Here is a 54,056-nt window from a genome sequence, read left to right on the forward strand (position 1 = left end):
CGTGCGGCTCGGAGGCGGCCGGCGAAAGGATAGCCAAACGAGTAGCGACAGGCCGTCGTACCGGTTCTTTGACAATTGGGTCTGACCTCCCGCGGGTTGGCAACCCGCGGGAGGTTGGGGGTTGGGGTTACCCTCCCGAGGGTATTGGAGCCTTCGGGAGGGGGGCGGCAAGGGTGGCCTGGCTCAGTCGCCCACGGGGTACTGTGGGCGGAAGGCGAGCGGCTCGCCGCTGCCTTCGGCGGCAGGCTGGCCCTCGGCGGGCGGGACGGCCTTGGGGCCGGGCGTTTCGAAGACGATCCGCTCGACGCTGATGCGCACGGGGAGGGCTTCCTGCCCTGGGAACATTTCGAGATAGCGGTCGCTCACGGTGGCACGCACCTGGTCCTGGATGGCGAGGAGATTCGGGCGGTCGAAGAGGCGGCACCGGAGTCTGGCCTCGGACGGCACCTTGGCGCCCTTGGGGAGGACGAGTTCGAGGGCGGCGTCGGCCACTTCGTCCATGGCGTTCACCGTTCGCGTGATGGCTTGCTCGACGCTCGAGGCGCGGAAGGCGACGGGGCCGCTGGGGGTGTCGAAGAGGAGGTAGCGGCCTTCGGTGCAGGCGGTGACGATCTGGACGGCGCGCAGGACGGCTCCGACAATGAGCAAGATGGCCAGGGTGAGGGCGGCGGCGGTGATGGTGATTCGGTGGGAGCGGAGGACGCGGTAGTTGGCCAGGAGGGGGTCGAGGCGCTGGCGCCAGAGGTCGAGCGTGATGGTGAGGATGAAGGCGGCGCCGAGGATGCTGGCCGCGAAGTCGATCCAGTTTGCGATGCGGCGGAGCGGCTTGATGCTCATGCGCGGGCTCCCTTCCTGTCAGTGTTCCCGTTCGAGGTTCTCGATGAATGAGGTGTCCACTCGTCCGCTGACGAAGGCGCTGTGGCCGAAGACCTCGAGGTAGAGGGGGACGGTGGTCTTGACTCCTTCGACGACGACTTCCTCGAGGGCGCGGCGCATGCACAGTCGCGCCTCCTCGCGGGTGCGGCGGTGCACGATGAGCTTGGCGATGAGGGAGTCGTAGTTCGGCGGAATGCGGTAGCCGGCGTAGGCGTGGCTGTCTACCCGGACGCCGGGCCCGCCGGGCCAGTAGAGCTTGGTGATGAGGCCAGGGCAGGGCTTGAAGTTGTTGGCGGGGTCTTCGGCGTTGATGCGGCATTCGATGGCCGCGCCCTGAATCTTCACGTCCTCCTGGCGGAAGCTGAGCTTCTTGCCCGCGGCCGCCTGGATCTGCTCGCGGACGATGTCTATGCCGGTGACCATCTCGGTGATGGGGTGCTCGACCTGGATGCGGCAGTTCATCTCGATGAAGTAGTGGTTGCCGTCGGGGTCGACCAGGAACTCGACGGTTCCGGCGCAGCAGTATTTGGCGGCGGTGGCGATGCGGACGGCGTCGTCGCCGAGGCGGCGGCGGAGCTTGGGGGTGATGATGGGACAGGGGGCTTCCTCGACGAGCTTCTGGTGGCGGCGCTGGAGGCTGCAATCGCGCTCGCCGAGGTGGACGACTCGGCCGGTGGAGTCGGCGAGGATCTGGACTTCGACGTGTCGGGCGCGTTCGATGACCTTTTCGATGTAGACGGCGGGGTTTCCGAAGGCGGCCTCGGCCTCGGAGCGGGCGACGGCCACGTGGTTCATCAGGGCGATCTCGTTGTTGGCGCGGCGCATGCCGCGCCCCCCGCCGCCGCGCGCGGCCTTGATCATGACGGGGAAGCCGACCTGGCGTGCCACGTCGCGCGCCTGGTCATCTGTCTCGATGGGGCCTTCGCTGCCGGGGACGATGGGCACGCCGCATTTCTTGGCGAGTTGGCGAGCGGAGGCCTTGTTGCCCATGAGCTGGAGGGTTTCGACCGAAGGGCCGATGAAGGTGAGGTGGCAGTCGCGGCAGACTTCGGCGAAGTGGGCGACTTCGGAGAGAAAGCCGTAGCCGGGGTGGATGGCGTCGGCGTCGGCCACTTCGGCGGCGGCGATGATGTGGGGGATGTTCAGGTAGCTCTGCGAGCTTTCGCCGGGGCCGATGCAGATCTTGTGGTCGGCCTGGTTCAGGTAGAGCGCGCCGGCGTCGGCCTCGGAGTAGACGCACACGGTCTGGATGCCGAGTTCCTTGCAGGCTCGGATGACCCGGAGGGCGATCTCACCACGCGAGGCGATCAGGATTCGCGAGAACACGACCACGGGCTCCTAGCGGCGAGAGCGGTCAGCCTCTCTTCGGGGCGATGACGAAGAGCGGCTGGCCATATTCCACGGTGCGGCCGTTCTCGGCCTCGATGGATTGGACGACGCCTTCGACCTCGGCCTTGAGCTCGTTCATGACCTTCATGGCTTCGATGATGCACAGCACGGTGTCGGGCTTGACTTCGTCGCCGACCTCGACGTACGGCTCGGCTTCGGGCGACGGCGCGCGGTACAGGATGCCGACCATTGGCGACTTGACAACGTGGACGCCGTCCGCGAGGGGCTTGGGCGGGGTGCCGGGCTTGGGGGCGTCGGACGGCGCGGCGGGCGACGGAACGGCCACCGTGGCCACGGGCGCAACCTCCCGGCCGCGGCCCCGCCGGAGCGCCACCTTCAGGTCGTCCACCTCGATCTCCAGTTCGTCGAGCTTCCGGGCATCCATCAGGCCGGTGAGCTTCTCGACCAGTTCGCGGATCTTCTCGAAGTCCATCTGTGTGCTCCCGTCTCGCGCGGCACGGGCGCCCGGCGGCGGGCGGCGCTAGGCGCGTTCGAGGTAAAGGCCGGTGCGCGTGTCCACCCGCACGCTCCCGCCCTGCTCGACGAACAGCGGCACCTGGATGGTGACGCCGGTCTCCAGCGTGGCCGGCTTGGTCGCGCCGCTCACGGTGTCGCCGCGCACGCCGGGGGGCGTGTCAATCACCTTGAGCACGACGCTGTCCGGCACCTGCACTTCGATCACGGCGTTGTCGTGGAACGAGACGAGGACCTCCATGTTTTCCTTGAGATACTTGTCCTTGCCGCCGAAGGCTTCCGGGCTGACGGGCAACTGCTCGAAGTTCTCGGGGTCCATCAGCACATAGTGGTCGCCCTCGCGGTACAGGTACTCCATGGCGCGCTTTTCGATGTAGGCCTGCTCGATCCGCTCTTTCGAGGCGAACGTCGGCTCGATCACCTGGCCTGTCTGCACATCCTTGAGCCGCGTGCGCACGAAGGCGTGGCCTTTGCCGGGCTTGATGTGCTGGAAGTAGACGACCTGGTACAGCTTCCCGTTGTAGATGATCGTCATCCCGTTCTTCAGGTCGTTGGTCGTGATGATCGGCACGGCAGACATTACCTCCTGGAGACAAGGTGCTGAACTCGCACGCCCTACGCCCCGACGGCTCGCCCTATAGGATAGCAGCTTCGAGCGATTTCGGCAAGGACGAGAGAAGCTCGGCGCCGTCCCGGCGCACGTGGACCAGGTCCTCGATGCGCACTCCGCCCCACCCATCCAGGTAGATGCCGGGCTCGACGGTGACGACCATTCCCTCGGCCAGGGTGTCCTCGGAGCGGGCGCTGAGGCTGGGGCTCTCGTGGACGCGCAGGCCGACGCCGTGGCCCAGGCCGTGCTTGAAGGCGTCGCCGTAGCCGGCCGCCTCGATGTGCTTGCGGGCCGCGGCGTCCACCTCGCGGCAGGGCACGCCGGGGCGAATGGCGGCGATGGCCATCTCCTGGGCCGCGCGCACGACCTCATAGACCTTGCGCCAGCGCGCGCTCGGAGGGCCGAGGAAGAGCACGCGGGTGCAGTCGGAGCAATAGAGGTTGCGCTGCGCGCCCCAGTCTATCAGGACGGCATTGCCCGCCCGAATGACGGCGCGCGTGGGCTGCGCGTGGGGCAGCGAACTGCGGCGGCGGGCGGCGACGATGGCCTCGAACGAGCTTCGCTGCGCGCCGCGGCGCCGCATCTCCTGCTCAAGGTCCAGGGCCACGTCGGCCTCGGTGCGGCCCGCGGCGAGGCGCGAGCGGACGGCCTGAAACGAGGCGTCGGCCAGGGCCGCGGCACCGCGGATCGCGGCGAGCTCGGCCTGGTCCTTCACCTGCCGCAGCTTCTCGACGAGTCCCTTCGTCGGCACCGTCTTCGCGCGCTTGAGTTCTTTGGCCAGGTCGCCGTGGGTGGCCACGGTGAGGACGTTCGGCTCGAAGCCGAGCGACTTGACGCGGGCGGACGTGGCCAGGCTGGCGGCGGACTTCACGAGGGAGACGGTGTGGCGCACGACCTCGCAGTCGGGGGCTTCGGCGGCGGCCTGCTCGGTGTAGCGGCCGTCGGTGATGAGCCAGGCCCGTTTGCGGCCGACCAGGAGATACGAGCTGTCGCCGCGGAAGCCCGAGAGGTAGGTCACGTTGGCCGTGTCGGCGACCAGGAAGGCGTCGAGCTTCTCCTGGCGCACGAGGTGGCGGAAGCGGTCGAGGCGTTCGGCGTGGCGGCTCACCGGGGTCGCAGCTCCTTGAGCATCTTGAGGCCGTCGGCGGCCTCTGGGGTGGTGGGGTGCTTCTGGGCGAGGCGTTCGAGGGTCTTGATCGCCTCCTCGCGCTTCTTGGCGGCGGCCTGGGCCTTCGCGGCGAGGAGCAGGGCTTTGGGGGCGTTGGGGCCGTCGGGGTCGGCGGCGGCCAGGTCGAGCCCCTCCTTGGCGGCCTCGTCGTGCTTGGCCTGCTGGAAGAGGATTTGGGCGCGCCTCAGGCGGGCCTGGCCCTGGAGCTCGGAGGCCGGGTAGCCGGCGAGGAGCCGGGAGGCGGCATCGAGGGCTTTGTCGAGCTGCCCGTCGCCCAGGTAGAGGTCAGTGAGGAAGAGCAGCAGGTCGTCGGCGTACTCGCTCTCCTTGTTGCCCCGCACGAGTTCCTCGGCCTGCTTCACGGCCTCCTTCTGGTTGCCCTCAGCGGCCGCGAGGCGGGCGCGCAGCAGCGACGAGTAGCCCACCAGCCGATCGGTCGGGAATTCCCAGTCCCACTCGTCGAGCGCCTCGTGGGCCTCCTTGTAGAGCTTGCGGCTGGTGTAGTCCTCCACGGTGCGGGGGAAGGAGCCCCGGCGGGCGGCCTGGACCCCCTCGGTGCGGTCGTGGATGGGCATGTCGGCGGCGCGCTCATAGGCTTTGAGGGCGGCGGGCGCGTCGCCCTTGGTGCGGTAGACGTCGCCGAGGCGGATCTGGGCGAGTCGCACCTGGGCGTCGGCGGCCTGGGCATGCTGGGTGAGGGTTCTCGTATAGGCCTTCTCCGCCTGCTCGAGGTCGTTGAGATAGTAATAGTAGATGTCGCCCTTCTCGTTCGAGAGGCGCGCGCGAAACGCCACGTCCTTGGCGCGCTTCTCGGCAGCGTCGAAGATGCGGAGGGCCTCCTCGGCGCGCTCGCGGGCGTTCCGTTCGACGGCCTGGGGGTCGGCCTTCTCGGCGTCCTTGAGTTTCAGGTCGCGCACGTGGCGGCCCACGAGCAGGCAGTGCTGCACGAAGGCCGCGTCGTCGAGTTCGCCGCCGCGCTCGACCAGCGGCCGCCCGGCGGCCACGATGAGAGCAGGGTCCTCCAGTTCGGCGGCGGCCTGCACGGCGGCGAGGAGGTCCGGAGTCGCCATCTTGTCGAACTGGTAATCCTGGAGAATCGGCTGGTAGTCGGCCACCTTGTCCCAGTGGCCGGCAGCGGCCCGGGCGTAGGCGGGGCCGGCGCGGACCTTCTGGCGCACCGTGTAGGCGGCGTTCTGGCTCTGGAGGGTGAGGGTCACCGTGTAGTCGCCGGGCCGCAGGTACACGTGGCTCGGGTCGCGCGCGGTGCTCGTCGTGCCGTCGCCGAAGTCCCACGACGGCTGGCACAGGAGCGCCCGGTTGGCGGGCCGGCTGGTGTCTTTGAACGCGAAGCGCACGAGCATCTTGCCATCGTCGAGCAAGGCATCGCCTTCGTTGGAGTACGAGAAGTCGGCGCTCAGGGCCTGGCCGCGCACCTCGTAATCCACCAGTTTGCCGTAACGCAGCGGGGCGAAAGCCTGGGGCGGGATGATCTGGAAGTGGAGGAACTTCTGCCCGCGCTGCATGCCGGGCATCCACCAGGCCACGCCGGCCGCCTGGGCGCCGGAAGCCTCGATGTGCACCAGGGTGATCGCGTGCAGGCCGGCCTTGAGCGTGAGCGGCTCGCTGGCCACGTGCTGGTCGCGCGGGGTGCCGCCCAGCTGCGTCCACGAGGCCGCGGGGGCGCCGTCCACGAGCAGAAGGCCCAGATCGTCCACCACGATGGCGAACGTGATCTGCGTCTCCTTGTCGAGGGCGAGCCAGCCCTTGTAGAGGCTCATGTAGTTGTCGGAGGGGCCGAAGAGGTTGAGGCCGTGGAAGATCTGTTGGACGGGCGCGGCGCCGTAGGCGGGCAGGGCCTTGGCCCACGCGTCACGGGCCTGCGCCAGGGTCTTGACCTCGCCGCCCTTGAAGGGGCGCGTCTCGAGCCACACGCCGCGCTGCGGCTCCCAGTCGCTGGCGACGGGCTTGGCCGCGGGGTTGCCGTAGTAGATGTGCATGGTGTCGGAGGGCGTCGCGATGCCGGCCACCAGGCTCACGTAGCCGCCGAAACCGATGTCCACGATCTTGAAGGGCGCCGGCTTGCCGCCGATCTCCACCCGCAGGTCGGCCCCGTCGGGTTGGAGGAACTCCGCCGTCGGGAAGCTGACGAACACACAGTCGAGGTCGGGAAGTTTCGGCTGCTTGGCTTCGGGGGCTGGAATGGAGACCGTGCGGCGCGCCTGCCAGGCGGCGTACTGGCCCCAGGTCTCAGCGGCGAGTGCGGTCGCGCCCGCCGCCAGACACGCTGTCGCTGCCGTCAGCCATCGGGTCATCGCTATCGCGTTCATAGGCTCCGCCGCCCCTCGCCCCAGGCAACGGTAGCAAATCCCGCGAGCCAAGTCAACCGGCGGACGAAGATGCCCGCGGGGTGTGGGCCATCTCTGTAGGTAGCTTCTGCTGCGGATTCCCGTAGCGACAAGCGTCCCGCTTGTCGAACGGATGAAGGGAGCCGCAAGTGGAACGCTCGCGGCTACCTCTGCCTCGGGCCTTCCCCTGTTCCGGGGACTCTCCCATCAGAAACCACCTACGATTCCGGCCCGCACCCCGATGCCCACAGGGGGGCTTGCGTTGCGTGGGCGGCCTGGCTATCTTCAAGCGAATGAGCACGTCACGCATCGCCGTGCTGCGCCCTGGGGCTCTGGGCGACGCAGTTCTGACCTTGCCCGTCCTCGAGTCGCTGTCAGCAACAGGAGCCGCGGTGACGGCTGTGGGGCACGCCGTGTTCGCCCTCGCCGCCGACTGCGGGCTGGCGGCGGCACATGTTGCCTTCGATGATGTGCGGCTGCTCGGTCTCTTCGCCGATGGGGGCTCGTGCAGCCTGTTCGCTGGCTTCGATCTCGCCATCGCCTATGGCAGCGGCGATTCGTCTCTGGCGGCCAGCCTCCGTCGCAGCGGCGTGCGCCGCGTGGTCCAGTGGCCATCCCGTCCGCCGGCCGGCGCCCACATGGTTGCCCATCTGCTCGGGGCGATCGAGACAGCGGGGCTGGGAGCGGCGTGCCGCGCGCCTTCGCTGCCGCCCCGAACGGCGTGGCTGGATGCCGCGCGCGCCTGGCTGGGCTCCCAAGGGCTGAGCGGCGCCTTCGCGGCCATCCACCCCGGCAGCGGCGGGCGCGCCAAGCGGTGGCCCGTCGAGCGCTTCGCGGCCTTGGCGCCTGCGTTGGCGCTGCCGATCGTCTGGCTCCTCGGCCCTGCCGAGCAGGCGGATGACGAGGCGCGCGAAGCGGGCCGGCGGCTGGGGGTTATGGCCGAGAACCTCCCCCTGACCACACTTGCCGGTCTGCTCGCGAGTTGCTCGGCCTACGTGGGGAACGACTCGGGCGTGACGCACCTGGCCGCCGCGGTCGGGGCGCCCACGGTAGCGCTCTTCGGCCCCACGGACCCGGCCGTATGGGCTCCGCTGGGGGCCGACGTGAGGGCGCTGGGCGGACCGGGGGCGGGTGGGTTCGCCGCTCTGTCGGTGGAGGCCGTTGCCGACGCCGCGCGCCGCATGCTCGCGCTCAGGCACCCTCGCTAGGGCCCTTCTCCGCCGCTCCCCCCTCTGTTTGCTCGGGCGCCGCCTCGCCGCTCTGCGGGGCCTCGGCGGCCGGGGGCGCCTCAGGCGCCCCGGCCTCGGGACCGGCCTTGGGAGCAGGCGGCTGGAGCGGCACGGCCGGCTTCGGGTCCAGCTCGGGCGTGCACGAGTGTTCCGGGCACTCGCCCCGCAGGGCGGCCAGGATGTCGGGCAGGATCGCCTCGAAGAGGGCCGTCTTCGAGAGCGTGCCGGCCGCGACGTGCGGGGTGGCCACGACGTTGTCGAGCTTGAGCAGCGGGTTGTCCCTGGGCGTCGGCTCGACGGCCCAGGCGTCTATGGCCGCGCCGCCGAGGCGGCCTTCGCGCAGGGCGTCGGCCAGGGCCGCCTCGTCCACCAGCCCGCCGCGCGCGGTGTTGACGAGGAACGCCGTGGGCTTCATGAGGGCCAGCCGGTCGGCGTTGACCAGGTTCGCGGTCTCGGGCGTGAGCGCGGCGTGAAGCGACACGAAGTCGGCCTCGCGCAGCAGGTCGTCAAGCTCGCGGCGCCCGAGGCCCATCTCGGCCTCTTCCTCCTCCGAGAGGCGCTCCTTGTCGTAGTACACGAGCTTCATGCCAAACGCCGCGGCGCAGTGGGCGGTCTCGATGGCCACATCGCCCATGCCGATGAATCCGAGGGTCTTGTTGTGCACAAGGCCGATGCCGTCGAGCCCCGCCCAGTTATAGGCATAGGCGCCGTCGGCCGCCTTGCGCGGCGCGGGGCCGGCCTCCTTGAGCGGGCGTCGCACGACCCTCTGATGGGCAGGGATGAGCTTCTTGGCCAGCGCGAGCAGGAGCAGGATGGTGTGCTCCGCGCACGCCGTGTGAGCGGGCGCCGGACACAGGCTCACGTGCACGCCGGCCTCGCGCGCGGCCGCGAGGTCCACTCCCGCCGTGCGGCTGCCGACTTTGAGCACCAGGCGCAGTTCACGCGCCTTCTCCAGCGTCTCGCGCGTCAGCGGTCGCCGCGCGCCGCTGAGGCCCGTGACAAGCACGTGAGCCGTCTCGAGCAGCTTCCCGGCCGCCTCGGGCTCCCCGTCGTCGCACTGGGCAAGCTCGAGCGGCAGCCCCTCCGGCTGATGCTCTCGCAGGAACGCCGCCAGGGCGTCAAACCAGGCCTGGGACACTCTCTCGTGCAGCAGGATCGTCGCCATCGCTTGCTCCTGGGGTTGCAGCGGGTGGCCACATTATATCAAAGGGGCGCCCGATTGCAATCGAGGCAGGACCTCGGCCAGCGACTTGATCACGTCGCGCCCGGTGCGCGAGCCGCTTCGGTCGAGGAGCAGGGCGCGACACCCGGCCGCCCGCGCGCCTGCGACATCCTCCTCGGGCGAGTCCCCGATCATCAGCACCCGACTCGCGGCGGCGCCGGCCAGTTCCACTGCGGCGTCGAAGATGCGGCGCGACGGCTTGGCAAAGCCGGCCTCCGCCGAGGCGAGCACGAAATCAGTTGCGTTCGACAGCCCCAAGCCCTCGCAGATGCGCGCGAGGCGGGAGTCGAAGTTCGACACGATGCCCAGGCGAAGGCCGGCCTCGCGGAGGCCGCGGAGGCCCGGCAAGGCATCGGGGAAGAGACGCCAGTTCCCGGGCTCCGCGAATCGCTCGAACAGGGCATGAAAGCACGCTTCTCCGGGCGGTGCCAGGCCCGCCAGCTCGAACGTGCGCCGCACTGTGCCCCGCCACCAGGCCCTCTCCATCGCGTCGGACGTCTCCAGGCCGCCGGTGCCCGCGAATCGCACGGGCGCGCGCTCGCGCCACGCGGCCCGGAACCCGGCCTCCAGTGCGGCAGCCTCGGCGCGGAGGCCGTGCTCCCGCGCCACAGTGGCGTACACCGCACCCACCGACGGCTGTGGCACGAACAGCGTGCCCGCGGCGTCCAACAGCACCGCGTCGCACGCAAGATCGCGGTTCAGCTCGCGCACGACGTGCTCCTGCTCTCAGTGCCGAACCCAGCAAAGCGGAATCCCCCGACATTTGCAAGCCTCCTTGCCCACTACTATAATGAATCAACTCTGCGAACCCCGTCCGTCACGCGCGCGCATGGCGCACCAGGAGTGACCCGGCTTGGCGACCTGTCTGATCACAGGCGGCGCGGGCTTTATCGGCTCGAGCCTTGCCCGCGCTCTCCTCGAACGCGGCGACACGGTGCGCGTGCTCGACAACTTCTCAACGGGCAAGCGCGAGAATCTCGCCGACCTTGCGGGCCGAATCACGCTGTTCGAGGGCGACGTCGCCGACATCGCCCTCCTCCGCGAAGCCGTGAGGGGCGTCGAGTACGTCTTTCACGAGGCCGCCCTCGCCTCCGTGCCTCGCTCCGTCGAGGACCCCCTCGGCACGCACGAGGCCAACGTGACCGGCACCGTGCGGCTGCTCGCGGCGGCGCGCGACGCCGGCGTCAGGAGGCTGGTCTACGCTGCGTCGTCCTCGGCCTACGGCGACCAGCCCGCCTTGCCCAAGGTCGAGACGATGGCCCCCAGCCCCCTGTCCCCCTATGCCGTCTCGAAGCTCGCCGCCGAGTACTACTGCCAGGCATTCGCCGCCTGCTACGGCCTTGAAACGGTCTGCCTCCGATACTTCAACATCTACGGTCCCCGCCAGGACCCCGCGTCCGTCTACGCCGCCGTGATCCCGCGTTTCATCGTGGCCATGCTGCGGGGCGAGCGCCCCGTGATCTATGGCGACGGCGAGCAGTCGCGCGACTTCACCTACATTGCGGACTGTGTGAGTGCGAACCTGCTGGCCGCCACCGCGCCCAGGGCAGTGGGCAAGACGGTAAACGTCGCCTGCGGCAAGCGCTATACCCTCAATGAGCTCGTGGCGCTGCTCAACCAGATCCTCGGCTCCGCCATCGAGCCGATCTACGAGCCCGCCCGACGCGGCGACGTGAAGCACTCGCAAGCCAGCATCACCGAGGCCCGGCGCCTCCTCGGCTACAGGCCGCACTACTCCTTCAAGAAGGGGCTGCGCGAGACCGTGGCCTGGTTCCAATCGCATCTGGCCTGAACCCCAAGGAACCCTCACGATGCTTTCCCTCGACTACATCCGCGAGAACCCCGACGCCGTCCGCGCCGCCTGCCGCGACAAGCGAGCCGCCGTCAACGTGGACGAGCTCCTCGCCCTCGACGCCGAGCGGCGCGACCTGCTCCGCAAGGTCGAGGACCTCCGCAGCGAGCACAACGCCGCCTCCAAGAGCATCGCACCCAAGAAGAAGGCCGGCGAGGACCTGGCGGCGACCTTCAAGCTCCTCGGCGAACTCTCCGACCACATCAAGAGCCTGGAAGGAACCCTGAGCGAGCTACAGGCCAAGCTGGATGCCTTGCTCCTCTACGTCCCCAATTGCCCCTCCGATGCCGTTCCACCGGGCGACGACCCCGCGAAGCACAACGTCGTCCGCCGCACCTGGGGCGAGCGGCGCTCGTTCGATTTCGAGCCTAAGCCCCACTGGGAACTGGCTAAGGCATTGGGGATTATAGACTTCGAGCGCGCCGCCAAACTCTCGGGCGCCGGTTTCGCGCTCTTCACCAACCTGGGCGCGCGCCTCGTGCGCGGCCTGATGAACTTCATGCTCGACCTGCACACGACCGAGCACGGCTACACCGAGGTCTGGCCCCCGAAGCTCGTGAACCGCGCCTCCATGACCGGCACCGGCCAACTCCCGAAGATGGAAGAGGACATGTACCGCTGCGACGCCGACGACCTCTTCCTCATCCCGACGGCGGAAGTGCCTGTCACGAATATACATAGAGACGAGATCCTCGACGGCTCCCGCCTGCCGATCTACTACACCGCCTACACCCCCTGTTTCCGTCGCGAGGCCGGCTCGTATGGCAAAGACACACGCGGCCTCATCCGCGTCCACGAGTTCGACAAGGTGGAACTCGTGAAGTTCGTCCGCCCCGAGACCTCCTACGACGAACTGGAGGCGCTCACGGCCAATGCCGAAGCCGTTCTCCAGCGTCTCGGCCTCGAGTACCGCGTCATCGAGCTGTGCCGCGGCGACCTCAGCTTCGCCTCCGCAAAGACCTATGACCTCGAGATCTGGGCACCAGGCGTCCAACGCTGGCTCGAGGTCTCGTCGTGCTCGAACTTCGAGGAGTTCCAGGCCCGCCGCGCGGGCATCCGCTTCCGCGACAAGGGGCAGAAGCCGCGATTCCTCCACACCCTCAATGGCTCGGGCGTGGCCTTCGCCCGCCTCGTGCTCACGCTCATCGAGGCCAACCAGCAGGCCGATGGCAGCATCGTGATTCCAGACGCGCTGAGGCCTTACGTCCGCGGCATCGAGCGCATCGAGCCGCGCACCTGATACATCGGAGCGGAACTCTCCACTCCGGAGAAACGTCCAAGCAGCCAGATGGCTCCAGGGGAGCCTAACCAAGGCGATCAGGAGCACAAGCCGATGGCACAGCGTATCTCAGGCGTTCTGCTCGCTCTGGCCGGCCTTCTCGTCATCGGGGCGCTCGTGGCCTGGGGCGTTGACACTCACCGTGCTGCCACCAGCGGCCCGCGCTGGCGCCGACGCCTTGTCACCGCAGGTTTGGCCGTCCTCGCGGCCCTGGGCGCTTACGGCTGCGACTCCGGGGCGGGCGTCCCGAGGCCCGTGGCCGATCAGGCGGCGGCCAACGACGTGCCCCTGCCGGACACGCCCGAATGGAAACACATCGAGACCACCTGGCGCGAGGCCAGCGAGGTTGCTTCTGGCAAGCGCGGCCCCTACCCCTTCGATCGCGCGGGCAAAGAGAAGCTCCTCGCCGCACTCAAGGCCGCTGTCGCAGGGGTCGAGGCCCTCCAGCAGCGCGCCGCGCTCAGCGACGCCGCGGCCGGCCTCCTCAAGCAGGACCTCGCGCTCCTGGAGCGCGGGGTCCAGGAGAACCGCCCCACCGAGATGAAGATGGCCACCTGCTACGCGCCGATGCCCTTCCGCCCCGTCGAAGACAGCCTGAAGCGCCTGGCCGACCGCCTCCCGCTCCTCGAGAAGCTCGCCGCAGCCGGCAAGGTCCCGCGGCAGGTCATTGGAAAGGTGATTGCCACCGTGGAACGCGACATCACCACGCTCGGCGACGAGAAGCTGCTGGCAGGCCTCGTCGAGCCCGACCGCCAGAGAGCCGAGGAGACTCGCAAAGCCGCGGCCGACCTCGTCGCCAAGCTCAAGGCGGCAATGGGCGACTAGAAGTAGATTGGTGCCGCTCCCTACGGCGGGTTCCAATGCCTCCGGCAGGGGGCGGAATGCCGCGCCAGCGAGGTGGGGATTGCGTCAGGACTCTCTTGTCTTCGAGCTCACCCAACGCTGCAACTACGACTGCCTGCATTGCTATAATGCGTGGAAGAACCCCGTGGACTACCCGATGGGGGAACTGCCCACGGGCGAGACGCTGGCGATGTTGGGCAAGATGCTCGGTGAGACAGGGGCGAGTCTCGTGACCCTGAGCGGCGGGGAGCCGCTGCTGCGGAGCGACGTCTACGAGGTTGTGGATTTCCTGGTGAAGCGGGGCGTGGCGATCAACTTCATCACCAACGCCTCGCTGCTCGATGAGGCGGCAATAGCCCGCCTGTCGCCCGACAAGGTGGGTGTTTTCGAGGTGCCGCTGCTGTCGTGCGAACGGGCGATTCACGACAGGATGAGCGGGGCGCCCGGGGCGTTCGACAAGATGACGAACGCCGTGGCCGACCTCAAGCTCCGCCGCCAACGGGTGGTCGGCGTGTTCGTGGCGACGCGGCTGAACCTGTCCGCCTGGCGCCAGACGGCCGAACTGGGCATCGCGCTCGGCGTGGACGGCATTATGTTCAACCGCTTCAATCCAGGCGGGCGCGGCATCGAGAACCTGCCCTTGCTCCAAGCCACGCCCGCGGAGCTTCAGGCGGCGCTCGACGACGCGGAGCGGATTTGCGAGGAATACGACTTTCCAATAAGCTGCTCCATCGCCATGCCGCCCTGCTTGCTCGACACTAGGCGCTACCGGCGATTGACCTTCGGCTTCTGCGCCGCGGGCACCGAGCGGGCGTACTACACGCTCGACCCGCTGGGCAATGTGCGGCCCTGCAATCACTCGCCGACGATTCTGGGCAATATTCGCACGGTGCCGTTCGAGGCGATGGCTACGGGGCGTGCGATGCGTGAGTTCAAGGCGGCGCGCCCCGGCTTCTGCCGCGGATGCCGCATCGAGGAGACATGCCTGGGCGGCTGCAAGGCCGCGGCCGAAGCCGCATGCAGGGACCCGTCCGCGATGGACCCGTTCCTCGCGGCGTTTCACGGCACGGCCAGGAAGCTTGGGTGAACAGGATGGCGCCTCTCCGACGTCATCGTGAGCCGCTCGAACGACATTTCAGGGGCTTGCCGCTGCAACAGGGGCATCGTCCTGCATTGCGGCGTCAAGCCCGTGAGAGGTCCCTCGACGAGCTCGGAATGACAGGGGCGACGCTCTGCCCCGTCGCCTGGGCCGCCGCCTGCCACGTGAACGGAGGAACAGGATGGAGCCATTGAGGATCGGGTTCATTGGAACCACCGCGCCCCACGCGTTCATGTTTCTCGACACGCTGCGGCTGATGCCCGAGACGGTGGGCCGCATCGCGCTGGTCGAGAGCGACATGGCGCGCATTGACAAGGCGGCCTGCGAATTCGTGTACGGCAGCTACGAGGACATGCTGTACGCCGAACGGCCTCAGTTGTGCTTCATCATGCAGCGGGCCGACGAGGTGGAGGACCCCGCGCTGCGGTGCGCCGAGAATGGCGTGCCGTTCGTGCTCGACAAGCACTGCGCGCGGTCGGCCGAATCGCTGCGCCGCATTGTGGACGCCTGCGCGCAGTACCAGGTGAGAATGGCCACGGGCTACATGTGGCGCTACAGCCCCATCGCGCGGCAACTGCGGGCGTGGGTGGCGGCGGGGATGTTCGGCCGGCCATTCTGCTTCGACATGCGAATGGTCACCACCTCGGCTGAAGTGCGCCTCGGCGACGAGCAGTTCGCCTGGCTCTTCGAGCGCGACAAGTCGGGCGGCGGCGTGCTGCTGTGGCTGGGCTGCCACTACATTGACATCGCGCGCTTCATCCTCCAGCGCGAGGTGGTGGCCGTATCAGCCATGACCTCGCGCCTCACGACGTCGGCCAGCGACGTCGAGGACGTTGCGAGCGTTTCGTTCCAGCTTGAGGACGGCATCGTGGGCACGCTGCACTGTGCCTACGTGATGCCGAAGGGGCTCAAGGACGCCTACGACACTTCGTTCGGCCTCTGGGGCAGCGAGGGCGACGCCACGTGGGCCCCCGTTATCGGGCTGAACCCCACGCTGCGCATCCGCTCGGTACACGGCGACATGGCCCGTTGCCCCGAGCGCACGATCCAGTACCACGACACGCCCGAGCCCAAGGCTTACTGCGGCACGCAACTGGCCGTGCATTTCCTGCGCGACATGGTCACCAGCCTGGCGGCCGGACGCGACTTCGTCACCACGGGCGAAGACGCCTTGAGGGTGCTCGAGATCTGCGAGGCCGCCTACCAGAGCGCCGAGACGGGCCAACGCGTCGAGCTCCCGCGGTGACGAGCGACAACGTGTGTGTCCGTCCGTGTCTGTCCGTGTCTGTCCGTGTCTATCCGTGTCATCTGAGGAGCATGCCCCAATGACCCGAAGGGAACGCGACACGCTGAGGACGCTCGCGCGACAGGTCGCCGAGATCGCGGCCCTGCCCGTGCAGCAGGAGACCATCCAGGCCCACAAGGCGCTCAACGCCCTGAAGCCCATTCGCCCCATGGTGATGATTGACCAGGTGTGCTGGCACGAGATGAACGTGGACGACGAACTGACGCTGCGGACGGCGGACCCGTTCTGCCGCGGCATCGAGACCCGCCTCCGCCGCACGCTCTACCAGTGGCGGCACATGCGCGGCGACATGGTGGTCGAGCCGTTCCTGGAGTTCGGCAAGGCCATCCGCGGCATGGGCTTCGGCCTCGGCGTGGTCGAACAGACCGCCGTCACCGACCCCAAGAGCGACGTGGTGGGCCACCAATTCGAGGACCAGCTCAAGACCGAGGCCGACCTCGAGAAGATCCGCATGCCCCAGGTGTGGCACGACGAGAAGGCCACGGCCGAAACCGAGACGCGCGCGAACGACATCCTCGGCGGCATCCTGGGCGTCCGCATGCAGGGCGCCTACCCCGTCTTCTCGCCCTGGGACAGCATTGTGTGCTGGCACGGGGCGGAGGAGACGATCATGGACCTGGCGTTCCGCCCCGAGTTCATGCACCAGATCATCGCGCGGGTGACGGAGTGCAGCCTCTCGATGCTCGCGCAGCTCGAGGCCCAGGGCCTGCTCGGCCACCACCAGGGCACCATCCACTGCACGGGCGCCTACACCGATGAACTGCCCGCCCGCGGCTTCGACCCCGCCCGGCCACGGCCGGCCGACCTGTGGACCTACGCCATGGCACAGATTTTCTCCACCGTCTCGCCCGCCATGCACGAGGAATTCGAGATCAACTACGCTCGGCGCTGGACGCAGCAGTTCGGCCTCTGCTACTACGGCTGCTGCGAGCCGCTGGACGAGAAGGTGGACATGATCCGCAAGCTGCCCAAGGTGCGCAAGATCTCGATGAGCCCGTGGGTGAATGTGGACAAGGGCGCCGAGCGGATTGGCCGCGACTTCGTCTTCAGCCGCAAGCCGAACCCCGCCTTCCTGGCCGGGCCCACCTGGCAACCCGAGGTCGTGGAGAAGGACCTGCGCGACACCCTGGCCGCCTGCCAGCGCCACGGCTGCCCCTGCGAACTGATCCTCAAGGACATCTCCACCGTCTGCTACGAGCCGCAGCGCCTGTGGGCCTGGGCTGAGATCGCACGGAGGGTGGCGAGAGGATAACCTGTTGGAAATCGCCCGGCGGATTGGACGGGCTTGCGGTGGAGTTTGTGGATGCTATGGACCGAGCGGCCAGAGGCAAACACCGCGCGGTGCTGTCGCTCGTTCCGCAGGGGAAGCTTCAACCGGCCGACCTGGCTAGCCGTTGGCCAGGAGCTTGCGGAACTCGTCTTCGCTGATCACCGTGACGCCCAGGTCGCGAGCCTTGGCCAGCTTGGAGCCGGCGGCTTCGCCGGCCACCACATAGTCGGTCTTCTTGCTCACGCTCGAGGCTGCCCGCCCTCCCCTCTCGCGCACCAGCGCCTCCGCCTCCTCCCTGGTCAGGTGCTGAAGGGCGCCTGTGAACACGAAGGTCTTGCCCGCAAAGGCGCTTGTTGCCGGTTCGATCCGCTTGGGCAGCGGCGGGAACTGCACTCCGGCTCGGCGCAGCCGCTCGATGGCGGCCAGATTGCTCGGGTTGTCGAGGAATTCACGGACCGAGCGGGCCAGCGTCGGGCCGATCTCGTGCGTGCTGGCCAGGCGGGCCTCGTCGGCAGCGAGGAGGGCCTCCAGCGAGCCGAACTCCTGGGCGAGCACGTCGGCGACGTGTTCGCCCACATGCCGGATTCCCAGGGCGAACAGGCAGCGCGCGAGGGGCCTCGTCTTCGATGCCTCGATGGCGTTGAGGAGATTGCGGGCCGACTTCTCGCCCATTCGCTCGAGGCCCGCCAGTTGCTCTTGGGTCAGGTCATAGAGGTCGGCGGGGCTGGCCACCAGCCCCTTCTCCACCAGTTGGTCCACAAGCTTGGTCCCCAGGCCCTCGATGTCCATCGCCGCGCGCGAGGCGAAGTGCTCGATCCGCCCCTTCACCTGCGCCGGGCAGCCGAAGTTGATGCACCGCGCCACGACCTCGCCCTCCGGCCTCTGGGCCCTCGCGCCGCAGACCGGGCAGTTCTCGGGCATCCGGAACTTCCGTTCGGAACCCGTGCGCTTCTCCAACACCACGCCAACGACCTCGGGGATCACGTCTCCTGCACGCTGCACGACCACAGTGTCGCCGATTCGCACATCCTTGCGATCAATCTCGTCCTGATTGTGGAGGGTGGCGTTGGCGACCTCCACGCCGCCGACCCGGACGGGCTCGAGCCGCGCAACAGGCGTGAGGGCGCCCGTGCGGCCGACCTGGACTTCGATGTCGCGCACAATGGTGGTGGCCTGGCGCGGCGCGAACTTGTAGGCCACCGAGTACCGCGGGCTCCGCGACCGCTCGCCCAGCCGCCGCTGTTGGTCCAGGCGATTGACCTTCAGCACCACGCCGTCCATCTCAAACGCGAATGCGTCTCGACCCTCCCCCATCCGCTGGCAGAAGCGGATGGCCTCGTCGAGCGTCCGACAAGTCGCCCTGGGTTGGACGACGCGAAACCCCAGCGCCTCGAGAAGATCGAGTTCCTGCTCATAGGTCTCGCAGGATCTGCCCTCCAGCCCGCCGATCCCATAGAGGAAGATCTGAAGGGGCCGTGAGGCGGTAATGCGCGGGTCGAGTTGGCGGAGCGAGCCCGCCGCCGCGTTCCGCGGGTTGGCGAACGGCTCCTGGCCCGCCTCCTCGATGCGGCGGTTCAGCTCGGCGAAGCGTTGCTTCTCCATGTACACTTCGCCGCGGACCTCGATCCGGGCCGGAGGCTTCACGCGCTCCTCGCGCAGAACCACAGGAATCGCCTTGATGGTGCGGAGGTTCTGCGTGACGTCCTCGCCCGTCTCGCCGTCGCCGCGCGTGGAGCCCAGCACGAGGCGGCCGCCCTCGTAGACCAGTTCGACCGCCAAGCCATCCAGCTTCGGTTCGGCCACCACCTCGAACGGTTCACCACCCAGGCCGTCGGCCGTTCGTCTCCACCATTCCGCCAGTTCGCCCTCGCTGGTCACCTTGCCGAGGCTCAGCATCGGGATCGTGTGGCGCACCGTGCCGAACGCCGCGACCGGTTGGCCGCCTACGCGCTGGGTCGGGGACTCGGGCGTGACCAGCTCCGGATACTCGGCCTCCAACCTGGCCAGCCGGTCGAACAGCCGATCATACTCGGCGTCGCTGACCTCAGGCCTATCCAGGACGTAGTAACAGTGGTTGTGATGCTCAATCTGCTTGCGAAGGCGTTCGGCTTCATCACGAATGCGGGCGGGGACCTCGGCCATGCCTTCTGCCCTTCCCACGATGCGCTGTGGCATGTCACCGCGTGAAGTACTCGCGGCTGGAGCGACGGACCAGCCCCACCACCACGAACACCAGGGCTCCGCAGGCCAAGGCGAGCAGGATCACGCTGGCGACCGGCTCCTGCGACGGGAGCTGGGCCGCTCCGCCTGAGCACACACAGAGCAACGCGCCGGCAAGCAGGCCGTCCCAGCGCGCGGCCCAGATTCGCCCGATGCCCAGCACGCCAAGAAGCAAGGCGAGCCCTGCCGCGATCTTGCCCCAGACACCCGCAGAAACAAGATGCGCGGCGAGCCCGGCAGCAACTGCCGCCAGGGCCAGACATTGGATCACGACGAGAAACGGCCGGTGCTGCGTGGGGGACGGCTCGGGCTCGGGCTTCGTTATCAGGCGCCCTGCCAGCCGCTCCCGAGGAGCCGGCGCCACCGTAGGAACCGGCTCCGGCTCGCCATCTGGCACGGCCTGCGTCGCGGTCTCGGCGGGCACCGGCTCCTTCAACCACGAACCCTCCAGCGTGGTGGGGCCGTGGGTGGGCTCGTAGCGGGCGCGAACGTCCCGCGGTCGAGAGAGCTCGTCAGCAGGGTGGGGCGAGGCTGCCGGCTCCTCTGCCCGGCTCGGTCCGGGGCTCTCAGAGGCAGGGGCCGCACCCTCTGCGGTCGGCTGCGAGGCGGTCGGCTGTGGGGCCTGTGGCGCCGCCCCCCCAGGCATGCCTTGCGGCGGAGCCAGCGCCGGCAGGCCGTCCAGGCCTGTATCGAGTTGGCCGGGAACATGAATGGCCGCTCCGCACGCCTTGCAGCGGCCGGTCATGCCCGCATAGCGGTCGTCTACCTTGAACACGCGGCGGCAGACGGAACACTCGCCCTGGATCATGGGTCAGTGCCTTCGCGTGCAGAGGGCTCCCGCTGGCCGCCGCCCATCGAGCGAGCGGAGAGGCAGGCGGAGCCGCATGCGCCGGCCCCGCCCACCTGCTCTCATCTCGGAATGGCCGCGTCGCGCGCGCTCTTGAAAGGGCTACTTTGAGCCCTTCTTCGCCGCCTTGGGCTTAGGCGGCTCCTCGGCCACCGCCTGGGCGGCCGCCAGCCGAGCGATGGGCACGCGGAACGGGCTGCACGACACGTAGTTCATGCCCACGCGGTGGCAGAACTTCACGCTCGACGGCTCGCCGCCGTGCTCTCCGCAGATGCCCACCTTGAGGTCCGGCCTGGTCGCCCGCCCGCGCTCGATGCCGCACTGGACGAGCTCGCCCACGCCCTTCTGGTCGAGGACGTTGAATGGGTCCTCCGGCAGGATGCCGGCCTCGATGTAGTGGGGCACGAAGCCGCCTACATCGTCGCGGCTGAAGCCGAACGTCATCTGCGTGAGGTCATTGGTGCCGAACGAGAAGAACTGCGTAGCCTGGGCGATTTCGCCGGCCAGCAGGGCGGCCCGAGGGATCTCGATCATCGTGCCGTAAAGATGCGGCACCTTCTTGACGCCGTACTTCGCGGCGACCTCGGCGTGCACCTTGCCCACGAGCGCCGCCTGGTTGGCCAGCTCCTTCACGTCGCAGGTCACGGGAATCATGATCTCGGGCAGGGCCTTCTTGCCCTCCTGGGCCAGCTCGGCCGCGGCCTCGAGGATGGCGCGAATCTGCATCTCGCTCACCTCGGGGTACGTGATGCCCAGACGCACGCCGCGGTGGCCCATCATCGGGTTCGTCTCGTGGAGCGCGGCGGCACGGTCCTGGATGTCCTCCGGCGAGATGCCCAGGCTGTCGGCCAGGCGCTTCTGCTCCTCGGCCTTCCGCGGCACGAACTCATGCAGCGGCGGGTCCAGCAGCCGGATGGTGACCGGCTTGCCGGCCATCGCGGCCAGGGTGGCCTTGATGTCGCTCTTGACGTGGGGGAACAACTCGTCGAGGGCCTTGCGGCGCTCGTCCGTTGTGTTGCTGAGGATCATCTTGCGCAGCTTGAAGAGCGGCTCTTCCGAGCCTTTGCCGTAGAACATATGCTCGGTGCGGAAGAGGCCGATGCCCTCGGCGCCGAACTCCAGGGCCTTGCGCGCGTCGTCGGGCGTGTCGGCATTGGCGCGGACGCCCAGGCGGCGCACCTTGTCGCAAATCTTCAGGAAGGCGCCGAAGTACGGGTTCTCCTCGCTGCCGACGATCATCGGAAGCTCGCCCTGGTAGACCAGGCCCTTGGTCCCGTTGAGGGTGACGAAGTCGCCCTCTTGGACGGTGATGCCCGCAACGTGGAACCTCTTGGCGTGAGGGTCCACCTCCAGGGCGCCGGCGCCCACGATGCAGCACTTGCCCCAACCGCGCGCCACGAGGGCGGCGTGGCTGGTCATGCCGCCGCGCGCCGTGAGGATGGCCTGGGCGCAGCGCATGCCCTCGACGTCCTCGGGATTGGTCTCTTCACGGACCAGGATGACCTTCTTCCCACTCTTGGCCCACGCCACGGCGTCGTCGGCGCTGAAGACCACCTGGCCGCAGGCCCCGCCGGGACCGGCGGGCAGGCCCTTGGCGATGGGCTTCGCCTTCTTCTCTGCCTCCGGGTCCACAATCGGGTGGAGCAGTTCGTCGAGCTGGCTGGGCGTCACGCGCAACACGGCTTCGGCGGCCGTGATCAGCTTCGACTTCTCCATGTCGACCGCCATGCGGACCGCGGCGGGGCCATTGCGCTTGCCGACGCGAGTCTGGAGCATCCAGAGGCGACCCTCCTGGATGGTGAACTCGATGTCCTGCATGTCGCGGTAGTGCTTCTCGAGCGTGTTGCGGATGGCGACGAGTTCCTTGTAGGTCTTCGGCATGGCCTGCTCGAGGCTCGGCAGATGCGCGTGCTCGGGGTCGGGCGGCCGCGTGGCCTCGTTGAGCGGGTTGGGCGTGCGGATGCCCGCCACCACGTCCTCGCCCTGCGCGTTCGGCAGCCACTCGCCATAGAACTTATTCTCGCCCGTGGCCGGGTTGCGGGTGAACGCGACGCCCGTGGCCGACGTGTCGCCCATATTGCCGAACACCATCGCCTGGACGTTGACGGCGGTGCCCCATTCCTCGGGAATGCCCTCGATGCGACGATACGACACGGCGCGCTTGCCGCGCCAGGACTGGAAGACGGCGCGAATGCCGCCCCAGAGCTGCTCCTGGGGATCGTCGGGGAACGGCTTGCCGATCACCTCGAGAACCTTGGCCTTGTAGGTCTCGATGAGCTGCTGGAGGTCTTCGACCGTCAGATCGGTGTCCTGCGTGTACCCCTTGGCGTTCTTGAGGGCTTGCAGGGCGCGCTCGAGCTGCTGCCGCACCCCCTGGCCTTCCGCGGGCTCGAGGCCGGCGGCCTTCTCCATCACCACGTCCGAGTACATCTGGATCAGCCGGCGATAGGCGTCGTACACGAAGCGGGGGTTCTGCGTCTTGGCGATCAGCCCGGGGATCGTCTTCGAGGTCAGGCCGATGTTCAGCACCGTCTCCATCATGCCCGGCATGGACCGCCGCGCGCCGGAGCGGCACGAGACCAGGAGGGGATTCCTGGGATCGCCAAACTTCATCCCCATCACCTTCTCCACGCGGGCCATCGCCTTGTCAACGTCGCGGCGGAGCTCCGCGGGGAACTTGCCCTTCTCCTGGTAGTAGACCGTGCACATTTCCGTCGTGATCGTGAAACCCGCAGGCACCGGCAGACCCAGGTTGGCCATCTCTGCCAGGTTGGCGCCCTTGCCCCCCAGCAGGTTCTTCATGCCTGCGTCGCCATCCGCTTTCCCGCCGCCGAAGAAGTACACGTACTTTCTCGCCATCCACGCTCTCCTCGCTGCAAGCCATGAGATCGGACCAATATCCCGGCGCCCGGCCTCGACACAGAATGATGTGGAAGGGACTGACCAGGACAACGCCAGAATCATACCAAAAACGCGGCCCAAAGAGAAATCTTTTTCCGCCCCGGCCTGCACGCGGGCGCTCACACCGGCATTTGACACGAGACGCTCAGGACCGTAAGATCACGGGCAACCGGGTCTCAGCAAAGCCGCGACAACAGACGAGCGCCGCATCCCGGCGCCTGTCGCCCCTCAATGCGCCAGAGGCCGTTCGGATGCGAAATTACCTGCGCTATCTCGCCTTCATCTGGCGCTACAAGCTCCGCGTCATCGGCGCCGTCCTCTCGGGGTTGACCGCCGAGGCACTCGACATCTTCTCCGTGGCTTTCTACCTCGCCTCAAACGAAATCCTGCTGAGCTTCTACTTCTTCCCGGGCACTCGCCCCTCGATGGCCGACAAGTTCTTCTTCAAGCACCGCTACGGCCAGCAACTCGTCGCCTTCCTCGAGGAGCAGGCGAAGAGCAAGACGGCGCTCATGTGGACCGTCGTGGGCTTGGGCTTCTCCCTTTTCTGCATGGCCATCGTCCACGCGGTCCTGATATTCCTCCGGCGCTATCTGCTCGAGTCGGCCGCTCAGCGGGGCTGGATGGACTTGCTCAACCGCCTCTTCGAGCGCGTCTCAGGGCTCTCGATGCGGTTCTTCTCCCAGCGAAGCCTGGGCCACACGATGTCCACCTTCGGCCCTGACCTCGGCGAACTGGCCATGGGCGGCCGCAGCATCTTCGCGCACGCCATCCGCGACACCTTCAGCCTGCTGGCAGGGCTGGGCGCGTGCTTCCTGATCAACGTGCGCCTTTCCCTCCTCGTCTTCGGTGCGCTGCCGCTGCTCCTCTACGTCTTCAAGCGGGTGGGCGACATGGTCCGCCGCTATACGACCAAGGGCCTTGAGAAGCGCGCGGACGCCATGAAGATCCTGGCCGAGACGGTTCAGGGCATGATGGTGATCAAAGCCTACGATGCCGAGGAGTACCAGCGCGAGCGGTTCCGTGGCACCAGCCGACGCATGCTCCATTACGACCTGCGCCGCACACTGGCCAAGGCCCTTTCCGATCCCGTTACGGAGCTCGTCTACCGCGCCTGCATCTTCGTGATCGGGGCCTACGGGGTCTACCTCGTCGTCAACGCCCACCTCGAGGTGTCCATGCTCTTCCTGTTCCTCATCGGCGTCAAGCGGGTCTACGACCCCCTGAACAAGCTGCGCGATGTGAACAACGAGATTCAGGCGTGTCGCGCCGCGGCCGACCGCGTGTTCGCCATCATGGACATCCAGCCCGAGGTCCTCGAGAAGCCGAACGCCGCCCCGCTGCCTCCGCACTCGGTGGACATCGCGTTTGACCACGTCTCGTTCGCCTATGAACCGCCCGACGACGTCGTGCACGATTTCCACCTGACGATCCGGGCAGGAGAGGTGATCGCCATCGTCGGGGAGAACGGCTCCGGCAAGTCCACGCTTGCCAGCCTCCTCCTCCGGTTCTACGATCCGACCGAGGGCGCGATACGGATAGACGGCACCGACATCCGCGACGTGACCCAGACCTCGCTCCGCCGCCAGATCGGCTATGTGTCGCAGAGCGTCGTGCTCTTCAACGACACGGTTCGCCACAACATCGCCTTCGGGGATACCCACTACACCGACGAACAGATCGAGCAGGCGGCGCGCGTCGCGCTCGCTCACGAGTTCATCGCGAACGACCTGCCGAATGGCTACGAGACGCTGGTTGGAGAGGGCGGGGCCAAACTCTCGGGCGGTCAGCGCCAGCGGATCGCCCTGGCGCGCGCCTTGCTTCGCGACCCGCGCATCCTCATCCTCGATGAGGCCACTTCAGCCATGGACGCAGAGGCCGAGCACCGGCTCGAGGCCCAGCTTGCCAACTTCGCCCGGGGGCGCACCGTCATCCTCATCGCCCACCGCTTCTCCGCGTTGCGTCTGGCCGACCGGATTGTCGTGCTCGACAGGGGCCGCACCGAGGCCGTGGGGAGCCACGACGAGTTGCTCTCAACCAGCCCGACGTATCGCAATCTCTACCAGAAGCAGGCCGCCAGCCCAGGCGCCCGGTGACCACCGCGCAGAGTGCTCACTGGGTCGCCTGCGTCGCGGCGCCACGCATCCGCCCTCCCGATGCAGGCAACGCCGCAGTCGCGGGTTTCCGCCCAGGCCCTAGTCTTCGTGAGGGAGGTCCGGATCGGTCTTGCACTTCGGGCATGCCGCCGCCCCCGGTGGCAGCGGGGCGCCGCAGTAGTGACAGCAGCCGAACAGGCGGCAGAGCTTGGGCGTCAGCCGCGCCTGACGCCAGACCCCCTTGGTTAGGGGCCCGCGCAGCACAGTCGTCGCCTCGACGCGCTTCTCGCGGATGAGCCGCAGCACGGCCCCGAAGCTCAACGGGTTGGAGGCGGCGCCGCTCTTCAGACGGATCTCCCAGTCGCCCTTTGCCGCGGGCGGCTTGGGAGAGAGCGGCTTGGGGCGGTCCGCTGCCGCGGGGCCCGTGCCACCCCCTGCCCGCGCCTCGCCGCCGCCGGCGGCGGCCTTCGCCTGCATTCCAAGCAGCGCCGCCCTGCGGCGGGCGGCCTCCAGGTCCTCACCGCAGGTCGGGCACGCCTCCGCGCCGACAGAGTGCCTCATGCCGCACAATGGGCAGATCTCCTCATCCTCCAGGCGTATCTCGCCACCCTTGGGGATGATTACCTCGGGCGGTGCGCTCCGGGACCGCTCGCGGTCCGCGAGGTACTCGAGGAGTTCACGGCGCATCTTCTTGCGCAGCATCTCCCGCAGACGGGCCGCGGGCACCACGCCCAGATCGAGCAGAATCTGGCGGAGAACGTGGAATCTCGCTTCGGCCTCGCGACGGGCTTGCTCGGCGATGCAGCGTTCGATCTCCGCCTCCGGCACCGTGGCATCCCGCCGCAGAATCTCCAGCAGCTCCGCGTCCTCCGTGCGCTGCGTGATCTTGACCTGACGCAGCATGACCTCGGCCACTTGCGGCGGCTTCATCACGCCCATCGCCGCCAGAATGCGTGAGAGCCGGCGCCGCCCCTCCTGTCCCGCGCTGTTCCGCTGCTCGCGCAGTGCCTCAGCGATCTGCTCCCGGGTCGCCAGGCCGCTCTCCACTGCGAGGCGGGCGAAATCCTCGTCGGTATGCGCTTCTTCCCGTGCATGGGTGCGCTCGCCGAGAATCTGCACCTGCTCTTCGGTGAGCAGCCCCGCCTCGACCAGGAGCGTGCCGAGATCGGGCGCAGCCGCTCCGCCCGCTTCCTGCCGGGCGATGGCCTCGCGCAGTTGCGGCGTGCTGACCATCCCTGCCTCGATCGCTTCACGCGCGATGGCGAACTCGCGTTGCGGGTAGAGCACTTCCTCCGAAGGGTCATGCGCCCCGGTGCCGCGCTCGAACGCCACGAGCGACCTGACCACGTCGCTTGCCCGTGCGTAGCGCTTCTCGCGGGCCTTCTCCATCATGTGCAGGATGGTGCGGGCGATGGTCTGCGGAATCCGGGGGTTGTAGCGGCGCGGGTCCACTGGGGGCTCGTTCTGGTGCTTGAGCATGATGGCGAAGGCGTCCTCGCCCTCGAAGGCGTCGCGGCCCGCCACCATGCGGTAGAAGGTGGCCCCGAGCGAGTAGATGTCGGTCCTCGGGTCCAGCTTCGAACCCGCGCACTGTTCGGGGCTCATGTAGGTGGGAGTGCCCAGCACCACGCCGTTGCGCGTGATGTGGCCACTCTCGCCGCGCACGCTCTTGGCCAGGCCGAAGTCCGCCAACTTGGCGAGGCCGGAGGCGGTCACCAGGATGTTCTCGGGCTTGAGGTCGCAATGGATGATGTTCCGCTCGTGGGCAAACGCCAGCCCCTCGGCCACCTGGCGCACGATGCCGACGGCGGTGAGCACGGGGATCACGTGGAGCCGGTCTACCATGTCGGCCACATTCTCCCCCTCCACGTACTCCATGACAATGGCGTGCAGGTCGCCTTCCTCGGTGAAGTCGTGGATGCCGACGATGTTCGAGTGATGCAGGTTGGCCAGGGCGCGCGCCTCGCGGCGGAAGCGGTCGAGGAACTCCTCGTTCGAGCCCAGGGCGGGCGACAGTATCTTGACGGCGACGATGCGGTCGAGGGAGAGCTGCCGCGCGCGGTAGAGTCTTCCCATTCCCCCCTGGCAGATGAGGTTCAGAATCTCACAGCCGCAGATCGTCTGGCCGAGGAGAGGATCGGGCTGCGTGCCGGAATCATCAGGGCTCATGGAATCCCCTGGCGGGCCGGCTCAAGCTTGGCTCGGAAGTAGTCGAGGGTCCGGCGGAGGCCCTCGCGACGGTCCACGCTCGGCTCCCAATTCAGGACGCGCCGAGCCTTCGAGATATCGGGGCGCCGCGTCTTCGGGTCGTCCCGGTAGTCATCCGGGAATGGCACCAGGCGGAGTCGGCTCCTGCTGCCGGTGAGCTCGATGATCTCTTTGGCAAGCTCCAGGACGGTGATCTCCACGGGGTTGCCCACGTTCACCGGAAAATGCTCCTCGGATTCGAGGAGACGGCAGATCCCCTCCACTGTGTCGGAGACGTAGCAGAAGCTGCGGGTCTGCTCGCCATTGCCGTAGACGGTGATGTCGTCGCCCAGGATCGCCTGCCGGAAGAAGTTGGGCAGGGCGCGCCCGTCATCCGTCCGCATCCGTGGCCCGTACGTGTTGAAAATCCGCACAATGCGCGTGTCCAGCCCGTGAAACCTGTGGTAGGCCATGGTCATGGCCTCGGCGAACCGCTTCGCCTCGTCGTAGACGCCCCGGAATCCCACCGGGTTGACGTTGCCCCAGTAGTCTTCCGGCTGCGGGTGCACGAGCGGGTCGCCGTAGACCTCCGACGTCGAAGCGAGGAGGAACTTCGCCTTCTTGGCCTTCGCCAGCCCCAGGGCCTTGTGGGTGCCGAGGGACCCCACCTTGAGCGTCTGGATCGGGTACTTCAGGTAATCGGCAGGGCTGGCTGGCGAGGCGAAGTGCAGCACACTGTCAACCTCGCCGTCAATGTATATGTAGTTCGTGACGTCGTGCTTCACGAAGCAGAACTGCGGGTGGCCGAACAAGTGGGCGATGTTGTCCGTGCAGCCGGTGAGGACGCTGTCAATGCCGATCACCTGGTGGCCTCGAGCGAGCAAGGCATCACACAGGTGCGAGCCGAGGAAGCCCGCGGCTCCTGTCACCACGCTCCGCATTGGATGGCCTCCAGGAACCGTCCCCCCTCCCTTCCCCCGCACTCCCCAACCGGGCTAGAGTATAGCACACCTGCTCCTCGGCTTCAATGCGCGCCGCCCTTTGGCCCTGCCGGCGCCTCTCCCTTGGGAGGCGGCTTGAAGGTGTCGTACAAGGACACCGTGATGCTGCCCACCAACCCCTCGAAGCGCTCGGGGCCGAAGAGCAGCCGGTGCGGGCTCAACTCTTTGACCACCGCAGGATTCGGCACCGCCACACGGCTGCTGCCCTCGATCAGCCAGATGCGACGGCCCAACTTGAGCTCTCCGGATCGGAAGGCCTCTCCCGATGCGGGAGCCTCAACCCCCATGATCGGATACTCGCGATAGTGGCCCTGATAGTAGTAGTGAAAGGGATGCCGAACGTAGAACGGGTTGAACACTACGATATCCCCCGGCTCCACGCGCTTGATCACCTCGGCCACGGCGCCACGCCAGTTCTCCTTCTCAACTCGCCCATCATAGTACCGCCAGAGCGACACGCCATTCGTTGCGATCAGGACGGCCACGAGGGCCGCCGCCAGGCCACGCACCAGACCGCGCGAAGACACGAGGGCGATCGCGGGCAACAGCGCAAAGGCAGGCGCGGCCGCGATGAGATGCTTGGGCTCATAAGCGTGGCCACGGATCGGCAACAGGGCAAGGCACGCGATCGGCCCCAGCAGCCAGGTCACGGTCACGGCTGTGGCGCACCGGCAGCCGCGAAGCCCCACGAAACCTGCCGCAAGGGTCAGGATGCCCAACGCCGCGGTCGCCGCGCGGAGCAGGACTTCGCCGCTCCCCCATGTCTCGGGAAGGAAGCCGCACGCGAACTGGGATGCCGTAAGCATCAGCCCGTGCCCGCTCAGCATCGTGAGCCCCTTCGGCGGAGCCAGCCCCTGGAGGCTGGCAATGTGCTCGAGGATTACCGGCACGTACAGCGCGAAGAGGACTGCGGGCAGCAACTGCCACGAGAGCCAACCCACCACGAGCCTCTTGCCGATCCCTCGCCACAGGAGCACCAGCACGATGAGCTGAGCCACGACCGCGAACAGCGTGAAGTAGAACGTGTAGAGCGCCGCGGCGTTCGCCAGCGACAGCCCGAGCCACCACCGCCAGTTCTCAAGCTTCCTGCCGGCAACGAGCTGGACGAAGAAGTACCAGGACAACGTGACGAAGAACGCCGCCAGGGCGTAGTGGCGCGCCTCCTGGGCGAAATACACCTGGAAGGCGGACACGGCCAGCAGCAGGGTCGCCACCAAGGCGCCTTCCCGCGGCAAGAGCACGCGGGCGAGCAGGTAGAAGACCGCCACGGTGGCCACGCCGAAGACGGCTGAGAACGCTCTCGCCCGCAGCGCGCTGGCCGAGCGCTGAGTCCACAGATGCGCCAGCGCGTAATAGAGGGGCGGGTGGGCGTCGTGCCCGATGACACCCGCCAGCATGTCCGTATAGCGACTCCCCATCAGATTCACCGTCACCGCCTCATCGAGCCAGAGCGACTTGCGGCCGATCGCGTAGAAACGGAGGCCAGCCCCCAGAAGCACAATCGCCAGCGCGAGGCCAAGGGACTTGATGATGATCCGAGGGGTCCGTTCCGTACTGGCAGCATTCACTCGACTGTTCCCGAAAGTGCGACTCAGGGTCCTGTAGGAGGGAGGGGCGGCGGCGCGGGCGCCGGCGGCGCGGGCGGCGTGGGCTTCTCCGGATGGCGCTTGCGCCAGATCCCCAGCGCGTCGGTGAAGGTCTCCACAAGCTGCGGGATCACGGGCACAGGCAGCACCCGCACCTCGGGCTGCGACAGCGTGCCCCGCACCTCCACTTGCACCAATTGCTCGCGGATGAGGTTCGGGACGATCATGACCACATCCCACAGAGTTCGCTCGGCCCGAGGGCTTACCAGCCTGATGTTGAGGCTCCCGTCGAATCCCGCGGTGCCCTGCCCCGCCAGCACCCGGGCCTCTCCCAGCAGGTACATCTCCTTGAGCACCAGAGCGTCCTTTGCGATGCCGAACTTGGCTCTTGCCTCCGTGATCGATCTGTCCAGCGGCGACCGGAGGCTGAGCGCGTTGAACAGCGAGGCGGCGAGCGGCAGTTGCCCAAGCTCACCCTCGGTGATGGACACCTCGCCATCGCCGACCAGGTTCTCCTCCTTGTACCGCCCGGGCGGGAACTCCAACTGCCAGCTCATGCGGCCCGTAGCAGGGGTGTCAACCTTCAGCGCTTCCTTGGCGAAGACCCTGAAGTCCGCCCTGTCAACCGCGAGCCGGCTGGCGAACGCCCCCTCGCCATCCACGTCCATCGTAACCCTGGCGGTCACGCTCCCGCCGTAGAAGCTGCCTACCAGATCGCTCAACACCAGGCGGGTCGTCATCGGCTTCCCATCGCCGGCAGGCGCCCGCTGGTACGCAAACCCGCCTTTCAGTTCAGTGACCACATACTTGTGGGCGACCACCTTCCGCAGGTCGAGCCCGCCTGCAAGGACCTGCTTCCCATCCTCGTGGATCAGGCCGCTATCAATCCGCAGGTTGCCGCTGACCTGCTCGAAGTCGTGAGTCCTGCGGAACGAGCAATCGCGCAACCGCAGGGTGCCGAAGCACTGAATCGCTGGGATGCCTTTCTCGGCGGGAGCCACGGTGAGTTCGGCGTCTGCGGAGCCCTTGAAGGCCAGCGCTTCCAGCATCTTGCGCAGCCCCTCGGGAAGCGCCGCCAGAAGCTCCGGCACCACTCTCGCGTTCTGCACCACCACTTGCAGGCGGCCGCCCTCCACGCCTTTCTTGGGGATGCGCCCGCTGAGTTTCACCTGATCGGCGACCGCACACTCCCCGAGGACATCGGTCAGGGTCACCAACCCGTCGGCGTACTCCAGGCGACCGCGCAGCCCTGTCAGGCGCACAGGCAGGCCGCTCCATGTGGCCTCGCAGCCCTTGAGCGTCGCGTCGAGTCGGAAGCTCAGCCATTCGCCCTTGGCCATCCTGATGTCGGCCAACGCCTTTGCAGCCATGCTGCCTCCCACCCGCAGATTCCTCAGCACTTCCTGCCATTCGGGGGGCAGGGTGCGTTGCAGTTCGTCATCGAGCGCCACTTCGTCGGCCACGACCTCCAGGTGCATCACCCCGCCGTCCGGCCCCATCGTCACCTTCCCGGCAAGTTGAACGGCCTTATCCCGGACCTTGCCTTGCAGGCCGCTGATCGTCGTGTTGCCATCCTGGTCGAAAACCACCTTCCCCCGGGTAACCTCGCGCACGGGCAGGGGAAAGCGGGTGTAGGTGAACGCGCCGTCCGTCGGCTCCACAGCCACCCGCTGTTGCGGTCGGTCCGGCGCCTGTGGGTTGCCGATGAACTGGTACTCCACTGCCGCCTCCCCCGACGGTCGCACCTCGTCCCACACCTTCTGCCACGACAGCGGCAGAGCCTTGCGAATCTCGTCGGTCAGAGCAAGTCCGGTGATGCGCAGGGTGAAACTCAGGCCGCCGACGCCGCCGGGGGCGCACCGCCCTGCCACAGCCTCCACCGTCGCATTGCCAATCCGCCCCTTCATCCCCGTGAAGGTTGTCTGGCCCGCCTCGTCCACCAACACGCGCCCCATCAACCCGGTGACACGGATCGGGAAGAGGCGGTGCTCGACGGAGCAGTCCTGAAGGCAGGTGATCTCTGTGGACTGACGGAGCGCCCCCGTGGCAGGATCGGTGCTCAGATGCCAGGCGAACCGGACCTTCCCGCTCGGGCTCAAGTCGTCGTAGATCACTCCCCACTGCTTGCTCACAAAACTCCGGGCGGCGGGGCCCAGCTCGACCTCCGGTGCCACCACCGTGAGGTCCAGTACGGGCTCCTTTTCTCCGGGCCGCACCGTGCCCAGGAACTGGAGTGGGATGTTGCCCAGCCTCCCACGCAAGTCGCGGAAGGAGACGGTCCCAGCCTCGTCCACCAGAATCTCTCCCCGCACATCGGTGATCCTGTGCGGGAAGCTCTTGTGCTGAAACGATGCGCCTTCGGGCCGGATTGTGAAGCGATACTGAAGCTTCTTCGGGTCGCCATCCGGGCCTGTCACGGTGCAGTACACACCGGCCGTGCCCTCCGGCCGCAACTCCTCGAAGATCTTCTTCCATCCCGGGGTCAGGGCGCCACGCAGCGTCTCGTCGAAGGGGACGTCGGACGCCTCGATCACCAGGTCGGGCGCTCCGGCATCGGTCACCTGCCCGCGCACCTGGACGCGCGCGTGCCCGCGCCGGCCGCGCAGAGAGTCGATGTACGAGACGCCGTTCTCCCATCGGACAGTGCCGGAGATCTCCCCGAGGGGGTAAGGAAAGAGCGAGTAGGTGGCGCGAACGTCGCGCACCTCGCTCCGAATGCTCGCCTCATAGCGTTGGTCGGCCCGCCACCAGGTGGACTGGTAGTCCACGTTGATGATCCCGCTCTCGACGCCGCACCTGTCCCACACGCGCTTCAGGGTTTCGGGCGCGGCATCGTGCAGTTCCTTGTCTAACGGCCGGCCGCGCCCAACCAGGTGCACCTCGACCTTCTCGCGGGTGGTCTGCCCGGTCAGCGTGACGGTGGCAGGGCCGGCACGCCCGGTCAGGTCCTGGTAGTACAGGTTCGCGCCATCGAAGACGACCTTGCCACGGATGTCGGTGCACTGAACAGGAAAGCGTTCCCATGCGGCACTACAGTCCCGCAGGTCCGCCACGGCCCGAAGAGCGATAGACTTGTTGTCGCCCCAGGACATCATGCTCTCGAGCGAGAGGTCCACAACACCGCGGAGATTGTAGCGGTCAAGCGCGTCCGCATACTTCTGGTGTTCCTTCGGAAGGAGTTCGCGCAGACGCGAGTCGATACGGATGCCACGCGCGACTGCTCTGGCATCGAGACGCCGGCCGCCGAGGTCCAGCGTGCCCTCGAGGTCGCAACGTCCCCAGAGGGCCGACTTGGCCTCGCCCTCGAAGGTATAGCCGCAGTTCAGGCGGCGCTCCTGGCTGAGTTCGATCCGCACGTCGCGCAGTTCGCGTTCGGGGCTGCCCTCGAAAAGCACGTCCTTGCCGGCGGCCAGGCGTCCGCCGCGGATCACGATCCGCCCCAGAGGCTCTCCAGGTTCAGCCGCCGGCGTCTGGCCGAGCTCGGCAAGATCCTCCTTCGTCACCCTCACCTCGGGCTCCACGAGCAGCACCTCGTCCACGGCCACCTTGCCGCGCAGGAGAGCCAGCAGGCTGATGTCCACCGATAGCGCTTTGACCTGGAACAGCGGCCCTCCCCCACGCGCCGCAGGGCGCGACACGCACAGGTCGGCTAGCCGGAACCCCGACGGGAAGGCATATCCCGCCTCGCCGACCGTGACCTCACCCTGAAAGCGTTCCTGGAGGAGCAGTCGCGTTCGAGCGCGAAACTGTGCGGGCGAGAGGAGGAAGCGCGCGATCACGGTCACGTGGAACGCGACGCAACCGAACAAGCTCAGGGCCACCAGCCAGCGTTGCCCGGTGCGGTATCGCTGATACTTCGGAATCATCCACGTCTCTTCAACCCGCGCTCCGGGCAGACGCGGGGTCGGTTGTCGCACTGTTGCCCCGGGACTTCAGACGGGCCCATGCCGCAACAATGCCGCGGGCGGCCATCACGATCAGCAGCGGCATGAGCGCCTCGCGATATCGTATCGAGCCCACGAACACCGTGTGCACAAGGCAATAATACACCACCGGGAGCAGAAGGATCAAGGCCACGTCGCCTCGCCGCGAGACCAGCAGGCCGGCCACAGCGAGCGCCATCACAAGAACATAGGGCGCTCCGAAGACCACGCAGGGCGCCGCGCCGCGCAACTGGCCCAGGTTCGGCACCACGTTCCAGAATCGGCCGAGCTTCACGACGGCCAACCCGAGCACCCGATCAGGGTGTTCCCTGGCGTAGCGGAGGGCCAGGTCGCGCCAATGCCGTGAGCGCTCGTACTCGCTCATGCCCGCCGTCCCTTCGTCCCAGTTGATGCGGTCCATCATCGGGCCGCCATCGGCATCCTCGTTCAGACCCTCGTACAGAGAGGGTCCGACCCGCAGCGTCGTGACGACCAGGTGCCCGTCACTCGCGGACCAGTTTCGCGCCACCCACGGCGTCAGCGTGAGCGCGAAGACGCTCAGCATGCGGGCAGCCCAGCCGCACGCGCGGCGCTCGGCCCGTCGCCCAACCACAAAGCCAAAGGCCGTGAGCGGGGCCACCGCCAGATACGAGCCCCGCGTCAGAGTGGCCAGCCCGAACATCAGGCCAGCCAACGCTCCCCAGGCCGCTCGCGGGTGCTTCCACGCCTTCCCCACGAAGAGGGCACCCGCGACCATGAAGGCCATGAACAGAGTCTCCGAGAGCACGAGCACCGCCTGCACCACGAGGAACGGGTAGGCCGCGGTGATTCCGGCAGCAATGACGGCCTCTCTGCGGCCATAGAGTTCCATGCCCAGCAGGTAGACGAGGGCAATCAGCGCCGTCCCCAGCACAGCATCACCCACGCGCACCGGCAACAGTCCATCGCCAAAGATCGCCTGGAGCCCCGCGATCAGCAACGGATAGGCCGGCATGCGACCGATGCGGCTGGCGCGGTCCACGGCGAAACCTTCACCGTGCCGCAGGCTATGCGCGACGCTCAGGTACTCCAGGGAATCCGGGAAGAATGGCTGCTCGGCCCAGCACGTGAGCGAGCGGCCCATGAGCTGCGCCGAGCTCATCGTATAGGGCACAGCCACGACCGCCAGCCGCGCGCCCAGGCCCACAACCAGGCACGCAACGAGCCAGGGCCAGGCTCGCCCTGGGCCCCTCGCGACGCCTCCGGCTTCATCGTTCACGAGCGCCCCTCCGGAAGCTCTGTCCCCGCCGGACCCTCGTCCCGGCCTGGGCCGCTGCTCACAGCTTGCGGTGCCGCCGCTCCCAGACCTCTTCGGCCTCGGGCCGCCTGAGGTAGATGATCTCGACCGCGTGCAGTTCCTGCCGCTCCCCTGCGGCGAATTGCTGCGCAGCCATCTGGGCAAGAACCCCGGCCCGCGGCACCCACAGGTCAGGAGCCGCCAGGGCGACGCCTGGCCTCGTCAGCTCGCCGGGATACAAGAGGATCGCGTCACCGAGCACAAGGGTCCCCTCGCGAAACTCCAGCGCCTCAGGCCAGGCCACGTGGTACGGCGTCACGCGTTCCAGGCGGCCGCCGCGGCGCTCGTAGCCGCACGCGTACACCTGGCCCCGCTTGGCGTCGAGCAGCACCGCCACACGGGCGGCGTCGGCCGGCGCATTCTCCGCCAGAACATCGAGGCTCGGCACCCCGAGCAGCGGCCTCTGCAAGACGAAGGCAGCGGTCCTTGCCGCCGTCAGGCCGATCCGCAACCCTGTGTACGAGCCGGGCCCCAGGCTCACAGCCACAAGGTCCAGCGCCGAAGCCGGCACACCCGCCTCAGCGTGCAGTTGTTGCGCCTCGGTGAAGAGAAGTGCCCCATGGTTCATGCTCTGAGGCAGTGCCCGCTCCCCCACCAGGCCGCCGTCGCGCCAGAGCGCCACGCTTCCGAGCCGGCTCGATGTCTCTATGGCGAGAACAACCATTCCCGTGGGGTCATCCTATTCCTGGCCGGGAAGCGGAGGAGGCACGACCGTGCCATCGGGCGGCTTGCGTGGCCCCTCCTCGGGCGGCAGAATGTGCTCGACGGTGATGTGGATGGCTCGCACCCGGTAGCCGGTGATGTTCTCCACGGTGGCCTTCACCCGAGCCCGCAGTTCCTCGACGAGTTCGGGGATTCGGACGTCGTAGCAGACGGTGAGGGCGATAGAGAATGCCACCTCGCCCTCACCGCGCTCGACCTGCACAGCATCGGCCACTGAACTTCGGCGAAACAAGCCTGAGGGCCGTCCCAGACCGGCCACGCCGGGGACGTCTCTTGCCACCTTGCGAACCAGGTCGCGAAAGACGTCCTCAGTCACTTCCAGCGTCCCGAGATCCTGTCGAAGGACCCCGCTTGGCGCCACGCCTGCGTCCTCGGGCATCATCGTTCCCCCGAATCTCGGTTGCCGCTCAGGAATCGGAGTCGAGCCGAACGTGGTCCACCCTCACGTTCACCGCGCGCACACGGTAGCCGGTCTTCGCGGTCACCGCCGCGGCCACGCGCTCTCGGAGTGTCGTTGCCGTCTCAGGAATGGATACCCCCTCGCGCACCCCCACCGAGATGCGGAAGGCCACCTCGCCCTCAGACGCTTCGACAGCTATCCCCCTGGGCCTGCGGCGCCGAAGCACTCCCGAGAGGATTCCCTCTCTTCCCGTGACGACACCCGGCGTCCGCATGGCCTCAGCGAACGCGATCTCCGCCAGAACCACCTCACTGATTGTCAGCCGGCCACCCTCGGGCAGGTCTGTGGTCAGCGGGCTCGATGTTCCAGCCATTGTACACCTCGCATCTCGAGCGGCGGGCTGTCGCTACACGGACCGCCCCCTCCGGCCTGGCGCTTAGAAACCTATTATAAGCCCGCACAGTTCTGTATGCAAGCCTCGGAACGAGGCCCCCTTGCGGACGCGGAGGCGTCACCGGCGCCTGTCATCGCCCGTGCTTGCGCGTCCAGGGTGCCGTCGTCATCCTCGGAACGTTGACTCCCTCTGCGCGGCAGGGTATAATCCGCAAGGCGTTGCCCGCCATCCCCGCCTCGGCCGCAAAGGAGCAGCCCGATGAAGCCTGTCGCCCTCGCCGTTCTCGCTGTCGCCGTGCTGGCCTTCCTCCTCGCCCTCCCAGGCGGGGCCCCCCGTGCGCAGGAGGCCGTGCAGAATGCGCAATCCACCATCGTCGCCACGATTGACTTGAGCCCCATTCAGCGCGAACTGGCATCGCTGCGGGCCGAGATGGCGGCGTTGCGCCAGGCCGTAGCCGATCCCAAGGGCATCCGCGACGAGGTGGCTCAGGCCACCGCAGCCGCCAAGTCGCTTGATGCCCGCCTGGCCGAGTTGACAGCCCTGGCAAAGCAACAGGCCGAGCTGCTCAAGCCGCTCAACCTGACGTTCGATCCAGCGACGGTTTGGGAGTACCAGTGCCTGCGCGCTCGCAGCGAGACGGTGGCCAACCGCCTGGCCAGGGACGGCTGGCAGCTCGTGACGGCGTCCAACGACTGGCTGTTCTTCAGGCGTCCGCTGCCCGCATCCCGCCGCAATGAGCCGATCCGCGAGCCAGCAAGGGGCGAGGAGTAGGTACCCCGGGAGGCGCGCATGGCCCAGATCTTCGAAGTCCGCCGCCACAGCCTGCGCGGGGAGGGCGACTGCCTCTCGCCCCAGGGGGTGGAGGCTGCCCGGAAGGCGACGGCCACCCTCGTGGGGAACTACGCGGCCATCTACTCCAGCCCCAAGCGCCGTGCCGTCGAGACTCTGGAAGCCTTCGGCTTCCGGGAATACCAGATCGTGCCTGAGTTCAGTACATTGCCGGCGGCGCTGGGCGCGCATGACCGCCACGCGGCCATGCTCCGCGAGCGCAGCAGTTGCACCTTGCTGGAGGCCTACTTCGCTATCCCCGCCACGCACCTGATGCTCGAGGCGTTCGGCGCCGCGTTCTTCGCAAAGCTATGCTCGCTTATCGAGCAACTGCCGCCGAACCGGAACGCCCTCGCGGTCTCGCACGGGGGCAGCATCGAGGCCGCCGTGCTGGCGGCGGTGCCCGAGTGGACACTCGGCGACCTGGGCGGGGAACTGGCCGAATGCGAAGGAGCGCTCTTTCACTTCGACGACAGGATCTTCCGGCGAGTCACATTCATCAGGCGTTAGCTCGCCGCTTCCCCGCAGCCTCCACGGGACCTTCGGGCAATGCCCCCGTATCCCCCCGCCCAGGCACATGGCATGACCGCCCAGGAGCTTGCCTCCTGGATCGCCCTTCACGCGGTGCCTGGCATGGGCGCGGCCTCGCTGGCTCGCCTCCTCGCACGCTTCGGAACCCCTGGCGCAGTGCTCGACGCCCCTCCGAAGGAACTGCTCGCGGTGCCGAAGGTGCCTGCGCTCGTGCTTCGGGGCGTCCTCGAACAGGCAGGCCAGCGCACACACCACGAGGCGATCGCCCGCCGCCTCCTCGCTGAGGGGGTCAGTGCTGTGCGGCGCGACGAGCCCGAGTATCCCCTGCGACTCCACAACCTCTCCAGCCCGCCTCCCCTGCTCTACGTCCGGGGCCGGCTGCCGCGTGACAGCATGCGCACGTTCGGCATCGTGGGCACGACGGAACCCTCCCACCACGGGGCGGAGATCGCGCGTGCCATCGCCGCCCACCTTGCGGCCCGCGGCTGGGCCATCGTCTCGGGCGCCGCGCGCGGCATTGATGCCGCGGCGCATCGCGCCGCCTTTGCGGCGCGCAAGCCCACGATCCTCGTCCTGCCCACGGGAATCCTCCGGGTGCGCTCCCATGCGCGGCAGCCTGAGGGCGAGGCGGTCTGGGGCCGGGCGGCCGCCGTCTCGGAGTGTCATCCCGAAGCCCCCTGGTGCACCGCGGCCGCCCTGGCGCGCAACCGCCTGATCGCGGCGCTCAGTGACGCAGTTCTGGTGGTCGAGGCTCGCGAGCGCGGGGGCTCCATCGGCACGCTCCGCCATGCACTCGCCCTGGGGCGCAGGGGCTTCGTCGTGCGCTTCCGCGCCCCCGCGCTCAGCGCCGCCGCGAACGCCGTCGCGGAGGCCATGGGCGCCACGCCCGTCCGCTCCATCCGGGAACTCGATGAGGCGCTCGCGCAGCCGCCACGCCTCGGCGCGCAAAGCACGCTCGTCTGGTAACCGGCCGAGGCCTCCTTGCCGAACGGCACTGCCAATTGTTATAATCTAGCCTCCTTGCCGACGCCGGCAAAGCAGCCCGCGCGGATTCTGAGATGGATTCTGAGGAGACAGGCATGACGGCACTCGTTCGGCACCTCGCCACCGCGATTCTGGCCTTCGTCGCAGTGGGCTGCAGCATGCCTTCCGAGAGGCCCGGCAGGGGGGACAAGCTGCTGGACGTCGCTCTCTACACGCTCGATGGGCGCAAGACGAGCCTTCTGGAGATGGCACGGGGGAGAGTCGCCGTCTTCGAGTTCGGGGCCACCTGGTGCGTGCCGTGCACCAAGCAGATCGCGCACCTCAATGAGATTGCCGCGCGGTACCCCAAGGGCTCGGTCTCGGTCTTCGGCATTGACCTGCGCGAGGATCCCCGAACGGTCCAGGCGCACCTCCAGCGCCACGGAGCCACGTACCCCGTTCTGCTGGACCCGCGCGGAGCCGCCGCGGCCCTCTACAGCGTCAGCGCCATCCCCGTCACCATCATTGCGGGGCCCGACCACACGATCGTCTATCGGAGCAGTGCCGCCACGGTGAGCCAGATGGAACGGGCCATTGACGCACTGCTCGCCGCCAGGACATCCGCGCCTGGGAACTGAATCTCATTGGGCGTTGGTGATCGCGATGAGCCGGTCGAGCGCGCGGGCGGCCGCCCCGGCATCAATGGCCGCCGCGGCCCGCAGGCAGCCCTGGCGCAGATCGTCGGCTCTCTCTGCCGCCAGGAGAGCGGCGGCCGCGTTCAGCACCACGATGTCCCGCGCCGGGCCGCGGCGCCCGCCGAGGACGCCGCGGATGACCGAGGCACTCTCCGCCGCACTGGACACCCTCAGGTCGTCCAACTGCGCCCGCGGGAGCCCTGCGTCTTCGGGCCGGATTGTGAACGGCAGTAACCGCCCATTCCTCACCTCGCATGCCTGGGTCGTCGTGGTGGTGGTCAGTTCGTCCAAGCCATCGTCGCCGTGGACAACGAGGCAATGTACGCAACCCAGGCTGGCCAGTACGGCCGCCATGACCTTGACCAGCCGCGCTTCGTAGACGCCGAGGAGCTGGTGGCGGGCTCCTGCCGGGTTCGTGAGCGGCCCGAGGATGTTGAACACGGTGCGGATGCCAATCTCGCGGCGCGGGCCGATGGCGTGTTTCATCGCGCCATGCAGCGCGGGGGCGAAGAGGAAACCGATGCCCGCATCCCGCAGCGACCGTTCGACGGCCGCCACGGGGGCGTCAATCTTCACGCCGAGTTCGCGAAGCACATCGGCGCTGCCGCAGGAACTCGAGACTCCGCGATTGCCGTGCTTGGCGACGCAGCATCCTGCCCCGGCCGCCACCAGGGCGGCCGCAGTGGAGATGTTGAACGTGCCGATCGCATCGCCGCCGGTGCCGCAGGTGTCGAGCAGGTCGGCTCGGGGCGCCTGGATGCGGGTGGCCTTGGCGCGCATCGCGCGGGCGCAGCCCGCGATCTCGTCCACCGTTTCGCCCTTCATGCGCAACGCCACGGCGAAGGCGGCGATCTGCGCCTCCGTCGCCCCGCCGGACATGATCTCGTCCATCGCCGCCTCGGCCTGCGCCGCCGAGAGCGCTTCGCGCGAGACCAGCTTCGAGATCAGTTCCTTGAGCATCCGCGTCTCTCTTGCCATGTGAGGCGGTCACGGCGCGAGGATCTCAGCCCCTTGCTCGGGCTGAACCACGTAGACGTGCGGCTCGATGCCCGTGCGCTCGCGGTAGCCCCGGCTGACCCGCTCGCAGAACTCCTCGACACGCCCGGCGGCTACCAGCGTGACCGTGCAGCCGCCGAAGCCGCCGCCTGTCATGCGCGAGCCAAACACCCCCTTGCAGTCGCGTGCCAGGCTCACCAGCAGGTTCAGTTCGTCCGAGGTCACCTGGTAGTCTGCGTCGAGGCTGTCATGCGACGCATCCATCAGGATGCCGAGCCGCAGGGCGTCGCCCTCGAGCATCGCCTGGCGCGCGGCCAGCACGCGGTGGTTCTCGGTGATCACGTGGCGCGCGCGCTCGCGCATGGGCGACGGGACCCTGTGCTGATAGGCCTTGAACTGCTGGATGTTCACGTCGCGCAGGCTCTTCACGCCCGGCAGGAACTCGGCGAGCACGGCGGCCGCCTCCTCGCACTGCTCGCGGCGGATGTTGTACTCGGTGGAGGCCAGTTCGTGTTTCACCCGCGTGTCGCAGATGATGAACCGCGCATCGGGGAACTCGCACGGCACCAGCTCGTGGCGCAGGTCGCGGCAGTCGAGGAACACGGCCTTGCCGCGCTGCGCGTGCAGCGATACGAACTGGTCCATGATGCCGCAGCGCACGCCGCAGAAGCGGTGCTCCGTCTGCTGGCACATCAGGGCCAGCTCGCGGCGGTCCACCGGCGCGCCCGCGGCGTGGCTGTAGGCCAGGCCGAAGGCCACCGTGAGCGCCGCCGACGACGAAAGGCCGCCCCCCGTCGGCACCGTGCCGTGGAACACCACGTTCAGCCCCGGCACCGCCACGCCCTTCTCGCCCAGGATGCGTGCGATGCCCATCGGGTACACCATCCACGGGTGGGCGGGGTCGGCCTTCGGATCCACCAGCGCGAAGCTCGCATCGTCGTGCAGGTTCAGCGCGTGGAGGTTCACCATCCCCGTGCCGTTCGGGCGGAAGGCCACCACGATGTCCCGGTCTATGGCGATCGGGAAGACGTAGCCTTGATTGTAGTCGGTGTGCTCCCCGATGAGGTTGACTCGCCCGGGGGCCCGCGACCACAGGATACCGCGGGCATCTCCGAAACGCCTCTTCCAGACATCGAGGATCTGCTTCTGCCGTTCCGTGTCCAAGCCTGTTCTCCGACATCCGAGGGAACCGAATGCCACAATTATAGCCCGGAGCGCTCCGATTGCCAAGCTCGATTGACAACGCTTGAGCGGACGGATAGTCTGTCGGCAGTGAGGATCTCTCGCCACTCTTCGATGAGGAGGCCGACCATGCGATGGGCGACGCTCTGGACTGTGTGTACGGCTGTGCTGCTGGCGTGCAGGCCAACGTGGGCGGCCGCGCCGCCGCCCGAGTGGGCGAAGAAGGATATCAGGGCCGGGATCATCGGCACCGACACGTCGCACGTGCCGGCCTTCGTGGGCATTCTGCACAGCCACCCCGAGTGGCGGGTGAAGGTGGTTGCCGCGTTCCCCGGCGGCAGCCCCGACGTGCCGTCGAGTTGGAACCGTGTGAAGGAGTACGCCGAGGACCTCCAGAAGAAGCACAACGTCGAGATCGTGGACACGATCGAGGCCCTGTGCGCGAAGGTGGATGCAGTGCTGATCGAGAGCGTGGATGGGCGACCGCACCTGGCTCAGGCACGCCCCGTGTTCGGGGCGAAGAAGCCGCTGTTCATTGACAAGCCGTTCACGGCGAGCCTCGAGGACGCCCGCGAAATCCTCAAGCTCTCGAAGGAGAGCGGCGTGCCGTTCTTCAGCTCGTCGTGCGTGCGGTTCCAGCCCGAGGTCGCCAGGCTGCGGACGAATCCCGGCGTCGGCAAGCTCACGAGGGCCCAGGGCAGTTCGCCCCTGTCGCTCGAGCCGCACCATCCCGACCTCTTCTGGTATGGCATCCACGGGGTCGAGGCCCTCTACACCGTGATGGGGCGCGGTTGCGTGTCGGTGACGCGCCAGGCCGAAGGCGACCTCGACATCACAACGGGCAAGTGGGCCGACGGGCGGGTCGGCATCTTCCGCGGCGTGAAGAAGGGGGACTATCATCCCCTCGTCAAAGTGTGGGGCAGCGACGGTGAGGCCGACACGGGGAAACTCGGCTACAGCTACAACGGGCTGGTAGAGGCTATCGCACGGTTCTTCCAGACGGGCGAGTGCCCGATCGATCCGCAGGAGACACTGGAGATCATCGAGTTCATGATCGCCGCGCAGAAGAGCAAGGAGCGAGGCGGCGCCGAGGTGACCCTCGAGGAGCTGCGGAAATAGCACCCATGGCAGTGCCCCGCACACGTGAGGAACAGGCCAGGGCGCGCTGGCGCCTCGCCTCGCTGTTCGTGTTCGTTCTGGCGCTGGGCCTCACCTGCCTCACGATAGACGACCCCGGGCTTGCCTGGGACGAGCCGTTCTCCATCGGCGCCGGCGCCTCCTATGCCGCGTGGCTCGCTTCGCCCTCTATCTCGGCGGAGAGCATCGCGCGGCACTGGGGGATGAACCACGAGCACCCGCCGCTCGCCAAGCTGCTGATGGGCATCTCACAACGCCTCCTGCCCGAGGGCTCGCCAATCCTTGCCTCGCGGCTCGTGACCGCGCTGCTGTTCGCCCTTCTCGTCGAGCTGGTTTTCAAGTTCACAGGCTCTGCCTTCGGCGGCCTGGCGGGCCTCATGGCGGCGCTGAGCCTGCCCTGCATGCCGCGCGTCTTCGGTCATGCGCACTTCGCCGCCCTCGATGTGCCGATGGCCCTCACCTGGCTGCTCGCCGTGGTGGCCTTCGCGCGCGCCGTGATCCTGGGCACCCACGCGTCGTGCGCGCTCTCGGGCCTGTGCTTCGGCCTGGCGTTGCTGACGAAGATCAACGGGGTGTTTCTCCCGCTGGTCTACGCGGGCTGGGGCATCGGCTTCCACGGCAAGAGGGCCGTGAAGCCGCTGGTCTGGACTCTGCTGCTCGGCCCCGCCGTGTTCGTGGCCGGCTGGCCGTGGCTGTGGCACGACACGCTGGCCCGCATCCGCGGTTATCTGCTCCCCACGTGGCGCGTGCCGATCCCAGTGCTCTACTTCGGCCGGGTCTACGGCGACACGTTTGCGCCCTTCCACTACCCGCTCGTGATGACGGCCGCCACGATCCCCATCGGTGTGCTGGCTCTGGTGATCCTGGGCGCGGTGCGAGCCGCGCGGAAGTTCCGCGCCGAGCCGCTCCTGGCGTTGGTGGCGATCAACGCGGGGCTGGCGATCGGTGTCTTCATGCTGCCCGGGCTGCCGAAGTACGACGGCGTGCGCCTGTTTCTCCCTGCCTTCCCGTTCCTGGCCATCCTGGCCGGCACAGCCGGGCGCCGCTGCTGGGATTGGCTGGTGGGACACTCGCGCGGGCGCCCCTGGCGCCCGCTGTTCGTGACGGCGGCGTTCTTCGTGAGCCAGGCGGGCGCTCTATGGTGGATTCACCCCTGCGAGCTGAGCTACTACAACGCCCTCGTCGGCGGCCTGTGGGGAGCCCACAAGCTGGGGATGGAGGTCACATACTGGCACGACGTGGTGAACCGCGACCTCTTCGCGTGGCTGAACCGCCGGTGCCCCGTGGGCGCCACGGTGGCGTTCTATCCCGTGGGCGAAACGGTGGTTTTCCCGCCGTCTGGCGGACGGCAGGCGCCCAACTACTACGACACCTTCTACCTCAACACCCCGGAGCCGAAGCGGCTGGTCGCCGTGCGCCTCGAGCATGCGCGCCGCTACGACTTCGTGGTGATCAACGCGCGCGAGGCGATGATCCGCTGGCACAAGAACGACGTCGCGCTGCGCTACCTCACGCAGCGGAAGCCCCTCTACGAGGTGCGCAAGCAGGGGGTGCTGCTGGCGGCGGTGTACGCCAGGGAATGAGCCGCCAGCGCGCCGCTCAGCGGAGTTCCTTCGGCAGCGTGCCCTCAGTCTTCATCACGTCAATCAACTCGTAGCGGTCCAGGGCACGCCGGATCTCGGCGGGGTTCCTGTGCCGCAGCGCCCAGGCGCGGTCGTTGGCAAAGCGTACCAGGCTGCGGGCCAGCAGCGCCGCGGCCTCGCGCAGGTCGGCGCGGCTCACCTTGTCCAGCGTGTCGGCGGCGGTGTGGCCGTAGCCACGCCCCTTGGGCGCCCCACCCACGTTGCCCAGCATGCACACGGGCACGCCGGCCACCATGAAGGGGAAGTGGTCGGAGTAGGGATTCGGCCGCGCCGCGAAGACGATCTCCTGGCGCATCTCACTGGCCATCGCCGCCAGAGGCGCCTTCGCCTCACTCCAGCACTGGAAGTCGAAGCCCTTGCCCCGTTCGCTCCCGATGCAATCCACGTTCACCATGAGCCGCGTGCGGGCCATCTCGCTGCGGTGCCGCTCGACATAGGCATGGCCGCCGCGCAGGCCGACCTCCTCGGCCCCGAAGCACACGAACCGCACGGTGCGCCGGAGCCTGGCGCGGTGCGGAGCGAGAAGCCTGGCCGCTTCGAGAACGGTGGCCACGCCGCTGCCGTTGTCGTGGGCCGCCTGCGAGATGTCGTGCCCGTCGTAATGGCCGCCAACCACGATCGTTTGTTCGGGGTGCTCGTTGCCTGGAAACTCGCCGATGATATTGCGGCTTGTTCCCTGGAACATCGCGTCGTGCGTCTGGATGCGCAGGCGCACGGTGCCCTGGCCGAGGAGCCTCATCAGGCAGAGGCCCGTCTCCTTCGACACGCCCAGGCCCGGCACGTCCGGCTTCCGGTCGAATCGCAGCGTGCCGGTGGGCGCCAGGAGTCCGTCGTAATGGTTCATGAACAGGAATGCCTTGGCGCCGGCTGCGCAGGCGCGGGTGTACTTCTCGGCCCGGTGCACCCACCGATGGTAATACCCCGGCGATTCGCTGGTGGCCAGCACGGCTTTGCCCCTGATCGCGCCGCGCAGCCGGGCAAAGTCCTCGGGCATCCCCTCCCCCACGCTTACCAGCTCGAGCTCGATGCCCCGCCCGCGCGTGGCCGGCGAGTAGGGCAAGGCGATGCAGTCGAGCCGCTCGCGGGCAGGGCTCACGACTTCGAGCGTCGGCTTCCGCCCGCGCCGCCACGCCAGCAGCCTGAAAGGCTCGGCGTGCACGCGGCTGAGGCCGACGGCCCGCATCCGCTCGAGCAGGAAGTCGCCGGCCCGGCGCTCGTCGCCGCTCGCAGCGAAGCGGCTGCCATATGTCTCGCAGAGCTCGCGGAGCAGGGTCAGCCCGTCATCCGACACCATGGCCTCGCCCACGAGGCGCACGTCCAACTCCCGCCGCGAATCGGCTGAACTCATCCTGGACCTCCTGTAGACAGTGGAGGGCACTCGGGGTATAATCTTCCCAGAAGGGCGCTAACGCGGCGCCCAGACAAGGGGGATGCTCATGGTGCGGGCCCGCGCGCCAGTGCGCATTGATTTCGCGGGGGGCTGGACCGATGTCGCCCGTTTCGCGCGCGAGTCGGCCGGCGCGGTCGTCAACGCGGCCATCAGCATCTACTCCTACGCGTCCGTGCGTCGCGATCCGGCCGCTGCCGATTCCGGCGGCGGGATTCGGATCTACGCGACTGACTTCGACCTCTACATCGAGGCGGCGGATATCCGCCGGCTCGAGTACGACGGCAATGCGGACCTGCTCAAGGCGGCCATCCGGCACCTGAACGTGGACGAGAGCTTCTTCATCACCACCCGCTCGGACGCCCCGCCGGGCAGCGGCCTCGGCACGTCGGCGGCCATGGGCGTGGCCCTCATCGGCGCGCTCAGCCAGCTCGTGGCCCGCCCGCTGCTCGCCCACGAGGTGGCGGAGCTGGCCAGCGAGATCGAGCGCGAGGAACTGCACATCCTCGGCGGCAAACAGGATCAGTACGCCAGCGCGCTCGGCGGCTTGCAGTTCATGGAGTTCCACGGCGAGACGGTGCGCGCCGCGCCCCTCCGCCTGGCGCCCGCCACCGAATTCGACCTTCAGAAGCACCTCGTGCTCTGCTACACGGAGCAGTCGCGCCTGTCCGGCGACATCCACCAGCGCGTGACCGAGGCATTCCGCAAGGGCGAGGCCAACACCACCCGCGCCATTGCCGACCTCAAGCGCATCGCCCGAGCCATGAAGGAGCGCCTCCTCCTGGGCGACCTCGAGGGCTTCGCCCGGCTGATGAGCGACAACTGGGCCAATCAGAAGCGCCTCCACCCCTCCGTCACTAACGAACGCATTGACGAGCTCTTCGCCATCGCCGCGGAGTCGGGCGCGGCCGGCGGCAAGGCCTGCGGAGCCGGCGGCGGCGGCTGCCTCGTTTTCATCGCCAAGCCTGACCGCGAGCACATCCTGCGCCAGGCCCTCAAGGAGGCCGGCGCGCGCCTCCTTGACTTCGTTTTCGACCACTCGGGCCTCCAGGTCACTTCCGACTCCCCGGCCGCCACCTAGTTCTCGCCCTGTCGCGGCCGGCGGGGCCGGCGCAGCTCGCCCATGTGCTCGAGAGCCTCCCGGAACGCTTCGAACGCATCTTCCTTGAAGAGCACGATGTGGATTCGCTCCAGCCCGGAGCCCGCGGCCAGGTGGCGCCCGATCGTCTCCAGCATGGCGCGGGCCGAATACTCGGGCGCCAGCGCCGCCGCCCCCGTGCCAATGGCAGGGAAGGCCACCGTGCGCAGCTTCAGTTCCTCGGCGCGGCGGAGCGCGCTGCGCGTGGCCAGCGCCACGTTTTCCTCGCTCGTGAAATGCCCGATTTCCATGCTCACGGCGTGGATCACATACTTCGCCTTCAGCCCGCCGGCTGACGTCACCACCGCCTCGCCCACGGGCACCATGCCGATCTTGTCACACTCGTCCTGAATCACCTTGCCGCCCTTGCGGCCGATGGCGCCGGACACCCCCGCGCCCAGGATCAGATCGCTGTTCGCCGCATTGATGATCGCGTCCACCTCCGCCTCGGTGATATCGCCCAGCCGCAACTCGATCTTCGCCTTGATCGCATCCAGGTCCATGCCGCTCTCTCCCGCAAGAGGTTCGGGGCTGATGACCCTCCCGATTATAGCCGAAAGGCTCAGGGGCGGAAAGCGCGACGCGCGAATCACGTACGCGCGGCGGCCCGGGCAGAGCCCCTGGCCTTTCGGTATCGCCCTGGCGCTGCCCGACATGCATCGCATGCATTTTCGCGCTTGACATCCACACATTTGTGTGGTATCCTGGATGCAGAAAGGAAGGCATCATGGCCAAAACCCTCACGGCGAAGCAGCGGGCGATCCTCGAATTCATCCGCGGCGAGACCGCCCGGCGTGGCCTCCCGCCCACCATTCGCGAGATCGGCGCACGCTTCGGCCTCCGCTCCACAGGCTCCGTGCGCGACTATCTGCGCGCCCTCGAGCGCAAAGGCCACATTGGCCGCCGTCGCCACCTCTCGCGTGGCATCGTGCTCGCCGCCCCGGTCTGGCGCGCGCCGCGGCTCCAAGCCCCCGCGTCGCGCCCCGCCATTCCCCTCGTCGGCGACATCGCCGCCGGCACGCCTCAGCTCGCCATCGAGAACTCCGCGGATTCTCTCGCGCTCGACCCTGCCCTCTTTGGCGGCGGCGAGCTGTTCGCACTCCGCGTGCGGGGCGACAGCATGCGCGACGCCGGCATCTACGAAGGCGACCACGTCATCGTCCGCCGCCAAGCCACCGCCGACAACGGCGATATCGTCGTCGCCCTGCTCGACGACGAAGCCACCGTCAAGCGCTTCTTCCACGAAGGCCGCCGCGTAAGGCTCCAGCCCGAGAATCCGGCCTTCAGGCCCCTGTTCCTCACCCCCAGGCAGGCCGAATTGCAGCTCCTCGGCAAAGTCGTCGGGGTGCTGAGAAAGCTCTGAGCATTTGCGACTTGCGATTTCCAATTTGCGATTGAAGGAGAGCGGAATGACAGAGGAAGAAATGAGGATGCGAGCGAAGCATTTCGCCTTGCGGCGCATCCGCCTCGTTGGCGCGTTACCGAGGAACATTCTGGGTAAGGCGATTGGCGCCCAACTTATCCGCTCTGGGACATCGGTGGGGGCGAACTATCGGGCGGCGTGCAAGGCCCGCTCGAAGGCCGAGTTCATCGCCCGTCTGGGCATCGTGGAGGAAGAAACTGACGAAAGCGCTTATTGGATGGAGCTGATCATCGAAGGCAACGTGATGAAGGCCGAGCGGGTGAGCCCCTTGCTCAAGGAGGCCACCGAACTCACCGCCATCATGGCCGCATCACGCAAGTCGGCATCAAGCCGCCACTGAGGAATCTGAAATCGCAATTCGCAAATTGCAAATCGCAAATCTCCATGGCTACCACACAAGACCTCAATGACCAGATCGATGTCGTTACCGTGTTCCAGGAGGGCCGCATGGCCCCCGTGAAGTTCCGCTGGGGTGGGCGCACCTACCCCGTCACCCGCGTGGCCTATCGCTGGATCACGCGGCAGGGCGCCTACCCCATTCACCATTTCTCCATCGTCACCCCGGACGACCAGCTCTGCGAACTCGCGCTCAACACGCAGAACATGCAGTGGTCGCTCCTCAAGGTGCAGATGGAAGGATAGAGGAGAAAGAGCCACGGGCGGCGAGCCGCGAGCCACAAGCCTTGAAGAGGAAATCCGCAATCCCTCTTATAGCTCGCCGCTCGTAGCTCGCGGCTCGCGGCTCGACCCCATGCTCGGCTTCGACCACAACTTCGCCATCTCGGGGAAGTCCCGGTTCCTCGCGGGCGCCGCAACGTGCGAGGGAGCCGGGACATCCCCTGTTTCCCACGTAGCCGCAAGCGTCCCGCTTGCGGGCTCAACAACAAGCGGGACGCCTGTCGCCACGCCCCTCGAGCGCGTGATCATCTGCGTGGATATGGACGCCTTTTTCGCCTCCGTCGAGCAGCAGTGCGCCTACGGCGCGCTCGACGACCAGCCCGTGATGGTCTGCGGCAACACCGAGCGCCGCAGCGTCGTCGCCGCCGCCAACTACATCGCCCGCGAATACGGCATCCGAGCCGGTACCCCCATCACCACCGCCCGCCGCCTGTGCCCCCACGGCGTCTTCCTCGAGGGCGACCCCGAAAAATACGTCTACACCTGCATCCGCATCAACGACCTCTGCCGCGAGTTCACCCCGCGTGTCGAGTGTTTCAGCATTGACGAGAGCTTTCTCGACATCAGCGGCTCGGCCCACCTCTTCGGCGGCCCGGCCGAAACCGGCCGCCGCCTCAAAGCCCGCATCCGCGCCGAACTCGGCATCCCCTGCACCGTCGGCATCGGCCCCAACAAGCTCCTCGCCAAAACCGCCTCGAAGCTCGGCAAGCCCGATGGCCTCTTCACCCTCAACCACGAGGATGTCCCGGCCAAACTCCACCCCCTGCCCATCACCAAGCTCTACGGCATCGGCGCCCGCACCGCCGAAAAGCTCGCCCGCATCGGCGTCTCCACCATTGGCCAACTCGCCCGCACCCCGCCCGACGCGCTCAAGAAGCTCTTCGGCATCATCGGCCCTATGCTCCGCGACGCCGCCAACGGCCTGGATAGCTCCCCCCTCCTCACCGACGACGAGCAGCCCGAGGCCAAGAGCGTGGGCAACAGCTACACACTGAGCGACGACACGCGCGACGTGCGCAGAGTCCTCACCGTCCTCCTCGGCCTCTGCTCCAAGGTCGGCCGCCGCATGCGCCAGGGCGGCCACGCCGGCCGCACCGTCACCCTCACCCTCCGCTACGCCAACTTCCAAACCTTCGTCCGCGCCCGCACTGTCGAGGCCCCCATCAACCTCGACCGCGACATCTTCGCCGCCGCGTGCACCCTGCTCGACGAAATCTGGGGGCGGGACATCCACCGCGAATCCAGCGAATCTGGCGAATCAGGAACTTCCCAGCCCCATTCGCTCGATTCGAGAGATTCGCGGTTCCGCCACAGCCGCCGCGCCGTCCGTCTCCTCGGCGTCAGCGTCTCCAACCTCCTTCACCGCGACGACCCGCGCCAGCTCGGCCTCTTCGACAGCGACCTGCGGCGCCGCACCCATCAATTCCTCAAGTCAGTGGACGCCCTCCGCGACCGCTACGGCGAGCACGTCGCCGTCTGGGCCCCCCTCCTCCGCTCCGACGAAGTCATCTGATTTGAGTCCTAACCATATATGCGGCAAAGCCTTATGCTCGCCGCCCATCCCCCACCCCATACCTGCTCATCGCGCAAGTGAGCGAGAATGGCCGGAGCTGCGAGAATCGCCGATTCTCGCCAATCTATCCATACTTGCTCATCTCCCTCCCCACGGGTTTGAGCAAGCATGAGCAGGGGGGCACTCATCAGCCGCCTGGCCCCCCCCCGAAAGACCCGCCATGTCCACAAGGAATAGGCATGCCCACCCCCTCCCCCTCTCCAGTCGCCTCAGGATCCCCAGACCGTGAAGACCCTGGTTTGATTCACCGCGTCGCGCGCCATACTATGATTGGACACGATGCAGGAGACCGCCATGCCCCGACCGCCCGTCGTCGCCTTCACCCTCGCGCTGTGTGTTGCCTCGGCCCGCGCCGACGTGCGGCTGCCGAAGGTCTTCACCGACCACATGGTCCTCCAGCAGGAGATGCCCATCGCCGTCTGGGGCCGCGCCACGACCGGAGAACTCGTGACCGTCGAGTTCAACGGCCAGAGGGCGACGGCCAAAGCCGGCGACGATGGTGCCTGGCGCGTCACGCTCCCCGCGATGAAGGCCGATGGCCAGCCCCACTCACTCGTCGTCAAGGGCAACAACTCGCTGGAACTCAAGGATGTGTTGCTCGGGGAGGTGTGGCTCTGCGCGGGGCAGTCGAACATGGGCCGTCCCGTGGACGAGGCCGCGGCCAAGGCGGCAGACCAGCCACAGATTCGCCTGTTTAATTCGTCGGGCGAGACGCCCCGCGCCGATGGACTCGACGAGACGAGCGGCTGGATCGTCTGCACGCCGACCTCGATTCTCCAAGCCGGCGACTTTCTGGGGGCCGGCAAGGGCCGCCGGCCCTTCAGCGAGGTCGCCTACCACTTCGGCCTCAAGCTCCATCAGACCCTCAAAGTGCCCGTCGGCCTCATCCAGGCCAACTGCGGCGGCTCGACGGCCCGCGACTGGACCCCGTTCCCCGAGGCCGGCGCCAAGCTGCCGCTCGACCAGCCGATCCCCAAGATCACCCACAGCGACGGCCAACTCTACTGGGTCCGCCTGCGCGGCATGGTGCCGTTCGCCGTGCGAGGCGTCGTGTGGTACCAGGGCGAGGACGATGGGCGCAACCCCAAGTACGCCGAGGACTTCAAGGCCCTCATCGAGAGCTGGCGGAAGCTGTGGGACCGCCCCGACCTGCCCTTCTACTTCGCCCAGATCGCAGCCACCACCTACGCCGGCGGCATGCTCGGCGTGTGGGAGGCTCAGCAATGGGTGATGAACCACGTGCCGCACACGGGCATGGCCGTGAGCAACGACATCTACGAGGGCACGACGAACGGCGGCTTCAAGCGACGCGACGACAAGGCGCTCGGCTGGCCCATCGCCGGCGGCAGCAACCCGCACCCGACGGGCAAGCCCCGAATTGCCGCGCGCCTCGCCGAGATCGCCCTTGTCGAAACCTACGGCCAGCCCAAGAAGGTGCTCTACGGCCCCATGTACGCCTCGCACGAGGCCCGCGACGGCAAAATCGTCGTCCGCTTCAAGCACACGGGCAGTGGCCTCGCCACCGACGACGGCCAGCCGCCGAACTGGTTCGAGGTATCCGACGGTACGCTCGAGGGGAACAGGCCACGCTACGTCAAGGCCGAGGCCCGCATCGTCGGCCCCGACACGGTGGAGGTGTCCTCGCCCCTCGTCGCCCAGCCGAAGTTCGTACGCTTCGGCTGGCACGCGCTGGCGCGCTACAACCTCATCAACAAGGAAGGTCTGCCCGCCGTGTCGTTCCGCGCCGAGCCGGGGCCTCAGAGATAGCGCCAAGGTCCTGTCGTGGCGACGGGTGGCTGCCCCGCCTCACCTCACAACACGCTGTCGGCCGGCCGCATCCACCGCATCCGCAATCGCTCTGTAGCTCTCGCGCCAGGCGTCATGCGGCACGTTCTCGGATACCTGAATCTGGAGCAGGCCCGAGCCGCCATCCTCTTCGAGTATCTGCTCGGCCACCTTGCGGGCGCCCTTGTAGCCCCGCAAATGGCACGACGACGGGAAGTTGATCCACAACCGCATCTCGGGCCACATCTTCCGCGCCGCAGCCACCGACGTGTCGTTGTCGGGCGGCGGCGACATCGAGTCGATCCCTCTCACACCCGAGGCGCCGATCGCATCCCACAGCGGCTTCAGGTCGCCGTCCATGTGCACGAACACGTAGGCATCGCGCTCCGCGAGCATGGCGGCCAGCTCGTTGTAGAGGGGCACGCAGTAGCGGCGGAAGCGGTCCGGGCCGATGGCGGGGGCGGTGATGTTGTCGGGGAAGTCAATGAACGGCGCGGGCGAGCGAAGGGCCAGCTCGAAAATGAGCCGCGCGCGCTGGTTGAGGTGCTGAACAACCGCCGCAACCTTGTCGGGGCATTCGGCCAGGTGGACCGACAGGTTGCTCAACCCCACCCATTGCACCCAGAGCTGCTGATAGGGCGTCCGCTCGACGGCCGCCAGCGGCAGCCCGTCGTCGCCCAGGGCCGCGTCTACCTTCGCGTAGCCCGCGTAGTCGTCCATCACGATCCCGTCGCGCAGGTAGGCGAGCAGCACGTCGTAGTCGCGCGGCTCCTGTACATAGTGGCGGCGGATCGAGCTGGAGCCGTAGGCCGGCTCGAACTGGCGTTCCTCGAAGAGGGAGCCAGCGGGGGTGTGCAGCGTGGTGCGGCGGAAGCGCTTGCCGTCCCTCTCGAAATCCTCGTGCTCGAAGCGGCAGTTCGGCGTCTCGACGCGATGGATGCTGCACCACTGGAGCAGCCCCACGCGGCCGCGGCCCACGTGCGCCCACACCTCCTCATTCGGCGCCGCCAGTCCGCTGTATTGCACGAACGGCACACGGTCGTGGGGCCGCCCCTGGATCAACGCCAGCATTCGGTCCCGCATCGTTGCAGAGGACATGGTTAACCTCTCACGGGCCTCGGGCACAGCAGATGAACTTCGCGACGTGTCTTCTACCACAGAGGAAAAGCCACTGCAAGGCCGTCTCGGGGGTGTGGGCCGGAATGGTTGTTCTCTCTGGAGCCTGAAGGGCCCGCATGGGATAGCCCAGGCAACGCCCTGGGTTCAACGGGATCCGCAAGTCCAGGAGATAGAAGCTCTGCTCTCTATTACGCCCGTTCAGGGGTACCGCAGGGGCGGCCTGCTTCTCGGGGTTTCGCCCTGCTCCTTGCCCACATCTTCCGGGGGCTGGGGTCTAGCCCCCGAATGGGGGCGTTTGAGCCGTAGCCCAGGGCGACCAAAGGGAGCCCTGGGTAGTAGTAGAGGCGGCCCCACGACGGAGCCCCCGAAGGGGGGCGATTCAAGGGGCGTGAAACGCCCCCT

The 54,056-nt window shown here is 67.8% G+C and carries 44 protein-coding genes; 20 read left to right on the forward strand and 24 right to left on the reverse strand.

Annotated elements, in window-relative coordinates; translation table 11 throughout:
• Positions 1 to 183: 183 nt before the first annotated feature.
• The 6 genes from PLE19_15075 to PLE19_15100 form a co-directional block, all read right to left on the reverse strand.
• A complete protein-coding gene (locus PLE19_15075; GenBank protein HPD16273.1) occupies positions 184 to 837 on the reverse strand; it encodes a hypothetical protein in 654 nt (217 codons plus the stop codon).
• Positions 838 to 855: 18 nt separating this feature from the next.
• Positions 856 to 2,202, reverse strand: a complete 1,347-nt coding sequence (gene accC, locus PLE19_15080) for an acetyl-CoA carboxylase biotin carboxylase subunit (protein HPD16274.1) — start codon at positions 2,200 to 2,202, stop codon at positions 856 to 858.
• Positions 2,203 to 2,230: 28 nt separating this feature from the next.
• Positions 2,231 to 2,698: an acetyl-CoA carboxylase biotin carboxyl carrier protein gene (accB, locus tag PLE19_15085; GenBank protein HPD16275.1), complete on the reverse strand. Its 468-nt coding sequence runs from the start codon at positions 2,696 to 2,698 to the stop codon at positions 2,231 to 2,233.
• Positions 2,699 to 2,746: 48 nt separating this feature from the next.
• Positions 2,747 to 3,304, reverse strand: coding sequence for an elongation factor P (gene efp / locus PLE19_15090; GenBank protein ID HPD16276.1), 558 nt, complete (start codon positions 3,302 to 3,304; stop codon positions 2,747 to 2,749).
• 70 nt (positions 3,305 to 3,374) lie between these two features.
• Complete coding sequence (locus PLE19_15095; GenBank protein ID HPD16277.1) at positions 3,375 to 4,457, reverse strand: Xaa-Pro peptidase family protein; 1,083 nt, start codon at positions 4,455 to 4,457, stop codon at positions 3,375 to 3,377.
• Complete coding sequence (locus PLE19_15100) at positions 4,454 to 6,829, reverse strand: PKD domain-containing protein (protein HPD16278.1); 2,376 nt, start codon at positions 6,827 to 6,829, stop codon at positions 4,454 to 4,456. Before PLE19_15100 ends, PLE19_15095 begins: the two co-directional genes overlap by 4 nt.
• 299 nt (positions 6,830 to 7,128) lie before the next feature.
• Here PLE19_15100 and PLE19_15105 point away from each other — a divergent pair, with 299 nt between their 5' ends.
• Complete coding sequence (locus tag PLE19_15105; GenBank protein ID HPD16279.1) at positions 7,129 to 8,070, forward strand: glycosyltransferase family 9 protein; 942 nt, start codon at positions 7,129 to 7,131, stop codon at positions 8,068 to 8,070.
• Here the strand turns inward: PLE19_15105 and PLE19_15110 are convergent.
• Both PLE19_15110 and PLE19_15115 read right to left on the reverse strand, forming a co-directional pair.
• Positions 8,054 to 9,256, reverse strand: coding sequence for an NAD(P)-dependent oxidoreductase (locus tag PLE19_15110; GenBank protein ID HPD16280.1), 1,203 nt, complete (start codon positions 9,254 to 9,256; stop codon positions 8,054 to 8,056). The genes PLE19_15105 and PLE19_15110 overlap by 17 nt on opposite strands.
• A gap of 33 nt (positions 9,257 to 9,289) precedes the next feature.
• Positions 9,290 to 10,024, reverse strand: coding sequence for an HAD-IA family hydrolase (locus PLE19_15115; GenBank protein HPD16281.1), 735 nt, complete (start codon positions 10,022 to 10,024; stop codon positions 9,290 to 9,292).
• A gap of 142 nt (positions 10,025 to 10,166) precedes the next feature.
• Here PLE19_15115 and PLE19_15120 point away from each other — a divergent pair, with 142 nt between their 5' ends.
• The 6 genes from PLE19_15120 to PLE19_15145 all read left to right on the forward strand — a co-directional run bounded on the left by PLE19_15120 (position 10,167) and on the right by PLE19_15145 (position 16,944).
• Positions 10,167 to 11,105 (forward strand): SDR family oxidoreductase, encoded by a 939-nt coding sequence (locus PLE19_15120; protein HPD16282.1) that lies wholly within the window; start codon positions 10,167 to 10,169, stop codon positions 11,103 to 11,105.
• 19 nt (positions 11,106 to 11,124) lie between these two features.
• Positions 11,125 to 12,405 carry a serine--tRNA ligase gene (serS, locus tag PLE19_15125; protein ID HPD16283.1) on the forward strand — a complete coding sequence of 427 codons (1,281 nt, stop codon included), beginning with the start codon at positions 11,125 to 11,127 and terminating at the stop codon, positions 12,403 to 12,405.
• A 93-nt stretch (positions 12,406 to 12,498) separates the two neighbouring features.
• Positions 12,499 to 13,269 carry a hypothetical protein gene (locus PLE19_15130; protein ID HPD16284.1) on the forward strand — a complete coding sequence of 257 codons (771 nt, stop codon included), beginning with the start codon at positions 12,499 to 12,501 and terminating at the stop codon, positions 13,267 to 13,269.
• A 79-nt stretch (positions 13,270 to 13,348) separates the two neighbouring features.
• Positions 13,349 to 14,374, forward strand: coding sequence for a radical SAM protein (locus PLE19_15135; GenBank protein HPD16285.1), 1,026 nt, complete (start codon positions 13,349 to 13,351; stop codon positions 14,372 to 14,374).
• A 193-nt stretch (positions 14,375 to 14,567) separates the two neighbouring features.
• Positions 14,568 to 15,632 carry a Gfo/Idh/MocA family oxidoreductase gene (locus PLE19_15140; GenBank protein HPD16286.1) on the forward strand — a complete coding sequence of 355 codons (1,065 nt, stop codon included), beginning with the start codon at positions 14,568 to 14,570 and terminating at the stop codon, positions 15,630 to 15,632.
• A gap of 79 nt (positions 15,633 to 15,711) precedes the next feature.
• Positions 15,712 to 16,944: a hypothetical protein gene (locus PLE19_15145; GenBank protein ID HPD16287.1), complete on the forward strand. Its 1,233-nt coding sequence runs from the start codon at positions 15,712 to 15,714 to the stop codon at positions 16,942 to 16,944.
• A gap of 135 nt (positions 16,945 to 17,079) precedes the next feature.
• Here PLE19_15145 and ligA read toward each other — a convergent pair whose 3' ends face one another.
• The 3 genes from ligA to ppdK all read right to left on the reverse strand — a co-directional run bounded on the left by ligA (position 17,080) and on the right by ppdK (position 22,888).
• Positions 17,080 to 19,104: an NAD-dependent DNA ligase LigA gene (ligA, locus tag PLE19_15150; protein HPD16288.1), complete on the reverse strand. Its 2,025-nt coding sequence runs from the start codon at positions 19,102 to 19,104 to the stop codon at positions 17,080 to 17,082.
• A gap of 34 nt (positions 19,105 to 19,138) precedes the next feature.
• Positions 19,139 to 19,618 (reverse strand): hypothetical protein, encoded by a 480-nt coding sequence (locus PLE19_15155; protein ID HPD16289.1) that lies wholly within the window; start codon positions 19,616 to 19,618, stop codon positions 19,139 to 19,141.
• A gap of 513 nt (positions 19,619 to 20,131) precedes the next feature.
• The gene (gene ppdK / locus PLE19_15160) at positions 20,132 to 22,888 is read right to left on the reverse strand and encodes a pyruvate, phosphate dikinase (protein ID HPD16290.1); all 2,757 of its coding nucleotides are present in this window, start codon (positions 22,886 to 22,888) and stop codon (positions 20,132 to 20,134) included.
• A gap of 293 nt (positions 22,889 to 23,181) precedes the next feature.
• On the opposite strand from ppdK, the gene PLE19_15165 reads away from it, so the two are divergent.
• Complete coding sequence (locus PLE19_15165; GenBank protein HPD16291.1) at positions 23,182 to 25,026, forward strand: ABC transporter ATP-binding protein; 1,845 nt, start codon at positions 23,182 to 23,184, stop codon at positions 25,024 to 25,026.
• Between the two features lie 99 nt (positions 25,027 to 25,125).
• Here PLE19_15165 and PLE19_15170 read toward each other — a convergent pair whose 3' ends face one another.
• The 8 genes from PLE19_15170 to PLE19_15205 form a co-directional block, all read right to left on the reverse strand.
• Complete coding sequence (locus PLE19_15170) at positions 25,126 to 27,195, reverse strand: protein kinase (GenBank protein HPD16292.1); 2,070 nt, start codon at positions 27,193 to 27,195, stop codon at positions 25,126 to 25,128.
• Positions 27,192 to 28,154 carry an SDR family oxidoreductase gene (locus PLE19_15175; GenBank protein ID HPD16293.1) on the reverse strand — a complete coding sequence of 321 codons (963 nt, stop codon included), beginning with the start codon at positions 28,152 to 28,154 and terminating at the stop codon, positions 27,192 to 27,194. The genes PLE19_15170 and PLE19_15175 overlap by 4 nt, the downstream gene beginning before the upstream one ends.
• A gap of 83 nt (positions 28,155 to 28,237) precedes the next feature.
• Positions 28,238 to 29,782, reverse strand: a complete 1,545-nt coding sequence (locus PLE19_15180) for a glycosyltransferase family 39 protein (protein HPD16294.1) — start codon at positions 29,780 to 29,782, stop codon at positions 28,238 to 28,240.
• A 23-nt stretch (positions 29,783 to 29,805) separates the two neighbouring features.
• Complete coding sequence (locus PLE19_15185; GenBank protein HPD16295.1) at positions 29,806 to 33,666, reverse strand: hypothetical protein; 3,861 nt, start codon at positions 33,664 to 33,666, stop codon at positions 29,806 to 29,808.
• A gap of 10 nt (positions 33,667 to 33,676) precedes the next feature.
• Positions 33,677 to 34,981 (reverse strand): glycosyltransferase family 39 protein, encoded by a 1,305-nt coding sequence (locus PLE19_15190; GenBank protein ID HPD16296.1) that lies wholly within the window; start codon positions 34,979 to 34,981, stop codon positions 33,677 to 33,679.
• 58 nt (positions 34,982 to 35,039) lie between these two features.
• Positions 35,040 to 35,723: a tRNA (adenosine(37)-N6)-threonylcarbamoyltransferase complex dimerization subunit type 1 TsaB gene (tsaB, locus tag PLE19_15195; GenBank protein ID HPD16297.1), complete on the reverse strand. Its 684-nt coding sequence runs from the start codon at positions 35,721 to 35,723 to the stop codon at positions 35,040 to 35,042.
• A gap of 15 nt (positions 35,724 to 35,738) precedes the next feature.
• Positions 35,739 to 36,161, reverse strand: a complete 423-nt coding sequence (locus PLE19_15200; GenBank protein HPD16298.1) for an Asp23/Gls24 family envelope stress response protein — start codon at positions 36,159 to 36,161, stop codon at positions 35,739 to 35,741.
• A gap of 28 nt (positions 36,162 to 36,189) precedes the next feature.
• On the reverse strand, positions 36,190 to 36,555 hold the full coding sequence (locus PLE19_15205; GenBank protein HPD16299.1) for an Asp23/Gls24 family envelope stress response protein: 366 nt from the start codon (positions 36,553 to 36,555) through the stop codon (positions 36,190 to 36,192).
• Between the two features lie 279 nt (positions 36,556 to 36,834).
• Here PLE19_15205 and PLE19_15210 point away from each other — a divergent pair, with 279 nt between their 5' ends.
• The 4 genes from PLE19_15210 to PLE19_15225 all read left to right on the forward strand — a co-directional run bounded on the left by PLE19_15210 (position 36,835) and on the right by PLE19_15225 (position 39,536).
• Positions 36,835 to 37,347, forward strand: a complete 513-nt coding sequence (locus tag PLE19_15210; GenBank protein HPD16300.1) for a hypothetical protein — start codon at positions 36,835 to 36,837, stop codon at positions 37,345 to 37,347.
• Between the two features lie 18 nt (positions 37,348 to 37,365).
• Positions 37,366 to 37,914: a histidine phosphatase family protein gene (locus tag PLE19_15215; protein HPD16301.1), complete on the forward strand. Its 549-nt coding sequence runs from the start codon at positions 37,366 to 37,368 to the stop codon at positions 37,912 to 37,914.
• Between the two features lie 72 nt (positions 37,915 to 37,986).
• Complete coding sequence (locus tag PLE19_15220) at positions 37,987 to 38,901, forward strand: DNA-processing protein DprA (GenBank protein HPD16302.1); 915 nt, start codon at positions 37,987 to 37,989, stop codon at positions 38,899 to 38,901.
• A gap of 113 nt (positions 38,902 to 39,014) precedes the next feature.
• A complete protein-coding gene (locus PLE19_15225) occupies positions 39,015 to 39,536 on the forward strand; it encodes a TlpA disulfide reductase family protein (GenBank protein ID HPD16303.1) in 522 nt (173 codons plus the stop codon).
• A gap of 3 nt (positions 39,537 to 39,539) precedes the next feature.
• Here PLE19_15225 and trpD read toward each other — a convergent pair whose 3' ends face one another.
• Together trpD and galK are read right to left on the reverse strand one after the other, a co-directional pair.
• Positions 39,540 to 40,553, reverse strand: a complete 1,014-nt coding sequence (gene trpD, locus PLE19_15230; protein HPD16304.1) for an anthranilate phosphoribosyltransferase — start codon at positions 40,551 to 40,553, stop codon at positions 39,540 to 39,542.
• Positions 40,554 to 40,580: 27 nt separating this feature from the next.
• A complete protein-coding gene (gene galK, locus PLE19_15235) occupies positions 40,581 to 41,753 on the reverse strand; it encodes a galactokinase (GenBank protein HPD16305.1) in 1,173 nt (390 codons plus the stop codon).
• Between the two features lie 147 nt (positions 41,754 to 41,900).
• On the opposite strand from galK, the gene PLE19_15240 reads away from it, so the two are divergent.
• Positions 41,901 to 42,890 (forward strand): Gfo/Idh/MocA family oxidoreductase, encoded by a 990-nt coding sequence (locus PLE19_15240; protein ID HPD16306.1) that lies wholly within the window; start codon positions 41,901 to 41,903, stop codon positions 42,888 to 42,890.
• 5 nt (positions 42,891 to 42,895) lie between these two features.
• Positions 42,896 to 44,491, forward strand: a complete 1,596-nt coding sequence (locus PLE19_15245) for a glycosyltransferase family 39 protein (GenBank protein HPD16307.1) — start codon at positions 42,896 to 42,898, stop codon at positions 44,489 to 44,491.
• 16 nt (positions 44,492 to 44,507) lie between these two features.
• Here PLE19_15245 and PLE19_15250 read toward each other — a convergent pair whose 3' ends face one another.
• A complete protein-coding gene (locus PLE19_15250) occupies positions 44,508 to 45,899 on the reverse strand; it encodes a M20/M25/M40 family metallo-hydrolase (GenBank protein ID HPD16308.1) in 1,392 nt (463 codons plus the stop codon).
• 88 nt (positions 45,900 to 45,987) lie between these two features.
• Here PLE19_15250 and PLE19_15255 point away from each other — a divergent pair, with 88 nt between their 5' ends.
• Positions 45,988 to 47,019, forward strand: a complete 1,032-nt coding sequence (locus PLE19_15255; GenBank protein ID HPD16309.1) for a GHMP kinase — start codon at positions 45,988 to 45,990, stop codon at positions 47,017 to 47,019.
• On the opposite strand, the gene PLE19_15260 is transcribed toward PLE19_15255, so the two are convergent.
• The gene (locus tag PLE19_15260) at positions 47,016 to 47,579 is read right to left on the reverse strand and encodes a macro domain-containing protein (GenBank protein ID HPD16310.1); all 564 of its coding nucleotides are present in this window, start codon (positions 47,577 to 47,579) and stop codon (positions 47,016 to 47,018) included. The genes PLE19_15255 and PLE19_15260 overlap by 4 nt on opposite strands.
• Positions 47,580 to 47,803: 224 nt before the next feature.
• Between PLE19_15260 and lexA the strand changes: the two genes are divergently transcribed.
• The 5 genes from lexA (at position 47,804) to PLE19_15285 (ending at position 52,517) form a co-directional block, all read left to right on the forward strand.
• The gene (lexA, locus tag PLE19_15265) at positions 47,804 to 48,439 is read left to right on the forward strand and encodes a transcriptional repressor LexA (protein HPD16311.1); all 636 of its coding nucleotides are present in this window, start codon (positions 47,804 to 47,806) and stop codon (positions 48,437 to 48,439) included.
• A 46-nt stretch (positions 48,440 to 48,485) separates the two neighbouring features.
• Entirely contained in the window at positions 48,486 to 48,839 is a 354-nt protein-coding gene (locus tag PLE19_15270; protein ID HPD16312.1) for a four helix bundle protein, read from the forward strand.
• Positions 48,840 to 48,946: 107 nt separating this feature from the next.
• Positions 48,947 to 49,141, forward strand: coding sequence for a hypothetical protein (locus PLE19_15275; protein HPD16313.1), 195 nt, complete (start codon positions 48,947 to 48,949; stop codon positions 49,139 to 49,141).
• 277 nt (positions 49,142 to 49,418) lie between these two features.
• Positions 49,419 to 50,690 (forward strand): DNA polymerase IV, encoded by a 1,272-nt coding sequence (locus tag PLE19_15280; protein HPD16314.1) that lies wholly within the window; start codon positions 49,419 to 49,421, stop codon positions 50,688 to 50,690.
• A 354-nt stretch (positions 50,691 to 51,044) separates the two neighbouring features.
• Complete coding sequence (locus tag PLE19_15285) at positions 51,045 to 52,517, forward strand: sialate O-acetylesterase (GenBank protein ID HPD16315.1); 1,473 nt, start codon at positions 51,045 to 51,047, stop codon at positions 52,515 to 52,517.
• 39 nt (positions 52,518 to 52,556) lie between these two features.
• On the opposite strand, the gene PLE19_15290 is transcribed toward PLE19_15285, so the two are convergent.
• Complete coding sequence (locus PLE19_15290; GenBank protein ID HPD16316.1) at positions 52,557 to 53,606, reverse strand: uroporphyrinogen decarboxylase family protein; 1,050 nt, start codon at positions 53,604 to 53,606, stop codon at positions 52,557 to 52,559.
• Positions 53,607 to 54,056 lie beyond the last annotated feature (450 nt).

This window comes from Planctomycetota bacterium (assembly GCA_035384565.1).
Lineage (GTDB): Bacteria > Planctomycetota > PUPC01 > DSUN01 > DSUN01 > DAOOIT01.

Bases quoted from the DNA above. Each gene is read 5' to 3' on its own strand.
- PLE19_15075 (HPD16273.1), bottom strand. From the start codon at position 837: ATGAGCATCAAGCCGCTCCGCCGCATCGCAAACTGGATCGACTTCGCG.
- accB (HPD16275.1), bottom strand. From the start codon at position 2,698: ATGGACTTCGAGAAGATCCGCGAACTGGTCGAGAAGCTCACCGGCCTG.
- PLE19_15100 (HPD16278.1), bottom strand. From the start codon at position 6,829: ATGACCCGATGGCTGACGGCAGCGACAGCGTGTCTGGCGGCGGGCGCG.
- PLE19_15110 (HPD16280.1), bottom strand. From the start codon at position 9,256: ATGGCGACGATCCTGCTGCACGAGAGAGTGTCCCAGGCCTGGTTTGAC.
- serS (HPD16283.1), top strand. From the start codon at position 11,125: ATGCTTTCCCTCGACTACATCCGCGAGAACCCCGACGCCGTCCGCGCC.
- PLE19_15130 (HPD16284.1), top strand. From the start codon at position 12,499: ATGGCACAGCGTATCTCAGGCGTTCTGCTCGCTCTGGCCGGCCTTCTC.
- PLE19_15140 (HPD16286.1), top strand. From the start codon at position 14,568: ATGGAGCCATTGAGGATCGGGTTCATTGGAACCACCGCGCCCCACGCG.
- PLE19_15145 (HPD16287.1), top strand. From the start codon at position 15,712: ATGACCCGAAGGGAACGCGACACGCTGAGGACGCTCGCGCGACAGGTC.
- ligA (HPD16288.1), bottom strand. From the start codon at position 19,104: ATGGCCGAGGTCCCCGCCCGCATTCGTGATGAAGCCGAACGCCTTCGC.
- ppdK (HPD16290.1), bottom strand. From the start codon at position 22,888: ATGGCGAGAAAGTACGTGTACTTCTTCGGCGGCGGGAAAGCGGATGGC.
- PLE19_15165 (HPD16291.1), top strand. From the start codon at position 23,182: ATGCGAAATTACCTGCGCTATCTCGCCTTCATCTGGCGCTACAAGCTC.
- PLE19_15170 (HPD16292.1), bottom strand. From the start codon at position 27,195: ATGAGCCCTGATGATTCCGGCACGCAGCCCGATCCTCTCCTCGGCCAG.
- PLE19_15175 (HPD16293.1), bottom strand. From the start codon at position 28,154: ATGCGGAGCGTGGTGACAGGAGCCGCGGGCTTCCTCGGCTCGCACCTG.
- PLE19_15185 (HPD16295.1), bottom strand. From the start codon at position 33,666: ATGATTCCGAAGTATCAGCGATACCGCACCGGGCAACGCTGGCTGGTG.
- tsaB (HPD16297.1), bottom strand. From the start codon at position 35,723: ATGGTTGTTCTCGCCATAGAGACATCGAGCCGGCTCGGAAGCGTGGCG.
- PLE19_15200 (HPD16298.1), bottom strand. From the start codon at position 36,161: ATGCCCGAGGACGCAGGCGTGGCGCCAAGCGGGGTCCTTCGACAGGAT.
- PLE19_15205 (HPD16299.1), bottom strand. From the start codon at position 36,555: ATGGCTGGAACATCGAGCCCGCTGACCACAGACCTGCCCGAGGGTGGC.
- PLE19_15210 (HPD16300.1), top strand. From the start codon at position 36,835: ATGAAGCCTGTCGCCCTCGCCGTTCTCGCTGTCGCCGTGCTGGCCTTC.
- PLE19_15215 (HPD16301.1), top strand. From the start codon at position 37,366: ATGGCCCAGATCTTCGAAGTCCGCCGCCACAGCCTGCGCGGGGAGGGC.
- PLE19_15220 (HPD16302.1), top strand. From the start codon at position 37,987: ATGACCGCCCAGGAGCTTGCCTCCTGGATCGCCCTTCACGCGGTGCCT.
- PLE19_15225 (HPD16303.1), top strand. From the start codon at position 39,015: ATGACGGCACTCGTTCGGCACCTCGCCACCGCGATTCTGGCCTTCGTC.
- trpD (HPD16304.1), bottom strand. From the start codon at position 40,553: ATGCTCAAGGAACTGATCTCGAAGCTGGTCTCGCGCGAAGCGCTCTCG.
- PLE19_15240 (HPD16306.1), top strand. From the start codon at position 41,901: ATGCGATGGGCGACGCTCTGGACTGTGTGTACGGCTGTGCTGCTGGCG.
- PLE19_15245 (HPD16307.1), top strand. From the start codon at position 42,896: ATGGCAGTGCCCCGCACACGTGAGGAACAGGCCAGGGCGCGCTGGCGC.
- PLE19_15250 (HPD16308.1), bottom strand. From the start codon at position 45,899: ATGAGTTCAGCCGATTCGCGGCGGGAGTTGGACGTGCGCCTCGTGGGC.
- PLE19_15255 (HPD16309.1), top strand. From the start codon at position 45,988: ATGGTGCGGGCCCGCGCGCCAGTGCGCATTGATTTCGCGGGGGGCTGG.
- PLE19_15260 (HPD16310.1), bottom strand. From the start codon at position 47,579: ATGGACCTGGATGCGATCAAGGCGAAGATCGAGTTGCGGCTGGGCGAT.
- lexA (HPD16311.1), top strand. From the start codon at position 47,804: ATGGCCAAAACCCTCACGGCGAAGCAGCGGGCGATCCTCGAATTCATC.
- PLE19_15270 (HPD16312.1), top strand. From the start codon at position 48,486: ATGACAGAGGAAGAAATGAGGATGCGAGCGAAGCATTTCGCCTTGCGG.
- PLE19_15275 (HPD16313.1), top strand. From the start codon at position 48,947: ATGGCCCCCGTGAAGTTCCGCTGGGGTGGGCGCACCTACCCCGTCACC.
- PLE19_15285 (HPD16315.1), top strand. From the start codon at position 51,045: ATGCCCCGACCGCCCGTCGTCGCCTTCACCCTCGCGCTGTGTGTTGCC.
- PLE19_15290 (HPD16316.1), bottom strand. From the start codon at position 53,606: ATGCTGGCGTTGATCCAGGGGCGGCCCCACGACCGTGTGCCGTTCGTG.